52 protein-coding genes and 1 riboswitch (1 of these 53 running past the window's edge) are annotated in these 57,671 nt (G+C 36.0%); of the genes, 44 read left to right on the top strand and 8 right to left on the bottom strand.

Annotated features, from left to right (window positions below; all coding sequences use genetic code 11):
- The 5 genes from AC3WOM_RS08985 to AC3WOM_RS08965 form a co-directional block, all read left to right on the top strand.
- Positions 1 to 707: the 3' portion of a GNAT family N-acetyltransferase gene (locus AC3WOM_RS08985; protein WP_492446289.1), read on the top strand. Its footprint begins 40 nt before the window's first position; 707 of the gene's 747 nt are visible here — the last part of the coding sequence; its start codon lies beyond the left edge, outside the window; it ends in the stop codon at positions 705 to 707.
- Positions 695 to 1,699 (top strand): polysaccharide deacetylase family protein, encoded by a 1,005-nt coding sequence (locus AC3WOM_RS08980; protein ID WP_427545538.1) that lies wholly within the window; start codon positions 695 to 697, stop codon positions 1,697 to 1,699. Before AC3WOM_RS08985 ends, AC3WOM_RS08980 begins: the two co-directional genes overlap by 13 nt.
- A 172-nt stretch (positions 1,700 to 1,871) precedes the next feature.
- Complete coding sequence (gene hutI, locus AC3WOM_RS08975; RefSeq protein WP_492446286.1) at positions 1,872 to 3,143, top strand: imidazolonepropionase; 1,272 nt, start codon at positions 1,872 to 1,874, stop codon at positions 3,141 to 3,143.
- Between the two features lies 1 nt (position 3,144).
- Positions 3,145 to 4,134, top strand: coding sequence for an agmatinase family protein (locus AC3WOM_RS08970; protein ID WP_427547311.1), 990 nt, complete (start codon positions 3,145 to 3,147; stop codon positions 4,132 to 4,134).
- Positions 4,135 to 4,393: 259 nt separating this feature from the next.
- The gene (locus AC3WOM_RS08965) at positions 4,394 to 5,281 is read left to right on the top strand and encodes a 5'-3' exonuclease (RefSeq protein WP_427547322.1); all 888 of its coding nucleotides are present in this window, start codon (positions 4,394 to 4,396) and stop codon (positions 5,279 to 5,281) included.
- A gap of 91 nt (positions 5,282 to 5,372) precedes the next feature.
- Here the strand turns inward: AC3WOM_RS08965 and AC3WOM_RS08960 are convergent, their stop codons facing one another.
- The gene (locus AC3WOM_RS08960; protein WP_492446284.1) at positions 5,373 to 5,885 is read right to left on the bottom strand and encodes a C39 family peptidase; all 513 of its coding nucleotides are present in this window, start codon (positions 5,883 to 5,885) and stop codon (positions 5,373 to 5,375) included.
- A gap of 267 nt (positions 5,886 to 6,152) precedes the next feature.
- Positions 6,153 to 6,470, bottom strand: coding sequence for a thioredoxin family protein (locus tag AC3WOM_RS08955; RefSeq protein ID WP_427547306.1), 318 nt, complete (start codon positions 6,468 to 6,470; stop codon positions 6,153 to 6,155).
- Positions 6,471 to 6,858: 388 nt separating this feature from the next.
- Between AC3WOM_RS08955 and AC3WOM_RS08950 the strand changes: the two genes are divergently transcribed.
- The 19 genes from AC3WOM_RS08950 to AC3WOM_RS08860 all read left to right on the top strand — a co-directional run bounded on the left by AC3WOM_RS08950 (position 6,859) and on the right by AC3WOM_RS08860 (position 31,908).
- Positions 6,859 to 9,243: a 3-hydroxyacyl-CoA dehydrogenase/enoyl-CoA hydratase family protein gene (locus AC3WOM_RS08950; protein ID WP_492446283.1), complete on the top strand. Its 2,385-nt coding sequence runs from the start codon at positions 6,859 to 6,861 to the stop codon at positions 9,241 to 9,243.
- Between the two features lie 49 nt (positions 9,244 to 9,292).
- Positions 9,293 to 10,465: an acetyl-CoA C-acetyltransferase gene (locus tag AC3WOM_RS08945; protein ID WP_427547301.1), complete on the top strand. Its 1,173-nt coding sequence runs from the start codon at positions 9,293 to 9,295 to the stop codon at positions 10,463 to 10,465.
- Positions 10,466 to 10,592: 127 nt separating this feature from the next.
- Entirely contained in the window at positions 10,593 to 12,377 is a 1,785-nt protein-coding gene (locus AC3WOM_RS08940) for an acyl-CoA dehydrogenase FadE (RefSeq protein ID WP_427547299.1), read from the top strand.
- Between the two features lie 288 nt (positions 12,378 to 12,665).
- Positions 12,666 to 13,022: an arsenate reductase family protein gene (locus AC3WOM_RS08935; protein ID WP_492446281.1), complete on the top strand. Its 357-nt coding sequence runs from the start codon at positions 12,666 to 12,668 to the stop codon at positions 13,020 to 13,022.
- 81 nt (positions 13,023 to 13,103) lie between these two features.
- Positions 13,104 to 13,484, top strand: coding sequence for a glycine cleavage system protein GcvH (gene gcvH / locus AC3WOM_RS08930; protein WP_004228227.1), 381 nt, complete (start codon positions 13,104 to 13,106; stop codon positions 13,482 to 13,484).
- Between the two features lie 164 nt (positions 13,485 to 13,648).
- Positions 13,649 to 13,990, top strand: a complete 342-nt coding sequence (locus tag AC3WOM_RS08925) for a toprim domain-containing protein (RefSeq protein WP_427547293.1) — start codon at positions 13,649 to 13,651, stop codon at positions 13,988 to 13,990.
- 14 nt (positions 13,991 to 14,004) lie between these two features.
- Positions 14,005 to 14,316, top strand: a complete 312-nt coding sequence (locus AC3WOM_RS08920; protein WP_427547290.1) for a thioredoxin family protein — start codon at positions 14,005 to 14,007, stop codon at positions 14,314 to 14,316.
- Between the two features lie 56 nt (positions 14,317 to 14,372).
- Positions 14,373 to 14,476: riboswitch (SAM riboswitch) on the top strand.
- Positions 14,477 to 14,559: 83 nt separating this feature from the next.
- Entirely contained in the window at positions 14,560 to 15,588 is a 1,029-nt protein-coding gene (locus tag AC3WOM_RS08915; RefSeq protein WP_427547319.1) for a methionine ABC transporter ATP-binding protein, read from the top strand.
- On the top strand, positions 15,578 to 16,246 hold the full coding sequence (locus tag AC3WOM_RS08910) for a methionine ABC transporter permease (protein WP_427547288.1): 669 nt from the start codon (positions 15,578 to 15,580) through the stop codon (positions 16,244 to 16,246). The genes AC3WOM_RS08915 and AC3WOM_RS08910 overlap by 11 nt, the downstream gene beginning before the upstream one ends.
- A 62-nt stretch (positions 16,247 to 16,308) precedes the next feature.
- Positions 16,309 to 17,166, top strand: a complete 858-nt coding sequence (locus tag AC3WOM_RS08905) for a MetQ/NlpA family ABC transporter substrate-binding protein (protein WP_427547286.1) — start codon at positions 16,309 to 16,311, stop codon at positions 17,164 to 17,166.
- Between the two features lie 269 nt (positions 17,167 to 17,435).
- Positions 17,436 to 18,305 carry a response regulator gene (locus AC3WOM_RS08900; protein ID WP_492446278.1) on the top strand — a complete coding sequence of 290 codons (870 nt, stop codon included), beginning with the start codon at positions 17,436 to 17,438 and terminating at the stop codon, positions 18,303 to 18,305.
- A gap of 185 nt (positions 18,306 to 18,490) precedes the next feature.
- Positions 18,491 to 19,348: a HEAT repeat domain-containing protein gene (locus AC3WOM_RS08895; RefSeq protein WP_492446276.1), complete on the top strand. Its 858-nt coding sequence runs from the start codon at positions 18,491 to 18,493 to the stop codon at positions 19,346 to 19,348.
- Positions 19,345 to 20,766: a glycosyltransferase family 2 protein gene (locus AC3WOM_RS08890; RefSeq protein ID WP_492446274.1), complete on the top strand. Its 1,422-nt coding sequence runs from the start codon at positions 19,345 to 19,347 to the stop codon at positions 20,764 to 20,766. Before AC3WOM_RS08895 ends, AC3WOM_RS08890 begins: the two co-directional genes overlap by 4 nt.
- Positions 20,763 to 23,942 carry a hypothetical protein gene (locus AC3WOM_RS08885; RefSeq protein WP_492446272.1) on the top strand — a complete coding sequence of 1,060 codons (3,180 nt, stop codon included), beginning with the start codon at positions 20,763 to 20,765 and terminating at the stop codon, positions 23,940 to 23,942. The genes AC3WOM_RS08890 and AC3WOM_RS08885 overlap by 4 nt, the downstream gene beginning before the upstream one ends.
- 478 nt (positions 23,943 to 24,420) lie before the next feature.
- A complete protein-coding gene (locus tag AC3WOM_RS08880) occupies positions 24,421 to 25,746 on the top strand; it encodes a nucleotide sugar dehydrogenase (RefSeq protein WP_492446270.1) in 1,326 nt (441 codons plus the stop codon).
- A 16-nt stretch (positions 25,747 to 25,762) separates the two neighbouring features.
- Complete coding sequence (locus AC3WOM_RS08875; protein WP_427547266.1) at positions 25,763 to 27,193, top strand: polysaccharide deacetylase family protein; 1,431 nt, start codon at positions 25,763 to 25,765, stop codon at positions 27,191 to 27,193.
- A 5-nt stretch (positions 27,194 to 27,198) separates the two neighbouring features.
- On the top strand, positions 27,199 to 29,067 hold the full coding sequence (locus AC3WOM_RS08870) for a glycosyltransferase family 2 protein (RefSeq protein ID WP_492446268.1): 1,869 nt from the start codon (positions 27,199 to 27,201) through the stop codon (positions 29,065 to 29,067).
- Complete coding sequence (locus tag AC3WOM_RS08865) at positions 29,064 to 30,815, top strand: polysaccharide deacetylase family protein (protein ID WP_492446266.1); 1,752 nt, start codon at positions 29,064 to 29,066, stop codon at positions 30,813 to 30,815. The genes AC3WOM_RS08870 and AC3WOM_RS08865 overlap by 4 nt, the downstream gene beginning before the upstream one ends.
- Before the next feature lie 22 nt (positions 30,816 to 30,837).
- Positions 30,838 to 31,908, top strand: coding sequence for a glycosyl hydrolase family 18 protein (locus AC3WOM_RS08860; RefSeq protein ID WP_492446264.1), 1,071 nt, complete (start codon positions 30,838 to 30,840; stop codon positions 31,906 to 31,908).
- A gap of 26 nt (positions 31,909 to 31,934) precedes the next feature.
- On the opposite strand, the gene gltC is transcribed toward AC3WOM_RS08860, so the two are convergent.
- A complete protein-coding gene (gene gltC, locus AC3WOM_RS08855) occupies positions 31,935 to 32,837 on the bottom strand; it encodes a glutamate biosynthesis transcriptional regulator GltC (RefSeq protein ID WP_492446263.1) in 903 nt (300 codons plus the stop codon).
- A 208-nt stretch (positions 32,838 to 33,045) separates the two neighbouring features.
- Between gltC and AC3WOM_RS08850 the strand changes: the two genes are divergently transcribed.
- The 7 genes from AC3WOM_RS08850 to sufB all read left to right on the top strand — a co-directional run bounded on the left by AC3WOM_RS08850 (position 33,046) and on the right by sufB (position 42,437).
- Positions 33,046 to 35,991, top strand: coding sequence for a histidine kinase (locus tag AC3WOM_RS08850; protein WP_492446262.1), 2,946 nt, complete (start codon positions 33,046 to 33,048; stop codon positions 35,989 to 35,991).
- A complete protein-coding gene (locus tag AC3WOM_RS08845; protein ID WP_427547251.1) occupies positions 35,963 to 36,736 on the top strand; it encodes a response regulator in 774 nt (257 codons plus the stop codon). The genes AC3WOM_RS08850 and AC3WOM_RS08845 overlap by 29 nt, the downstream gene beginning before the upstream one ends.
- Before the next feature lie 449 nt (positions 36,737 to 37,185).
- Positions 37,186 to 37,971 carry a Fe-S cluster assembly ATPase SufC gene (sufC, locus tag AC3WOM_RS08840; RefSeq protein ID WP_492446315.1) on the top strand — a complete coding sequence of 262 codons (786 nt, stop codon included), beginning with the start codon at positions 37,186 to 37,188 and terminating at the stop codon, positions 37,969 to 37,971.
- 18 nt (positions 37,972 to 37,989) lie between these two features.
- Positions 37,990 to 39,297: a Fe-S cluster assembly protein SufD gene (gene sufD, locus AC3WOM_RS08835; protein ID WP_427547248.1), complete on the top strand. Its 1,308-nt coding sequence runs from the start codon at positions 37,990 to 37,992 to the stop codon at positions 39,295 to 39,297.
- A complete protein-coding gene (locus AC3WOM_RS08830) occupies positions 39,297 to 40,526 on the top strand; it encodes a cysteine desulfurase (protein WP_427547245.1) in 1,230 nt (409 codons plus the stop codon). The genes sufD and AC3WOM_RS08830 overlap by 1 nt, the downstream gene beginning before the upstream one ends.
- Positions 40,516 to 40,947, top strand: a complete 432-nt coding sequence (sufU, locus tag AC3WOM_RS08825; RefSeq protein ID WP_492446260.1) for a Fe-S cluster assembly sulfur transfer protein SufU — start codon at positions 40,516 to 40,518, stop codon at positions 40,945 to 40,947. Before AC3WOM_RS08830 ends, sufU begins: the two co-directional genes overlap by 11 nt.
- Positions 40,948 to 41,039: 92 nt before the next feature.
- Positions 41,040 to 42,437, top strand: a complete 1,398-nt coding sequence (sufB, locus tag AC3WOM_RS08820) for a Fe-S cluster assembly protein SufB (RefSeq protein WP_009371995.1) — start codon at positions 41,040 to 41,042, stop codon at positions 42,435 to 42,437.
- A 204-nt stretch (positions 42,438 to 42,641) separates the two neighbouring features.
- Here sufB and AC3WOM_RS08815 read toward each other — a convergent pair whose 3' ends face one another.
- Complete coding sequence (locus AC3WOM_RS08815; RefSeq protein WP_492446259.1) at positions 42,642 to 43,040, bottom strand: N-terminal phage integrase SAM-like domain-containing protein; 399 nt, start codon at positions 43,038 to 43,040, stop codon at positions 42,642 to 42,644.
- A gap of 276 nt (positions 43,041 to 43,316) precedes the next feature.
- Complete coding sequence (locus tag AC3WOM_RS08810) at positions 43,317 to 43,565, bottom strand: hypothetical protein (protein WP_492446258.1); 249 nt, start codon at positions 43,563 to 43,565, stop codon at positions 43,317 to 43,319.
- 191 nt (positions 43,566 to 43,756) lie between these two features.
- On the opposite strand from AC3WOM_RS08810, the gene AC3WOM_RS08805 reads away from it, so the two are divergent.
- Complete coding sequence (locus tag AC3WOM_RS08805; protein WP_492446256.1) at positions 43,757 to 44,269, top strand: hypothetical protein; 513 nt, start codon at positions 43,757 to 43,759, stop codon at positions 44,267 to 44,269.
- A gap of 300 nt (positions 44,270 to 44,569) precedes the next feature.
- Positions 44,570 to 44,836 (top strand): hypothetical protein, encoded by a 267-nt coding sequence (locus tag AC3WOM_RS08800; protein WP_427547239.1) that lies wholly within the window; start codon positions 44,570 to 44,572, stop codon positions 44,834 to 44,836.
- Between the two features lie 463 nt (positions 44,837 to 45,299).
- On the opposite strand, the gene AC3WOM_RS08795 is transcribed toward AC3WOM_RS08800, so the two are convergent.
- Both AC3WOM_RS08795 and AC3WOM_RS08790 read right to left on the bottom strand, forming a co-directional pair.
- Complete coding sequence (locus AC3WOM_RS08795) at positions 45,300 to 45,944, bottom strand: methyltransferase family protein (RefSeq protein ID WP_492446255.1); 645 nt, start codon at positions 45,942 to 45,944, stop codon at positions 45,300 to 45,302.
- A gap of 17 nt (positions 45,945 to 45,961) precedes the next feature.
- Entirely contained in the window at positions 45,962 to 46,765 is an 804-nt protein-coding gene (locus AC3WOM_RS08790) for a MerR family transcriptional regulator (protein ID WP_492446254.1), read from the bottom strand.
- 294 nt (positions 46,766 to 47,059) lie between these two features.
- Between AC3WOM_RS08790 and AC3WOM_RS08785 the strand changes: the two genes are divergently transcribed.
- Positions 47,060 to 47,584 (top strand): GNAT family N-acetyltransferase, encoded by a 525-nt coding sequence (locus AC3WOM_RS08785; protein ID WP_492446251.1) that lies wholly within the window; start codon positions 47,060 to 47,062, stop codon positions 47,582 to 47,584.
- 62 nt (positions 47,585 to 47,646) lie between these two features.
- On the opposite strand, the gene AC3WOM_RS08780 is transcribed toward AC3WOM_RS08785, so the two are convergent.
- Positions 47,647 to 48,099 (bottom strand): hypothetical protein, encoded by a 453-nt coding sequence (locus tag AC3WOM_RS08780; RefSeq protein WP_492446250.1) that lies wholly within the window; start codon positions 48,097 to 48,099, stop codon positions 47,647 to 47,649.
- Positions 48,100 to 48,708: 609 nt separating this feature from the next.
- Here AC3WOM_RS08780 and AC3WOM_RS08775 point away from each other — a divergent pair.
- The 10 genes from AC3WOM_RS08775 to AC3WOM_RS08730 all read left to right on the top strand — a co-directional run bounded on the left by AC3WOM_RS08775 (position 48,709) and on the right by AC3WOM_RS08730 (position 57,553).
- Positions 48,709 to 48,900, top strand: coding sequence for a hypothetical protein (locus AC3WOM_RS08775; RefSeq protein ID WP_492446249.1), 192 nt, complete (start codon positions 48,709 to 48,711; stop codon positions 48,898 to 48,900).
- A 464-nt stretch (positions 48,901 to 49,364) separates the two neighbouring features.
- The gene (locus AC3WOM_RS08770; RefSeq protein WP_054770577.1) at positions 49,365 to 49,565 is read left to right on the top strand and encodes a cold-shock protein; all 201 of its coding nucleotides are present in this window, start codon (positions 49,365 to 49,367) and stop codon (positions 49,563 to 49,565) included.
- 278 nt (positions 49,566 to 49,843) lie between these two features.
- Entirely contained in the window at positions 49,844 to 50,842 is a 999-nt protein-coding gene (locus AC3WOM_RS08765; protein WP_427544881.1) for an ABC transporter substrate-binding protein, read from the top strand.
- A 220-nt stretch (positions 50,843 to 51,062) separates the two neighbouring features.
- Positions 51,063 to 51,920, top strand: coding sequence for a DUF72 domain-containing protein (locus AC3WOM_RS08760; RefSeq protein WP_427544879.1), 858 nt, complete (start codon positions 51,063 to 51,065; stop codon positions 51,918 to 51,920).
- Complete coding sequence (locus tag AC3WOM_RS08755) at positions 51,920 to 52,741, top strand: sulfite exporter TauE/SafE family protein (protein WP_427544877.1); 822 nt, start codon at positions 51,920 to 51,922, stop codon at positions 52,739 to 52,741. The genes AC3WOM_RS08760 and AC3WOM_RS08755 overlap by 1 nt, the downstream gene beginning before the upstream one ends.
- Positions 52,742 to 52,790: 49 nt before the next feature.
- Positions 52,791 to 54,158, top strand: a complete 1,368-nt coding sequence (locus AC3WOM_RS08750; RefSeq protein ID WP_492446247.1) for a bifunctional metallophosphatase/5'-nucleotidase — start codon at positions 52,791 to 52,793, stop codon at positions 54,156 to 54,158.
- 36 nt (positions 54,159 to 54,194) lie between these two features.
- On the top strand, positions 54,195 to 55,304 hold the full coding sequence (locus AC3WOM_RS08745; RefSeq protein ID WP_427544873.1) for an HD-GYP domain-containing protein: 1,110 nt from the start codon (positions 54,195 to 54,197) through the stop codon (positions 55,302 to 55,304).
- A 23-nt stretch (positions 55,305 to 55,327) separates the two neighbouring features.
- Positions 55,328 to 56,137, top strand: a complete 810-nt coding sequence (gene yunB, locus AC3WOM_RS08740; RefSeq protein WP_427544871.1) for a sporulation protein YunB — start codon at positions 55,328 to 55,330, stop codon at positions 56,135 to 56,137.
- A gap of 105 nt (positions 56,138 to 56,242) precedes the next feature.
- Positions 56,243 to 57,166, top strand: coding sequence for a lipoyl synthase (gene lipA, locus AC3WOM_RS08735; RefSeq protein WP_492446244.1), 924 nt, complete (start codon positions 56,243 to 56,245; stop codon positions 57,164 to 57,166).
- 33 nt (positions 57,167 to 57,199) lie between these two features.
- Positions 57,200 to 57,553: a YutD family protein gene (locus AC3WOM_RS08730; protein ID WP_492446243.1), complete on the top strand. Its 354-nt coding sequence runs from the start codon at positions 57,200 to 57,202 to the stop codon at positions 57,551 to 57,553.
- Positions 57,554 to 57,671 lie beyond the last annotated feature (118 nt).

The raw sequence follows: 57,671 nt of genomic DNA, 5'->3' as shown, positions 1-57,671 counted from the left end.
CAATGCAGCATTTTTACTTTGTAGAAAAGCCAGCAAATGTTCGAAAATCAATGAAGGTAATTGGCTATACACATTCACTTGTTCCGAGCCGAAAGCTTGTTAAAAGTGAGACAGTTCATATTCATCTTACAGAAAGTGCATTGTCATTGTATCTTGCACTATCAGAAAGCAACCGAAAAATACTTCGTCGTGCTCAAAAAGAAGCCTATCAAGTTTTTATTTATAAGGAGCCATCTGAAGAAAATTTACGAGCCTTTCAGCAGTTTTATAATAATTTTGCTAAAAGAAAAAAACTTGAATCCATCAGTAAGTCTCAAATGGAAGCCATTCTGCTGTTAAATAGAAAGGGAGCTTTATGGTTGTCTGAAATTCGAAGCATTTGTGGACAAACTTTATGCTATAGACTTGATATTGTACATGCTAAAAAGGCAATGTCCTATTATGTTGCCACTTGTCATTCTCAAACGACGCCCGATCATTTAAAACGTCCTATCCGTTACGCCAATCGCTTCTTACTTTGGCACAATTTATTACATCTAAAGGAGCAAGGATTTGTTTTATATGATATGGGGAAGCTAACGGATGATCAAAATGTTCGAGAATTTAAGTTAAGCTTTGGTGGACAGGTAGTCAATGTTTATTCTGGTTATATTGCTCATTCCAAAATTAGTGCACTGTTATTGGGTGTGCAAAAATGGAGGAAGTAGCAATCGAACTTAATCATGGGGGTCTAGTAATATCATTGGATTTTGAGTTGAATTGGGGTGTCCATGATACATTTAGATATGGGCAATACAATAAAAACATTAATGGTGTACGTCAAGCATTACCTAAAATTTTAGCGTTATTTGAACAATACGGCATTCATGCGACTTGGGCTACGGTTGGACTGTTATTTGCAGAGTCAAAGGCGGAAATGGCTCATTATTTACGAGGAATCCCAGTGAAATATGACAATATGCGCTATGCAGCTCATATGCAGCTTGCCAAGGTTGGAGAAAATGAAGAACAAGATCTTTTACATTTTGGTAAATCCTTAATTGAGAGAATTAAATGTACCCCTCATCAGGAGATTGGAAGCCATACATTTTCTCATTTCTATTGTTTAGAAAAGGGTCAAACTGAAGCCGATTTTCGTTCCGATTTACATGCTACTGCAATGATTTGTGAGGAGTCTACTGGACCAATGAAGTCGATTGTCTTTCCACGTAATCAGGTGAATAAAGCCTATTTTGCAGCATGTCGAGAAGTGGGTTTGATATGCTATCGCGGAAATGAAAATCATACATTATATAGTTCTCAAAATGTTAGTCGATCAATAAGAATCAAAAAATGGATGGATAGTTATATGAATATAACAGGAAATCATTTGGTCACTTTAGAGGAAATGCAAAAGGATACATTGATTAATATTCACTCAAGTGCATTCTTAAGACCATATTGCAGCTCTTTACGTTTTTTAGAGGGCTTAAAAATGAAACGTATTAAAGAGGCAATGCATGAGGCTGCGACAACAAAGACATTTTATCACTTATGGTGGCACCCTCATAATTTTGGCAAGAAATTAGGCAAAAACTTAGCCATGCTTGAAGAGATTTTACAGTATTATCAAGAGCTATCTCAAAAATATAACTATAAAAGTTATGCCATGTACGAGGTGGCAGAGCTTTGTCATCATTTATCTAAACAGAAAAAATAGCAAACTAGAAAATGCTCTAGTTTGCGTTTTTTAATTTTAATGGAAGTTTCAGCTCACAAGAATGACAATTTTTAAAAAATAAAAGGGAAAATACAGAAGTATGCCGAAAATGTAATTACTTATGGTACTAAAAATATTGAAAAGCTCGAAGTATTAGTAGGGGGATAGTTGAATGACAGAAAGACAGCAAAGGCCGATTTGGATTCAAAATATTTCGCAATTAGTGACACTTGCTAGTGAAAAAAAAGGTCCACGTATACGTGAGGAGATGAAAGAGTTAGGGATTATTGAAGGTGGAAGTGTCTGGATTGAAGATGGCGTTATTCATGATGTAGGAACAACACGTGAATTGATTTTGAAGTATTTACCGCGAGCAGAGGAAGCGGACATTGTAGATGCTACAGGAAAAATCGTGACGCCTGGTTTGATTGATCCACATACGCATGTTGTTTTTGGTGGCAGTCGAGAGCATGAATTTGAAATGCGTTTAGAAGGTGCGAGTTATATGGATATTATGAATGCTGGCGGCGGAATACATGCGACAACTAGAAAAATACGTGCATTGTCCGAAGAGCATATTTTCAACCAAACTACGAGACGATTAGATTTATTTTTACAGCACGGTGTGACGACACTTGAAAGTAAAAGTGGCTATGGGCTTGATTTGGACAATGAGCTAAAGCAATTACGCGTGATGCGAAAATTGCATGAAAAGCATCCAATAGATATTGTGCCAACCTTTATGGGTGCTCATGCTGTGCCAGAGGAGTATCGGGATAATCCAGAGCAATATATCAAACTTGTCATCGAGGAAATGATTCCTGCAGTTGTTGAGGAAGGTTTAGCTAAATTTATTGATGTATTTTGTGAGGTCGATGTGTTTACCCCTGAGCAATCAGAGCGTATTTTATTAGCAGGTAAGAAGAAGGGGCTTATTCCAAAAATCCATGCTGATGAAATTGCTGAAAACCAGGGAGCATTTGTAGCGGCAAAGGTAGGAGCAATCTCAGCTGAGCATTTACTGAAAGTATCCGATGAGGGAATTCAAGAGCTTGCAAATTCAGGTGTTATAGCATGTTTATTACCAACAACAGCCTTGTATCTTGGCGAAAATCCAGCTCGTGCAAGAGATTTAATTGACGCAGGTGTGCCTGTAGCTATTTCTACGGATTGCAATCCTGGGTCTTCTCCAACGATTTCAATGCCGCTTGTGATGAATCTAGCATGTATTATGATGAAAATGACACCTGCAGAAAGCCTGTGTGCTGCGACATATAATGCTGCTTGTGCACTTCAAATTGAAGACCGTGCAGGTTCCATTGAAGTAGGGAAACAAGCAGATTTAGTACTATGGGATGTACATAATCACCAAAAGTTACATTATATTTTTGGTGTCAATCACGTAAAAAAAGTTTGGAAAAATGGTGTAAAGGTGGTCGGTTAATATGTTTATTCAATCAGATTGTCAATGGAAGCAGGAAAAGGGCTCAGCTATGCATCAATGGATTAAGCAAAAGGACAATCCGCATCCAAATGATGTAGATATTATCATATATGGAGCTTTATTATCGTATGCAAGTGAACCTTCAAAAAAGGCCCAATATCCAACGGCATTTCGAAGGGTATGGCCAAGCTTTCAATCCTATAATTTAGATGAGCAAGTCGATTTACGTTCGTTAGCAGTCGTAGATGTTGGTGATGTAGCCATTTATGCGACAGATAAGATGCTTTCTGAATCGGCTATCGAGGCAGCAGCAGAAAATTTAAGTACTGCTTATCCAAAAGGCTTTACCTGTCTTCTAGGTGGAGATCATACTATTACAGGTTGTTCAATCAAAGGAATTAAAAATGCATTCCCACAGGAACGAATTGGCATTATCCAAATTGATACACATTTGGATGCTCGTAATCAAGAGGAAATTGGTTTAGCGATGGATTCCCCAATTCAGAAGCTGATAGCTGAAGGCATTGTAGAGGGGAGACATATCTATAATGTCGGATTACATGGCTTTTTTAATTCGCCTGAAATGATTCACTATGCAAAAGAACAGGGAATTCATATGATTACGTTAAAGCAAATGCGACGTGATGGCATTCAGCTAACGATTCGTGAAATGCTTCGTCAGCTGATGTATCAGGTAGATCGCATTTATGTATCTGTAGATTTAGATGCGTTAGATATTACGTTCGCACCAGATGTCCCAGCAGCAACACCGGGGGGATTAACAGCCTATGAATTATTTGATATTTTAAAGCTCATTGGTGAAAATGAAGGCGTTCGCCATATTGACTTTGTTTACGCAGATCCAAAGGAAGGCGATCTGCGTCCAGAAACAGTAAAGATGGGTGTAACAGCATTTTTACAATGGCTAACGGGTATTAAATTGGATCACCGTAATCGTCTATCAACAAAAACGAAAGCCTTGATTAGATAGTGATGTAATGATTTGTTTGTTGGTAATATTTACACAATGAGGTCTTAACATCTCTATAGTAGATTTTTTGCTAACTAGCTGAGGTGCAAACGCCAGTATAAAGCTCCAAGAGGATGTCTCAGATTTAATTGAGCTTGAAAAATCCTGACACAATTACGCTAGGGCGTAACTGATAATAGTTTGCTATAATAGAACAATGTTAATAATTAAGTGATGGATAAATACAATCATTGTATTGTTATAGAGAGGACTATTTATGATGACAACGAAACCAAAATTACTGATTGTTGATGGCATGGCACTTTTATTCCGCTCATTCTTTGCCTCAGCTGCAATGGGGCATTATATTCGTCTTGCTGATGGTACGCCGACTAATGGTGCCCAAGGATTTGTGCGTCATGTATTAACAGCACAATCTATCATGAGACCGACCCATCTTGCTGTTTGTTGGGATATGGGTGCACATACATTTCGCAATGAATTATTTGATGGCTATAAGGCAAATCGACCTTCACCACCAGATGAAATGCTACCGCAATTCGATATGGCTAAAAATTTATCCCAACAAATCGGCTGGCAAAATTTCGGCGTTAAAGGGATGGAGGCTGACGACTTAATTGGCTCAATGATTACAAAGTGGCAGGATGAGGCTGATATTACCGTAATTAGTGGAGATAAGGATTTACTGCAGCTTTTAAGACCATCAACAGAAATTGCTTTTACGAAAAAAGGCTATACAGAGTATGACGTATATACAGATACGCGTTTTAAAGAGGAGTATGGTATTGAGCCAATTCAATTTGCACAGGTTAAGGCTTTTATGGGGGATACAAGTGATGGCTACCCAGGAGTTAAAGGTATTGGACCAAAGCAGGCGCTTACACTTATTCAAACATATGGGACGATTGAAAATGTACTGACTTCATTAGATGAATTAAAGCCGGGTCAACGTACAAAAATTCAAGAAAATGTAGACATGCTAAAGCTGTCACACGAGCTTGCAACTATTCAAACAAATATTCCAATTGATGCAGATTTCTCTCATCTCATGGTACCGAACTATGAGCCGCAATTGTTTAAAGAAATTGAGGAACGCGGTTTTACATTAATAGCCAAACAGGCACGATCATTGTATACACTAATTTAATAATGGTTATTAAGCGCAGAGTATAGAATTATGCTCTGCTTTTTTGATGATAATTTTTGCAACCTTTTAGTTGATATATTGAGTCGAGGAATTAAGAACAAAAATTAGGCGAGATTTTTATAAAGCTTAATACCTTCATATTATCTTTAAATGAGGCTGTTCGGATTTTACTTTCACGATTAGGACCACCATTATCGTGGAAAATTAACAATAGTTCATCATTTCGTATTTCATAGCCAATAAGAGGTACCCAGTGATAGGCAAAAGCGGATTTTTTATCTTGCCAATTTAGGCTGAAATAGCGGTCAAAGCGTATAGCGACTGGACGACCCGCATCGATTTCTAGTAGTGCCTCCTTTAATGAACAATTACGAATATCCCATGCTGGATAGAGGCGCCGAAGATTATGAATGAGGCGCCATTTGAATAATCCAATTTTCGTGCCGCCAAGGAGTTTATAAAGCTCATTTATTGAAGGAGCTGACCCATCTAAATAGTTTAAAATTACATGTACCGTTGTAGGTCCACAGGCTGAATTACGATAGTTTGGCGAAATGGATGCATCGTATTGTGATTTTCCATGTAATGATAATTGTTGGCGCATTATATTCTCCTTTGTAAAAGAGCCACATTTCAAAATGAAATGCAGCTCTTTGTTTGATATTTTTATGCGGATAAGTAATCTATAGCTTGCGTCTGACGTTCGCTTTCACTACAGACCAGTAGCTCTTTTTTGTCAATTATACAATTTTTTCAGCCCAGTTAATTATTGCTGTGCAGACAAGAAATCTGTTACTTGTGGCTGACGCTTCGCTTTCGCCACAGATCAGTAGCTCTTCTATGTCAATTATACAATTTTTTAGCCAGCTAATTATTGCTGTGCAGATAAGAAATCTGTTACTTGCTGAGGTGTTTTTGCATTAGCACTATGTAAGTGTGCTAATTTTTCACCGTTTTGGAAAATTAGTAGGCTTGGAATACCCATAACATCATATTTGTCTGCAATTTCTGGAAGCTCATCACGGTTCAGCTCGTACCAGTCATATTGGCTGTATTCTTCAATAATTGGATCGATGAACATATTCATACGTGTGCAATCGGGGCACCAGCCAGCGTAAAATTTCACTAGTACCTTTTGGTCACCTGAGATCAGTTCATTAAATTGTTCAGCAGTTGTAATTGTTTTCATTAGTATTTCACTCTCCTTGCTTTCCATTCTACACATTTTTTACGTATCCTGAAAGTTTTCTGTTTGGGATAATTGGTAGCTACTTATTGTCCTGTTTTTGCTCGTAAAAAACAAAAAAAGTTGTATATTGCAAAAATAAATGAAGAAAAAAGATTGCTAAATTAGACAAAATAATCTACACTAAAAACAGAAAAAGTAGTTTTATCTTCATTCGCTACCGATAATCGCTGAATGAAGATAGGTCTTGGTTGTATGTTACAGATGTTAGGCTGAATTAAGCTAGTCGTATGAAAAATCTGGACAAAAATACACAAAGGCAAACTTGATATTTTTTTGGCCAAAAAATGAATGGCTATTCATTCAATGGGAGAATAAGGGGGAAATGCTTGTGACTTACAATATTAAAAAAGCAGCTGTTCTAGGTTCAGGTGTTATGGGCTCTGGTATTGCTGCACATTTAGCAAACATCGGTATTCCAACACTATTATTAGACATTGCACCGAAGGAACTAACAGCAGAGGAAGAAACGAAGGGACTTTCTCTAGAGCATCCTGCTGTAAGAAATCGTATTGTGAATGGAGCCCTTCAAAAGTTAGTAAAGCAAAAGCCAGCACCACTTACTTCTAAGAAAAATTTATCACTACTAACGGTCGGCAACTTTGAGGATGATTTAGGGAAGTTAAAAGATGTAGATTGGATTATTGAAGTTGTCGTTGAAAATTTAGCGATTAAGCAAAGCCTATATGAAAAAATTGATGCTGTACGTACTTCAGGAACAATTGTTAGCTCAAACACTTCTGGTATCAGCATTAATGCAATGGCTGAAGGGCGCTCAGAGGATTTTCAAAAGCATTTCTTAGGCACTCACTTCTTCAATCCGCCACGCTATTTAAAATTACTTGAGGTCATTCCAGCCAATACCACAGCACCAGAGGTTGTAAGCTTTATGAAAACATTTGGCGAGGATGTACTTGGAAAAGGCGTGGTGCTTGCCAAGGATACACCAAACTTTATTGCCAACCGTATTGGTACATACGGTTTACTAATCACTTTACAAGAAATGGTGAAGGGGAAATATTCAGTCGGTGAGGTTGATTCTGTAACGGGTCCATTAATTGGGCGTCCCAAATCTGCAACCTTCCGTACTTTAGATGTTGTTGGTTTAGATACATTTATCCACGTAGCGAAAAATGTTTATGATCAAACTACTGGTGAAGAGCAGCAAGTATTTGCAGTACCAGAATTTTTACAAAAAATGGTGGAAAATGGCTGGCTGGGCGCAAAGTCTGGTCAAGGTTTCTTCTTAAAGCAAGGTAAAGAAATACTTGAAATTGACCCAGATACATTAGAGTATAGCCCAGTGAAAAAATTAAAAACACCTTCTATTGAAATGGCAAAACAAACTCGTGGTCTAGCTAATAAGGTAAAAGCTTTAACATATGCCAAGGATCGTACAGGAGAATTATTATGGGGTATCTTCGCTCCAACACTTATTTACTCTGCACAGCTATATGGCGAAATCGCTGATGATATCGTAGCAATTGATAATGCGATGAAATGGGGCTTCGGCTGGCAGCAAGGTCCGTTTGAAATATGGGATGCGCTTGGCGTAAAAGATTCCGTCACAAAAATGGAGGCAGAGGGACGTGAAGTACCTGCATTTGTAAAAGAAATGTTAGCAAATGGTATTGACACTTTCTATACAGAAATTGATGGTGACTTAGCATACTACAATGGTTCCGAGTATGTAAAAGTACCAGTAAATGAAAAGGAAATTAACTTAAAACGCTATAAGAAAAAGCATGGTGTTATTAAATCAAATACAGGTGCTAGCTTAATAGATTTAGGAGATGGTATTGCATTATTAGAATTCCATTCTCAGTCGAATGCTATTGGTTTAGATATTATCCAAATGATTAACTTTGCGGTGGATGAAGTAGAGACCAACTACAAGGGCTTAGTCATCGGCAATCAAGGGAAAAACTTCTGTGTTGGCGCAAATCTAGGCATGATTTTAGTAGAAGCACAGGATGATAATATTTTTGAGTTAGATTTTGTGATTAAAGCGTTCCAAGATGCGATGCAAAAAATTAAATATTCTCGTAAGCCTGTTGTCGCAGCACCGTTTGCCATGACTCTTGGTGGTGGAGCAGAGGTATGTTTACCAGCTGCACATATTCAGGCAACGATGGAAACCTATATGGGGTTAGTGGAAGTGGGCGTTGGCTTAATTCCAGGTGGAGGTGGTAATAAAGCACTCTATCAAAAATTCCTAAAAGGTTTACCGAATGGCGTCGAGATAGATTATCAACATATTGCTAATAAAGTATTTGAAAAGATTGCGATGGCAAAAGTTTCAACATCTGGTGAGGAAGCACGAGAAAACAACTTTTTAAACTTTGTAGATGGTATTTCTGTTAATTCGGACCATCAATTATATGACGCGAAGCAGGCAGCATTAGCGCTTTACGAATCAGGTTATCAACCACCTGTGCCAACAAAGGTGCCTGTGGTCGGTGCATCGGGCTACGGTACATTACTTATGGGAGCGCAAGGTATGTATGAGTCAGGCTTTATTAGTGAGCATGATTTAAAAATTGCTAAAAAGTTAGCTTATGTTCTTGCAGGCGGTAAGGTTCCATACGGCACATTAGTCGATGAGCAGTATCTATTAAATTTAGAGCGTGAGGCATTCCTTAGCCTTGTTGCTGATCCACTTTCACAGCAAAGAATGCAGCACATGCTGTTAAAAGGGAAACCACTTCGTAACTAATGAACGAAATAGACAAATCTTGCACATGAAACAAAGGGGGATTAATACGATGCGTGAAGCCGTTATTGTAGCAGGAGCACGAACTCCAATTGGAAAAGCAAAAAAGGGTTCTTTAGCAACAGTGAGACCAGATGATTTTGGTGCCGTAGTTGTCAAAGAAACATTAAAAAGAGCTGGCTATGAAGGGCCGATTGATGATTTGATTTTAGGCTGTGCTATGCCGGAAGCTGAGCAGGGGATGAATGTAGCGCGCAGTATTGGCGCACTAGCAGGATTACCAGATACAACACCAGCACTAACAATAAATAGATTCTGTTCATCAGGCTTACAAGCCATTGCTTATGCAGCAGAACGAATTATGCTGGGTCATTCGAAGGCGATACTTGCTGGTGGCGTCGAGTCAATGAGTATGGTGCCAATGGTGGGAAATACACCACGTTTGAATCCGACTTTAGCTGAAACTGCTCCTCGTTATTATATGGGAATGGGGCATACAGCAGAGGAAGTCGCACGTCAATACAATGTTAGTCGAGAAGATCAAGATGCCTTTGCTGTTCGTTCGCATGCGCTTGCTGAGAAGGCGATTAAAGAAGGTAAATTCAATGATGAGATTGTTCCTATAGAGGTGGAGCAGCATTTCGTGGATGCTAACAATAAACCACAAGTGAAGAAATTCACGTTTAGTATGGATGAAGGTGTACGTCCAGGTACATCTTCAGAAGGTTTAGCAAAACTACGTCCAGCTTTCCATGTAAAAGGTAGTGTGACTGCTGGTAATGCCTCTCAAACATCTGATGGAGCAGCAGCTGTACTAGTGATGGATCGTGAGGAGGCTGATAAGCAAGGACTGACGCCAATGGCAAAATTCCTAGGCTTTGCAGTTGGGGGCGTACCACCTGAAGTAATGGGTATTGGGCCGATTGTGGCAGTGCCAAAAGCGTTAGAAATTGCAGGATTATCAATAGATGATATTGATCTATGGGAAATCAACGAAGCTTTTGCGTCACAATCATTACAGGTTGTACGTCATTTAGGTATTGATCAAGATAAAGTAAATGTGAATGGCGGAGCAATCGCATTAGGTCATCCACTAGGCGCAACTGGAGCTATTTTAACATTAAAGCTTATTCATGAATTGAAGCGTCAAGGTAAGAAATATGGAGTTGTAACAATGTGTATTGGCGGCGGTATGGGTGCTGCAGGCGTATTTGAAATTCTGTAGTAATTGCTAGATAAGCTTGAGGTGTACTGTTTACGGTTGCCTCCGAACATGTATATTTCAAGCTTTTCTATATAGGAACATTAGGGGATTAAACAATCGAAAATGGATATATTGGGAGGAATTAATCATGACAGAAAAAACAACGGATTTCATTAAAGGCGGCGGATTTCTTGTTGAAGATGTGGAATTAGATCGTGTGTTTACACCTGAAGATTTCACAGATGAGCATAAAATGATTGCAAAAACGACAGAAGAATATGTAACAAATGAAGTACTACCAGTCGTTGAAAACTTAGAGCATCATGAATTCGAGCATTCAGTTCGTCTTCTGAAAAGTGCTGGGGAGCTAGGTTTACTAGGTGCAGATGTACCTGAAGAATATGAGGGCTTAGGATTAGACAAAGTATCTTCTGCCTTAATCGCAGAAAAAATGTCAGTTGCGGGTGGTTTCTCAATTACGCATGGTGCACATGTGGGTATTGGTTCATTACCAATTGTATTGTTTGGTAATGAAGAGCAAAAGCAAAAATACTTACCAAAGCTAGCTTCAGGTGAATTAATTGCTGCCTACGCATTAACAGAGCCAGGTTCTGGTTCTGATGCATTAGGGGCAAAAACGACTGCAAAACTAAATGATGCAGGCACTCATTATATTCTAAATGGTGAAAAGCAATGGATTACAAATGCAGGCTTTGCAGACGTATTTGTTGTGTACGCTAAAATCGATGGCGATAAATTCTCTGCATTTATCGTAGAACGTGCATTTAACGGTGTTTCAGTGGGGCCTGAAGAGAAGAAAATGGGGATTAAATCTTCATCCACTCGTACATTAGTGTTAGAAGATGCAGAAGTACCTGCAGAAAATCTATTAGGTGAAATCGGCCGAGGACACGTAATTGCCTTTAATATTTTAAATATTGGTCGTTATAAACTAGGTGTTGGTACAATTGGCGGATCTAAACGCGCATTAGAGCTGGCGATTCAATATACAAACCAACGTCAGCAATTTAAAACAAAGCTATCTGATTTCAATCTTACAAAAGAGAAATTATCAACAATGGCTTCTCAATTGTATGCTTCTGAATCATTAAATTATCGGACTGTTGGTCTATTTGAGGATCGTTTAAGTCAGTTAAGCCCTGAAGAGCAAAAGCAAGGAAAAGTAATTGCAGGTGCTATCGCTGAATATGCAATTGAATGCTCTATTGCGAAAGTATTTGGATCAGAAACATTAGACTATATTGCAGATGAAGCAGTACAACTTCATGGCGGTTATGGCTTTATGGCTGAATATGAGGTAGAGCGAATTTATCGCGATTCTCGTATTAATCGAATTTTTGAAGGAACAAATGAAATTAACCGTATGATTGTACCAGGTACATTTATGAAGAAGGCATTAAAGGGTGAGCTTCCATTATTACAAGTGGCTCAAAATTTACAGCAAGAGCTGCTTATGCTAATGCCTGAAGATATTGGTACAGAGCCATTAGCACAAGAAAAATATCTAGTGAAAAATGCAAAGAAAATCGCAGTATTAGCTGCAGGCTTAGCAGCACAACGCTTTGGTCCGAAGCTTGATCAAGAGCAAGAGGTATTGGTGAATATTGCGAATATCGCTAACCAATTATTTGCGATGGAGTCAGCTGTATTACGTACTGAGAAAGCAATTGCACGTGATGGTGCTGAAAAAGCACAGCAAAAATTACTGTATACGCAAATCTTCTGTCAGGAAGCATTTGCAGAAATTGAAAAAGAGGCAAAAGATACAATTCTTGCTTCAGCGGACGGAGATGCAGCGCGCATGACGCTATCTGCACTACGTAAGCTAACACGCAACAATCCTTACAACTTAATCGCGAAGAAACGTGAAGCATCTGTTAAGTTGATTGACGCAGAAAAATATGTAGTGTAATAAATAAAACAGCCTAGCTATCTTTAATTGGATAGCTGGGCTTTTTATGGTTGAGACGGATAGAATTCAGAGAGTAACGGATAGATTTACAAAAGTGACTGATAGAAACATCGAAGTGACGGATAGAATTAAGAAAGAGATGGATAGACTGTAGTGGAGTCTGGATTTTGGGGAGAGAACAGCTAAAACTGTTTCATTTTGGTTTGTAAGGTTATGATGGTATACTACAGAAAATGAGGAAGACACAGAAAATTCAGTGTCCTAAAAAGAAAGTAGAGGAGCCTTTCAATGACGATTCAATTTATCCAATATCCAAAATGTACAACTTGTAAGAAAGCGCAAAAATGGCTAAACGACAATGATATAGCGTATGAAGAGATACACATTGTAGAACAACCACCTACAAAGGACGAATTAACTAAGCTATGGCAAACAAGCGGAATACCACTGAAAAAGTTTTTTAATACGTCTGGCATGAAGTATAGAGAGCTTGGTTTGAAGGACAAACTTGCTGATATGACTGAGGAGGAGCAGCTCGAGCTACTTGCTTCTGATGGTATGTTAATCAAACGTCCAATCGTTACTGATGGTAAAAAAGTAACTTTAGGGTTTAAAGAATCTGATTTTGAGCAAGCTTGGAAATAGCCGTAATTATCCTTGTTTTTATAGTAGAAGTATGGCAAACTGAAAGTGAATATATTACATATTTATGGAGGGGTTTTTTGCATGAGCACACCTAAAGACTTACGATACTCTGAAGAACATGAATGGGTAAAAGTAGAAGATGGAAAAGTACGTATCGGTATTACTCACTTCGCACAATCTGAATTAGGAGATATCGTTTTCGTTGAGCTTCCACAAGTTGGCGATGAAATCAAAACAGACGATCCATTCGGTAGCGTAGAATCAGTGAAAACTGTTTCTGAATTATATGCACCAATCTCAGGTACAGTAGTTGAAGTAAATGCAGATTTAGAAGATAGCCCAGAATTCGTTAATGAATCACCATATGAAAAAGCTTGGATGATCGTTGTTGAGCCTGCTGATGCATCAGAAGTTGAAAAGCTTATGACAGCAGAGCAATACGAAGAAATGATCGCTGAATAAGACAAGCCCTAATAGAAAAACGTCGGCATTTACCGACGTTTTTTATTATCTTCATGGCTGGTAAGATAGTTTGCTTCTCAATGGGTGTCTAACATTACCATCGTTAGTACTTAATTGATATAATGATTATAAGGAAAAGGGATATGTCTAATGGGGGTGGCGTGATGTTCGAGGGAAAATGCTTAATTGTTGAAGGCCGTTCGGATAAGCTTCAAATTGAACCTATTTTAAGTGAAGATGTCACAATACTTTGTACGAATGGTACAATTGGTGTGCATCAATTAGAAGTGTTGCTTGATCCATATGAAGGCTGTGAGCTTTATACATTTTTTGATGCAGATCCATCAGGAGATAAGCTGCGGGCATTAATGGACAGACATTATCCAGAGGCAGAGCATTTACGTACAATGCCAACGTATAAAGAAGTCGAGACAACTCCAAGAAAGATATTAGCAATGATATTGCTACGAGCACATTTCTCAATCCATAATCAATTTATTTTGTAAGGTTGCGTGAAAAAATGGAAGAATGGTCAAAAGAGCAGTGGGTCGCGGCTATCCAGTCGGGGGAAAGAGCTGCCTTTTATTTATATACACCTTTGTGTGGTACATGTGCTGTAGCATCGAAAATGATGATGATTGTTGAGCAATTACTGCCTAAGCTTCAAATCGGCAAAGCAAACCTAAATTTTGTTGAGGAGATTGCTTTAGATCACGAAATCGAGAGTGTACCTTGTCTACTCGTCTGTGATGGCGGAAAAGTGACAGAAAAAATCTATGCTTTTCAATCCGTACCATTTTTATACGAATTGTTAAAAAAATCAATTGACTGAAGTTTGCTAGCATGGTAAAGTAACAAATAGATTACTAAAACATTAAATATATCGAACTCTTATGAAGAGTGGCGGAGGGAAGTGCCCTATGAAGCCCGGCAACCATCACAAAGTGAAAAGGTGCCAAATCACCCAAAGATTTATCTTTGAAAGATGAGAGAACGGTTGAGCGTATAAATACGTGACCCCTTCTACTTGTCTGTGAGTGAAGGGGTTTTCTATATGAGAAAAGGAGTATTCGCTATGATCCAGCTTCAAAATATTACGAAGAAATACAAAACCGCAAATGGCGAATTAACAGCAGTCAAAGACGTAAACCTTTCCATTAATAAAGGTGAAATATTTGGCATTATCGGCTATAGTGGCGCTGGTAAAAGTACGATGATTCGTTTATTGAACGGCTTAGAAAAGCCTACATCTGGTACGGTGAAGGTTAACAATCAAGAGTTTTCATCTATAAAGGGGCAAAAGCTCAGAGATGCTAGACAAAAGGTAAGTATGATTTTCCAGCATTTTAATCTACTATGGTCTAGAACCGTTGCTGAAAATATCGCTTTTCCACTAGAAATCGCAGGTGTTTCAAAGGCACAGCGTGATGCACGTGTGAAAGAATTGATTACCCTTGTTGGTTTAGATGGACGTGATCAGGCGTATCCATCACAGCTATCGGGTGGTCAAAAGCAACGTGTCGGTATTGCTAGAGCGCTAGCCAATAATCCAGAGGTTTTATTATGTGATGAGGCAACCTCAGCACTTGATCCAGAGACTACGGATGCAATCTTGGATTTACTTGTTGATATTAACGAGCGTTTAGGATTAACAATTGTGTTAATTACACATGAAATGCACGTTATTCGTAAAATCTGTCATCGTGTAGCAGTAATGGAGGCAGGAGAAATAGTAGAACGTGGTGAGGTTTTACAAGTATTTCAAGCACCACAAGCCACTATTACGAAAAAATTTGTGTCTCAAATTACAGATACAAAGGAAACGCAGGAGACGGTTGCACAAATAAAAGCAAATTATCCAACTGGACAACTTGTTAAGCTAATTTTTGTCGGCGAAAAAACAGAGCAACCTGTTATTTCACACCTCGTCAAGCACTTTGATGTAGAAGTCAGTATTGTGCATGGTAATATCTCTCAAACGAAAAACGGTGCTTACGGTACACTTATTGTGCAAATTGATGGTACAGAGGCAAATGTTGCTGATGCATTAGGTTACTTAAATACAGTCGAAGTACAAACGGAGGTGATTTCAAATGCTAACTAATCTCTTTCCGAATGTCGACTGGGAGCGAATGTGGACAGCTACCTATGAAACATTGTATATGACTGCTTTTTCAACCGTAGTAACATTCATCCTTGGATTAGTAATTGGAATCGTATTATTTTTAACAAGTCCACATCAACTTTGGGCTAATAAGATTGTTAATTTTTTAACAGGATCACTCGTAAATATTTTCCGTTCACTTCCATTTATCTTGTTAATTATTTTATTAATTCCATTTACGAAATTCTTGTTCGGCACAATCCGAGGTGCCAATGCTGCGTTGCCAGCACTAATTATTGGTGCTGCACCATTCTATGCACGTATGGTATTAATTGCATTACGTGAAATTGATAAAGGGGTAATCGAGGCAGCCCGTTCTATGGGTGCTAAAACTTCTACTATTATATGGAAGGTGTTAATTCCAGAATCATTACCAGCACTTATTTCAGGTATTACTGTAACAGCAGTCGCACTTGTTGGGTATACAGCTATGGCTGGAATTATTGGTGCAGGCGGGTTAGGAAACTTAGCTTTCTTGGACGGCTTCCAACGTAATCGCTCTGATGTGACATTAATGGCAACTATTCTAATCTTAGTAGTCGTATTTATTATTCAATGGATAGGCGATATGATTACTGCTAAAACAGATAAACGTTAAAGGTTATTTCGGTTTTCTACCGTTAACATATTTTTGAACAAAATAAAAGGGAGTGTAATAAAATGAAGAAGTTATTAGCGGGATTATTCTTATCAGTATTAGTACTAGCTTTAGCTGCTTGTGGTGCTGGTAAAAAAGATGATGCAAGCTCAGGTGCATCAACAGAAGATAAAACAGATAGTAAAGAAAATGTAACATTAACAGTAGGTGCTTCAAATACACCACACGCAGTTATCCTAGAAAAAGCAAAACCGATTTTAGCTGAACAGGGTATTGATCTTAAAATTGAAACGTATACAGATTATGTATTACCTAACCAAGATTTAGACTCTAAAACACTTGATGCTAACTATTTCCAACATATTCCTTATTTGGAGCTTCAAATTAAAGACAATGGCTATGATTTCGTAAATGCAGGTGGTGTTCATATTGAGCCAATCGGCATCTACTCTAAAAAATATAAAACACTTGATGAACTACCAGAGGGCGCAACAATTCTACTTTCTAGCTCAGTTGCAGACCACGGTCGTATGCTTTCATTATTGGAAGCTAAGGGCTTAATTAAACTAAAAGACGGCATTGACAAAACAGCAGCAGAGCTTAAAGATATCGCTGAAAATCCTAAAAACTTCAAATTCGATGCAAATACTGCTCCTGAAATGCTTGTACAAATGTACGAAAATAATGAAGGTGATGCGGTACTAATTAACTCTAACTTTGCAATCGATAATGGCTTAAATCCAGTTAATGATTCAATTGCTCTTGAAGATAAAGAGTCTCCGTATGTGAATATTATTGCTGTTCGTGCTGGAGATGAAACAAAGGAAGAAATTAAAAAATTATTAGAAGTTCTAACATCAAAAGAAATCCAAGACTTCATCCTTGAGGAATGGAAAGGTTCAGTTGTACCAGTTCAATAATTAATATTTTTATAAAAGGGTATGTGAGTGATAAAGCTTACATACCTTTTTTGTTGTTGGGATTTTAGTAGTATGAAAGTCAATTTTTTGTAAAGTAAATCAAAAAAATATTATATTTTGACAGAAGAAAAATGATATTTCCAATATTTTTGTATAGAAATTGAGTAGTATAATTTATTACTATAGTTCTGTTGTTTATATATGAAATAAGTGATAGAAAATAGTAAAGAGATTGAAATACCTCTTATATCAATATTGGAGTGAAACCAATGAGTAAAATAATGAGTACAGAAGATGTCATGCAGGAGCATGAAGTTAAACGATATTTTGAAATTTGGCGTGAAAGTGTTATACGATCACGACTTACGTTTACGGCAGTTTTTTTAAAATTAGCGCATCCCTTACAGCTGCCTACCACTCATAATAAAATGACTACCTTTTTACAATTAAAAATCCGCAAAACAGATTTACTTTTTCAATTAGCTGATGGAGAGCACTGGGGGATATTCTTTTTACAGAGTAGTGATGTAGAGGCAAAAGCCTTTCTGAATCGGATTTTTGCTATTTTAAAAGAAGAGAAGGCATTTAATCGTATAACATTAAAAGCATCTATAACGGAAATTAGAAATAATAGTGTAGACTTTGAAACGTTGATAGCTAAAAATAAGCAAAAATTAGCAGATAATGAACAATCAACATGGTCCATAGCACAAATCGAGGATTATCGTGAGCAACCAAATGAGCAGGTGAAGGTAAGTATCCTTGAACAAAACCCTATTTTTAGAAAAGTCCTTGAATCCACTCTCAACCAATTAGATATACCTTATTTTACATTAGCAGTAACTGCCTATGAAGATGGCTTTAGCTTTTTACAGTCCGATACCTATAAAACCGGACATATGCATTTAATTGTCATGAATGATATTTTACCTCGTAAAAATGGTTTAGAAATTCTTCACATTTTACGAAATATGCCTAATGAAAAAAAATTTATAATATATATGATGTCAGAGCGAAATTCCGAAATAGCCGCACTAAATGCTTATGAAGGCGGCGTTGATGAATATATTGTCAAACCATTTAATTTGCGTTTGCTAGAGGCAAAAATTAAACGAACTTTTGCGAGGTTTTGGCTATGATAGTGCTATCCATTTCTTTTCTTCTAACTATAATAGCCATATTATTAGTAGTACTTTTTTTCTTTATGATGTATTTAATTTTCCAGCGTCAACGAGAGAGTCTGTTTAAAAAAAGACGGGATAAGTATTTACAAAACTATTCACAGTTTTGGTATAACTATTTGTTTAATAATGAGCCTTTCTCAATGGTGCTGGTCCCTCGTGGAAAGGCACAGGTAGAAGCAATTGAGAAGATTTTTTCCTCGTATTTAAAAAATTTAATGAATGAAAACGTGGAGAAGATCATTAAAGATTTTTCTAATCTTTACTTAAAAAAGTTCTATGAGCAGGATTTGTCAAGTAAGCACTGGAGTATTAGAATGAATGCTTTATATCGAATTGCTGATTTACAGATCGATGAATTGCTAGATACATGTCAGCAATTTGAGAAATCAAAAATTTCAGAGGAGGAATATTTTCAGCTGTTAAAAATATATTCACTCTTTCAACCAGATTTGTTTATGGAAAAAATTAAAGGTCAAAATGCGATGTATTCTGAAAGTGAATATAGAAGATTGTTTGTATTGCTAGAGGATGATGTATTTATTCGTTTTTTTGATGAGTTTGATAACTGGCCTCTCAGTATTCGATTTGCAGTCATTGATACAGCAGCGGTAAAAAGAAACATGCAGTATATTGATAAACTCAAGCATTTATTAACCTCTGATATTGCTGAAATAAAAATACGTGCACTAAAAGGTCTATTTGAAATAGGGATAATTGATGAAATTGACTCCTATATCCCTTTTGTGACATCCGATATGTGGGAAGCTAGATTAATGGTTGCGAAAATTTTTAAACATGTGCCTCTAACTTATACTTATGCTTATTTAGAGCAGCTTCTTCAGGATGAAAATTGGTGGGTTCGCTCACAGGCAGCGAAGACAATTGCAGAGGATCGACAAGGAATCGAAAAATTACAAGAATTCATTGATTCCTCAAACGACCCATATGCAATTGAAAGAGCGCAAGAAATAGCTGCAAGAAAGCAGGGAGACAAATGAAGTTTTTAGATTTTTGTATGTGGTTCTTTGGCGGTGTTATTTTGTTTTACATGCTGTTTGTTATTACTTCTTACTGTACAATGTTCGTTATTGCAATGCTGGATTTACGGAAGCGCTATAGGTTAGATCCCTCTGAATATGATGATGCACATATTGATGCCTTTTATTCTAAACCGGTATCATTACTTGTCCCTGCTTATAATGAGGAGGTAGGGGTAGTAGATACTGTCTATTCATTGCTAAATTTACGATATCCGCAAACTGAAATTATTATTATCAACGATGGATCTACTGATACGACACTGCAAACCGTGATTGAGCATTTTCAGATGAAGCCTGTTAATAAAATTGTGCAAACCAATATTCCAACAAAGCAGGTTAGGCAAATTTATGAATCTCAAATATATAAGAATTGTATTTTAGTAGATAAGGAAAATGGAGGTAAGGCTGATGCATTAAATGTAGGTATTAATGTATCTCAATATCCATATTTTTGTTCCATTGATGGCGATTCCATTTTAGATGAAAAATCCCTGCTCCGTGTGATGAAGCCTATTATATTATCAGACGGTGAAGTGATTGCGGCAGGGGGGAATATTCGTATTGCCAATGGAGCAAAGATGCAGTTTGGTTCTATTTATGAAACACAATTACCAAATAATTACTTAGTCATTATGCAAGTAATCGAATATTTACGAGCATTTTTAATGGGACGCATCGCTTTAAGTAAATTTAATCTTGTGCTTATTATTTCAGGAGCCTTCAGTGTTTTTTCTAAAAAATGGGCTGTTGAAGCAGGAGGCTATTCAACGAATATTATTGGAGAAGACATGGAGCTGGTTGTAAACATCCATCGCCTGATTAAGGAGAAAAAAGAAAGTAAACGCATTGAATTTGTACCAGACCCGGTATGTTGGACAGAGGCACCACAAACATTAGCGGTGCTACGAAATCAGCGAAGACGCTGGCATCAAGGATTGTTTGAAAGTCTGTGGAAGCATAAGAAAATGACATTAAATCCTAGATATGGTCTGATAGGTTTTATTTCATTTCCGTATTTTTGGCTTATAGAATGTTTAGGGCCAATAGTGGAGTTAGGCGGATATATATATATTATTATCGCATTTTTCTTAGGGAAAATTTATTACGAGATGGCGGTAATGCTCTTATTACTTTTTGTTATATACGGTGTGATTTTTTCAGTAGCTTCCATCTTATTCGAGGCCTGGAGCATGAATACTTATCCGAAAAAAAGAGAGCTTTTACGCATGATACTTTTAGCGTTTACAGAAATTTTTTGGTATCGACCACTTACTCTTTTGTGGCGTTGTGAGGGGTTACTTCGATTTATTCGAGGAAAAAGTGATTGGGGTAATATGAAGCGTGTCGGCATTGCCGAGAAGGAGAAAAGTGTATGAAGCGAATTTATGTAGGGGTTATCATTCTTCTATTTCTTATTATTACACCTATAGTTTTGTGGTATTTGGATGATGATAAACCATTAAACGTCGCAATTTTAGATAAAACAGTTCCAAATGAAACCTATCGAGAACATTTAGGGGTGAATTGGTTTTTAAATCATTATAAATATACATATGATGGTCAACCATATGATGTAGAAAATGATTACTATGGTACAATTCCAGAGGAAAAAGCAAAACAGGTTACAGAAAAAAAGTTTCCAACTGACTATAGTAATTATGATGTTATTTATCTGGCTGATACGTATGGTGTTTATAAAGATGATTTATATGAAGAGAAGCGCCTTGGTCAACGTTCTGAAAAAATTGTTGGCGGATTAGAAATGGAAGAATGGCAATCCATTGTTGCTCGATTAGCAAATAAAAAGAAAAGTATGCTAATTGCAGAATATAATACATTTGCTTCACCAACATCGGAGGCTGTTCGAAAAGAGCTGCAGGATTATTTAGGTATCTCATGGTCTGGATGGATTGGACGTTATTTTGATGAACTAGATTATCATAAGAATTTAGAAATTCCACAATGGGTCATTGATGAGCATGGTGATAGTTGGCCCTATAAAGGTGGAGGCTTTTTACTATTTAATGAAAAAACAGAGAAGCTGCTTGTTTTAGAATTGGACAAACATGTAAAAACGGAAGGCATTCAAGTACAGTTTACCAAAAAGGGAGAAAAATTCTTTAATTCCTCAGCAAGTGCTGACTATGGCTATTGGTTTGATATTATTACCCCAAAATATAAAGAGGATGCACTGGCAAATTATGAATGGGACTTAACTCAAGAAGGAATTAAGCTCTTAACGGAAAACAATATTCCAGAGCAATTTGCAGCAATAGTATCTCAAAATAAGCAGTATACGACAAGTTATTATTTTGCAGGAGATTTTAATGATGTATCTCGTGCTCCAAGTCTTTATAAAATCAAAGGGCTTCCGACCATTTATAAATATGCAGAGAAGTTTGCAGATAGCTCCTTCTACTGGTCCATCTATATCCCAGTCATGCATAAAATATTTGATGAATTTGAACACAAAGTGATTCAAGAAACAGTTAATCAAGAAACGTTTAACTACAATGCTCGAGTCCAAGGACAATCCTTTGAAGTTTTAAAGGATGGAAAATGGGAGCCGATTGTCTTTAAGGGTGTGAATATTGGAATGGGGAAACCAGGAGCATTTCCTGGTGAAGCCGCTATTACTGAAGAAGAGTATTATCAATGGTTCCAGCAGATTGCTGAAATGAATGCAAATACTATTCGTGTCTATACATTACATCCACCAGGTTTTTATCGGGCACTTGCTAAATATAATGAGAAAAATCTAGATAAACCATTGTATATCCTGCATGGTGTGTGGATTAATGAGGAAGGCTTAGCAGAATCTCTGGATGCTTACAATGACGAGACGTTAAAGGATTTCCAATTGGAAATGAAGCGCATGGTAGATGTTATCCACGGTAATATGTATGTTGAACCGAAGGTGGGCCATGCCTCAGGATTATATGATGTAGATGTATCAAAATATGTTATTGGGTGGGTATTGGGAATTGAATGGTACCCTCAAATGGTTGTTGGTACAAATGAAAAGCATGCAACGATTGGCCAATACAATGGGACATATTTTGAAACGAAAAATGCAACACCATTTGAGCATTGGTTAGCGCAACAAATGGATTTAATTACTGTATATGAAAAGGACAAATACAATTGGTTACGCCCAATGAGCTTTACAAACTGGGTAACAACTGATTTACTCAAGCATCCATCTGAGCCATCTGAGGATGAAGATTTAGTAGGAGTTAATCCAAATGTTATTTATACAAAAGGCGAGATGCAGTCACCTGGACAATTTGCTTCATATCATGTTTATCCATATTATCCAGACTTCTTTAACTTCGATAAAGACTATTTAAATTATGTAGATTTTCGAGGAAATAAAAATAGTTATGCTGGATATTTAAAAGAGTTACATGAGGCTCATCGTATGCCAGTGCTAATTGCAGAATTTGGCATTCCTACCTCTCGCGGTAAGACACATGAAAATGTATATGGATGGAATCAGGGACATATGTCTGAGCAGGCACAGGGTGAAACGCTTCAACATTTATTTGAAGATATTATGCATGAGAAATTGCTAGGAGGGCTTGTCTTTACATGGCAAGACGAATGGTTTAAGCGAACATGGAATACGATGGATTATGATGACCCAAATCGCCGCCCATTTTGGTCTAATGCACAAACGAATGAACAGCAATTTGGTTTATTAAGCTTTGATAGATTAAAAGTAAAAGTAGATGGCGATACAGAGGAGTGGAGAGGTACACAATTATATGATACTTCACCATCTGATTCTACCGATTTTGCTGTTGATTATGATGAAAAATATTTGTATGTCAAAATTAAAAGTGATGCTTTACAAAAAACCTCGCCTCGTATTTTACTTGATGTAGTACCGGAGCAAGGAAATACATCGGCAACATCTATAAAAGATATGACATTTTCAAATGGTGTAGATTTTATAGTGGAATTAAATAAAGATGGAAATTCTCATGTGGTCATTGATGAATATTACGATTTTTATGATTATTTCTATGGATATCGCTTAAAAATGATTCCTCCTCGAATGGCAGCTGTCACAAAAAATAGTGGGAAATTTGCACCGATTCATTATGTTTTAAATAAACAGCTATATTTACCAGAGCAAAACATCACAACTGACTTTAGTGCTTATGAAACGGGAAAATTACTTCAGGGAAATGCCAACCCTGAAGCAAAAAATTATAATTCTTTGGTGGATTACACTTGGACAGAGAATAATGTGATTGAGCTACGTCTCCCTTGGCTACTCATTCAATCAAAAGATCCAAGTCAGCGTGAGTTTATGGGAGATTTATATAAAAATGGTGAAAAGGCTTCTGTGAAAGTTGACAATATTTTCATTGGTGCTTTATTTGTAGATAAAGAGGGTAAGGTTATTCAATCCTTACCACAGGCCAAAAACCATGTTTTACCCCCGCTTACAGCTTATTCGTGGGAAAAATGGGAAACTCCAAAATATGAAGAGCGGTTAAAGCAATCTTATTTCATATTGCAAAAGCTATTTAAAGAGTACTAAAGGACTTAGGGTAGGTAGTTTCTACCCTAAGTTTTTTCATTTTTCAAGAGATGTTACTCTTTTCAAATAGAAAAAGATTTCTTAGTCAATAATTTGGTAATATTCATATGTTTTATAGATGTGTTGAATTATTAATCGACAAAATAATTGCTAGAAATATTCATGGAAAATTAATGAAAATATAAATTTATGTAGTAAATTGTAGGAAAAAGATAGTTCTAAAGGATTGTGTTGTTGATTTTATTTTAAAAATATATTAGTGAGTAGTTATTTTTTCATTTCATAAGTGAAATGTTTAGAAATTGTTTAGTGATATTTAGTACTATGTGTATGTTGTAAAAGTAATTTTCGCATATATTGGGATCACAATCTAATTTTATTTAAATAATTATTTTAAAATACAAAACCATACAGGTAAATCGAAAAGAATTTGAAAATGTGAGTATCCAAACATTTCAAGATAAAGGAGTAATTTTTTATGGGGTTAAGGATTGATTCACCAATAGTAGCTTTAACAAAGAAAATTCATACAAAAGAGGCTGTAATTGGAGTAATCGGACTGGGCTATGTAGGGCTACCACTAGCGCTAGAAATCACTAATAAGGATTTTCAGGTAATTGGCTTTGATAAGGATAATGGGAAAATTGATAAATTGAAGGCTGGTCAAAGCTATATTGTGGATATGCCAAGTACAGTTATTCACAAGGCTGTTACTGAAGAGAAGTTTGAGCCTACAAATGATTTTTCTAAACTCGCATATGCCGATGTTATTATAATTTGTGTACCAACGCCAACAACAGCCGATGGAGCACCGAATATTTCATATATTGAAGAAGCCGCTATAGCCATTCAACAAAATATTTCTACCGATACACTGATTATTCTTGAAAGCACAACTTATCCTGGTACTACAGAACAAATTGTCCAACCAATTCTAGAAAAAAGCAATTTTGTCATTGGGCAGGATATATTTTTAGCTTATTCACCAGAACGAGTTGATCCTGGAAATGTAAATTTTTCAGTTTCAAATACACCGAAAGTAGTAGGCGGAATAACGGAAGCTTGCTTGGAGGTTTCAAAGCTCTTTTATGAAACTACGCTTAAGACAAATGTATTTGCTGTCACAAGTCCGAAGGTAGCAGAAATGGAAAAGTTATTGGAAAATACATTTCGTCAAATAAATATTGCACTTGTCAATGAATTAAGTCGTATTTGCCATAAGATGGACATAGATGTTTGGGAGGTTATTGAAGCAGCTTCGACAAAGCCCTATGGTTTTATGCCCTTTACGCCAGGTCCAGGTGTCGGTGGTCATTGTATACCTGTAGACCCAAAATATTTATCGTGGGCTAGCCAACAGCATGGTATTCCAGCAACTTTAATTGAAGCTGCTGATAAAATTAATGATTCAATGCCTAGTTTTGTAGTTGATAGATTGAGTAAATATTTAGTAGCTCAGAACAAAAAACTGAATGAAGCAGAGATTGTGGTAATTGGTGTCGCATATAAGCCAAATATTAACGATTTCCGTGAATCACCTGCATTACAAGTGATTGGTGAGTTAAAGAGAGCGCAGTGTGAGTTAAAGATTGTTGATCCGTTTATTGAGTCATTTACGATAAAAGAGGAAGTTTTTAGTACGGTGTTGTTAACAGAGACTCTAATTCAAAAAGCAGATGCAGTATTAATTTTAACAAATCATAAAAATATCGATTATGCCTTAATTGATCAACAGGCTGCTTTAATTTTTGACACAAGAAATACCCATTTTTTATTTAAAAACGAAAAATATTACAAACTATAAGGGGAATTTTGTAGACATGAGACAACTAAAAATATGTAGTCTACTGTTCATTTTATTGTTAGCCGGGTGTCAAACCTCAAATGAAGATCATCAGGTTAAACCTGTCGACTCGACGATTGAGATTAAAGAGCATGATGGGACTATGAGTGCTGTTTATAGTCATGCCAGCATACTTGACCAAAAGGTTGCAATTACCTTTAATGGGCTTGCAGATAATGACACTATGCAAAAGCTTTTAAAGGCATTAGATCAGTCCAATATGAAGGCAACTTTTTTTGTGGAAGGTATGCGAATAGCACAGGATCCTGATTTAGTAAAGGATATCTTAGCAAGAGGACATGAAGTAGAAAATGGAACATTAACGTTTCCCGATATGGCAGATTTAAGCTATGAGGAAACCTATAAGGAAATTTTCTTAGCAAATGAAGTATTTGAGGAACAATTAGGATATACGCCAAAATATGTTCGCAGCCGCTCTGGCGATTCGACGGATAATATGCGTTTAGCATCAAAAACATTAAACATGAAGGGTGTCGTTGAATCGTCTATTAATCCGAAAGACCGCGATATGCAAAGTGCAGAGGAGATAATGGATTATATTCATCGTTTTATTAATAGCGGCTCGATTATTCATTTAAATACGTACATTAATCCAGCAGTCATTGATGTGATTCCACTATTGTCCCAATATGGAAAGGATAAAGGATATGTCTTTACGACATTAACGGATGTGTTAGATGAACAATATATTGCCAAACCTTTGGAGGAAATTGATGGCTATGATGCTATTAAAATAAATCCAGATTATCAAAATGTTAAACCTAATATATTCTATCGCAAAAATACTACTAAAAAAGAAATTGCTTTATCCTTTGATGATTGGGCTAGTGAGGAAAGAATTAAAGAGATTTTAGATATTCTTGATAAATACAATGTAAAATCAACCTTCTTTTTAATTGGGAAGGGTGTGGAAAAGGATCCTCAATTAGCAAGATTAATTGTAAATAGAGGTCATGAGGTTGCGAGTCACTCCTATAACCATCTTGATGTTACGACCATGACCCCTGAAGAGCTACAGGAGGACGTGGTAATGGCGCACAAGGCATTAACATATGCCATACAGGAAAAACCTTTACTATATTTTAGACCAAATAAAGGTGTAATTAATGAAGAATCTGCAAAAATTATTGCTGCAACAGGTGTTACTTCGATTGCCATGTACGATATCGCATCCTTTGACTGGAATTTAGAGTTATCAGCTCAGGATATTTATAATCGTGTAATAAGCAGAGCTGCTCCAGGAAAGGTAATTGTTATGCATATTTTAGATGGGACGAAAACAGTGGAAGTATTACCATCAATAATTGAAAAGCTGCAAAAAGATGGATATAGCTTTTCAAAGATGTCTACTTGGATTGAAGAAGATTCGAATAAGAAAGTGAATTGATAATCATGAATAAGAAAAAAGAGGTCTTAACGATACCACGCTCTGATCGGCGAATACTATCAAATATTCCTGATCCGGAAAATATACGAAGCCTAGTTAATCGACGAGGTGCTTCCTATCAGACAGAGGAGATCGACCCTACAGATGTCAATGAAATATATCGTTTACAGCTTCTAAGTTTACGTTACGTAACCAATTTTGAAGTACAAATTAAAAGGGCAAGGAAAAAAATAAATAATGAAAAGCATTATGCAGAGGATATTTCTGTTACTGGTATTCTCATCTATTCAGCAAATCCGAACAACTTATTAATGGATGAGATTATTACAATGAATTTCACTATTCCTGGTGGAGCGATGCCAGAGGGCTATGAGTCTAAAGTAAATTTAAAGGCAAAAGTAGTTCGCTCTTTTACGAAAGAGGTAGATGGTGAAATAAGGTACTATTGTGCTTGTGAATTTTTGGAGCCGTTAAACGAATATATGACAAAAAAGCGCTGGGGACTATCAATTTTTGTAGCAAGTCTATTTCTATTGATTGTTTCAGTTATAGTCATGCTGATGCGGGCTGAAAGTGTTATCTACTTTAAATTTAATAAGTTTCTATATTTATATAGTATTATTGCAGCAACATTTCTTCTAAGCAGATATTTCTTCGGGGTTTTCTATAGAAATGTTCCGATAAATCCCAACTTTGAACCGGGTGTTTCGATTATAATTCCTGTTTTTAATGAAGAAGAATGGATTCATCGCACCATTTTAAGCTGCATAAATCAGTATTATCCTGTAGATAAATTGGAAGTTATTGTCGTGGACGATTACTCAACGGATAGAACTGAGGAAAAAGCTAAGGAAATGATTGAGATGATTCATGGTGAGGGTGGACGCTTTAAAACAGAGGATCGCTTAAGCTTCCATAAGCTACCCCAAAATGGTGGTAAACGGGAGGCATTAGTGGCAGGTGTACATCTTGCAAAGCATGATTTAGTCGTTTTTGTGGACTCAGATAGTTTTTTAGAACCTCATGCCATCAGAAATTTAGTGCAGCCCTTCCAGGATCCACAAATGGGTGGTGTAGCTGGACGAACAGAGGTTGAAAATAAATTCACCAATGCCTTAACGAAATTACAAACAGTTCGTTATTATATAGCCTTCCGTATAATGAAGGCCGCTGAATCTTGGTTTGACACAGTAACATGCTTATCTGGACCGTTAGCATGTTACCGAAAAGAGCTAATTTTGCAAAACGAGACAGCATGGCTAAATCAAAAATTTCTTGGGCAGCCTGCAACCTTTGGTGATGACCGAAGTATGACGAACTATATATTAAAAACACATCGCACGGGCTATCAGGATAATGCTGTATGCTCTACGATTGTTCCATCAGAGTCAAAAGTTTTTTTATCTCAGCAAATGAGATGGAAGCGGTCATGGCTGCGTGAATCACTGCGAGCATTTTTATTTATGTGGAAAAAGGAACCCTTTATGTTTCTGTTTTTCATTATCGGTTTAATTGTGCCGATAGCAGCTCCTATTGTTGTTGTTTACAATTTAATTTATGTGCCAATCATGCATGGTATTTTCCCAACTACGTTTTTAATGGGTCTGCTATTAATGGCTATGCTGATGAGTTTGGCCCATCTTTTCTTTAGAAGGAGTAAATTGTGGGCATTTGGCTTTATCTTTGTCCTTTTCTATGAATTTATTTTACTGTGGCAAATGCCAGTTGCATGGGTTACTTTTTGGAAATCTACGTGGGGCACAAGGGAAACACCTCAGGATGTCATAGCGAAGGAAAAGAAATTGGAGAAGCAAAAATTACGAAAATCCCGATTTTCGATTCTAAAAAATAGAAAAATGGGTGAGAAGGAATGAGTGAAAAAAATGTTGTATTAAATCCAGCTAAAAAAAATCGTAGGAAAATCATACGCTCCATAGCTCAATTAATTATTGTTATATTTTTAGCAGTTGTTTTAATACGTGTCGTATTTTTGACAGAAAAAAGGGTAGAGGAAAAGATTCCATTAGAAAATAAAGATGGATTCATCGCCTTATCGTATTTTGGTGTGAGCAGAGGCGACTCTCCTAAATATGTTTCAAAGAAGAATTTAAAAGAACAATTATCATTGCTTGAAAGACAGGGCTATAAAACAATTACACAGCAGGATATTTTAGATTTTTATGAAAAAAACAAGCCACTTCCGGAAAAATCCTTGTATTTATCATTTGAAGATGGTCGTACGGATTCAAGTATCTTTGCCCAAAATATTATGGAGAATCTAAATTATAAAGCGACAATGTTTACGTATGCGAATAAAATGGATACACGTGATAACAAATTTTTGAAGCCAAAAGACTTATTATTGATGGAAAAAAGCGGGTATTGGGAATTGGGATCTAATGGCTACCGGCTGACATATATTAATATTTATAACGATAAAGGACAGTCATTAGGAATAATTGATGAAAATGATGTACCGAATAAAACGACGATTGAATATTATAATCACTATTTAATGGATTTTATTCGTAATCAATACATGATTCCGAGTGAAACACGTAAGGAAATGGAAGCACGAATTAAAAAAGATTATAAATCGATGCATGATATTTATAAAGAGGAATTAGGAGAGATTCCCAGAGCTTATGCTATTATGCATGCTAATTCACTCTATAATAATATGGAACCGTTAGTGCAAAGTGTGAATGATAAGCAAATTAAGGATACGTTTAGTATGCATTTCAATCGCGAGCAGGGGGCCTATAATAAGGCTGATGCTGATCTCTACAATTTAAGCCGATTACAAGTATCTCCTTATTGGTCTACCAACCATGTGATGATGAAAATTCGTCAGGCAAGTAAGCAAAATGTAGAATTTGAAGAAGGCGATCATGAATTAGCTAAGAAATGGTCGATTGTGAATGGTGCTGTACAATATAAAAATAATGAGATTATAATCACATCACCCCCGTCTAGTGAAGGGCGAGTGCTATTAAAGAAAGCACTGCCAGAACAATATACGGTAAACCTTGCTTTTAAAGGAAACGTTGTTGGACAGCAATCTATCTATTTAAATTATGATGAAAAAAATAATAGTTATATTCGCGTAGCTCTCGTAGATAATGAAATTGTTATTTCTGAAAAATTACCAGGAGCTGGTGTTGTTGAGAAGGAACGTTTCGCATTAAACGAAATAAAGTGGAATGAAGAGGAGTATGCATTTAATAAAGCGACTGTCTACACCTATCAGGATACGCAAAAGGGCTCTAGAATAGATGAAGAAGAATATCCAAGAAATCTTACAAAAAAAAGAGTATTTAATATTACAGTAAATAAAGATAAAATAACAATAGATGTAGATAAGGTATTGTCCAAAACAATTGAAGTAAATCCAGCAATCCAAGGATCTCAGATTGGATTTGGTGCTTTGTTCAGCAAGAAGGATACCTCCCATGAACAATATGCGGACGATATTTATGATACATTAATCGAAGATATTTTAATTTCAGATAAGAATGATCAAATAATTTTTACTAACCAATATACGAATTTCGATAAAGTAAAGTATAAAACAGCGACAATATTCAATCATGTAGTTGACTTCTTTATTGAAACCTTCTAAAACGGGGGGAAATTAGATTCAAGTGAAAAACTTTTTGTTGTTTATCTGTATAATTTTATTAATTATCACGGCTTGTAATAATAGCAAAGAAGTACCTGCTGAGGCAAAAGAGGGGCTGAAGGATAAGAACAAGCTTCAATTATCCATTTGGCTGCCTGAATGGCAAAAAAAATCAGCTTTTGAAGATGTGAAAAATTCGCAGCAGGGCTTACAGGATATTCGCATTTTTGGTGCCTACTTTAATAGTAAAGATCAATTATTATTTACTGACAGCGCAATAGAAATGTTGAAACAAACACAGCAACAATTTAATGAAACACATCATGTGATGCTTACGTTAATTAATGATTATGTTACAGATAATGCCCCATCTGTTCAGAAGGATAGTACGTTATTACATCGCCTGCTACAAGATGCGTCAACTAGACAGAAACACATCGATAATATTATGCAAATTGTAGAGCAATACAATTTGAAGGGTATTGAAATTGATTATGAGAAGATTGCTAAAGAGGACCTTCCAAAGTATGTACTTTTCCTAGAGGAGCTTTATCAGCAGCTATTGAAAAAGGATGTTACTTTACATGTTGTTCTAGAGCCACGTTTCCCATTCGATATAAAGCTACCAGATGGACCGAAATATACTGTAATGGCTTATAATGTATATGGCTATCATAGTGGTCCAGGTGCGAAGGCAACCTTTTCATTTTTAGATGATCTAATGAAAAAGATTGAAAAATCCAATCAGGATCTAGCAATTGCCTTTGCTACTGGCGGCTTTAAATGGGTCAATCAAGGCAAGACGGTTGCGATAACAGAGATTGAGGCAGAGGAATTACTGACTAAAACGAAAGCTGTAAAGCAACGCGATAAAGCAAGTGATGCAGTCTATTTTAGTTATTTAGATGATCAAAATATTAAGCATGAAGTCTGGTATGCTGATCAGGAAACACTTGAAAAATGGATCTCCTATGTGCGTAAGAAAAACTACAATAATGTTGTTTTATGGCGTGCAGGAGGTTTAGGGTCAAAGACGATACAATGGATTGGTGAACAAACAGCAGAGGGACGCATAGCAAATACGAAGCAATAAAAAAATCGCCGGCAATGGCGATTTTTTTATTGGAATTGGGATAGGCGTGAAAAAAAGGTTGTGACGAAGTTTAAAAATATTTTTTCTGAAGGTGCTATTTCACGGTTTATAGGTGAAATAATGCCAACTGTTCTGGGAATCGTAGGTGATTGAATAGGCACCTTTACGGTGAAGCGAGCAGCTGAGTCGTATAGTGAGCTTTCGGGTAGCAGGCTAACTCCGATACCTGCAGCAACAAGCCCCTTTAGTGCATCTAAGTCCTCACCCTCCGAGATAACATTCGGCAGAAAACCAGCAGCACGACAGGCATCCATCGCCACCTTATGTAATATGTAGCCATCTGGAAACAGCACAAATAAGTCATTTCGCAATTCAGCCAATTGGATGCTTTCCTTCTTCGCTAAAGGATGGTTGGCCGGAAGTAATGCAGCGATATTCTCTGTAAATAAAATTGTAGATTGTATGGATTCATCCTTCGGGGGAAGAGGACCTAAAAAGGCTAGGTTTAACTCCCGATTTTTGACTGCATCAATTAAAAAACGGTAGGAGCCTTGACGAAGCTGAAATTGTAAATCAGGATATTCTCGTTTGAAGGCTGAAATAACCGTAGGCAGGACATAACTAGCCAAGCTTGTGGGAAAGCCGATTTTTATCGTACCTTTCGCAGGATCTAAATATTCTTCAACCTGTTTGGCTGCAAAATCAATAGCCTTTAAGGCAGTAATCGTATGCTCAAGAAATATCTTTCCAATTGGTGTTAATTTGACATTTCGCCCCACACGTTCAAATAGGGGTGTCCCTAATTCATCTTCTAAATTGGCAATTTGACGGCTAATTGCAGATTGAGCAACATGAAGATGCTCAGCTGCTTCTGAGATGTGCTCACGCTCAGCAACTTCAACAAAATAACGTAATTGACGTAACTCCAATAAATTTCACCTCTATTAATCGAAAAATAAGATTGATTATACTCCAATTATATAATATTTAAGATGAAAAAAGACTGTAAATCAACAGATGTTTAAAAAATATAATGATTGTATTAATGATTTCTTCTTTTATTAAGAATTTAACCAGCATCAAAATTTGTTAGTAATTTGAGAGTAGGTTCTTGTAAGATAAGAATGAGGTGGATTCATGATAAAGAAGGGCATAAGTTGGCTGTTAATTTTATTAGCAATCATTATTTTAGCTTTATTAATATTTAATGATCAGGATACAAGTAAAACAAATATACAAGCAACTGATGGGATTTTGAATATCTCAGGGATTACTACTCAAGAGAAAATGGTTGCTCTTTCTGGGGAGTGGAAATTTATAGGTAAGCAGTTTATGGAACCGAAAAATTTTCCAGACAATGCTGACACAGAAATAGTTCCTGGTCCTTGGCGTGAGAATGTGAAAGTTGGAACTTATCAGCTAACTGTGAATTTACCATCTCATTTTGAAAAAGTGGGCCTGCGTGTAAGAAATATTTGGTCTGCCCATCGGCTGTACATTAACGATAAAGAATATGCATCTTATGGAACACTTGGTCTAACAAAAAAAGATTCTAAGCCAAGTAATCCTGTATATGAAATTTATTTTACACCGATTTCCAAAACAATCACGATTACTTTGCAGGTAGCCGATTTTTATAATGCAAGGCATGGCATTATTTTCCCTATCGATATTGGTGACGCAGATACAATGGCTAATGATGTTATAAAAGATGTTTTTTTAGAAAAAACGACTATAATAGTGCTATTTATCTTCTCAATCTTTCATTTTAGTTTGTATTTATTAAGAACAAGAGATAAAGCATTTTTTTACAGTGCCATGTATTTTTTTACACTAGCCATTTTAGTATGTACTCGTGGCGAACGCACCTTATATAGAGAGTTTCCTCAGCTTACATTTGAATGGTATTTTCGCTTGCAAGATTTTACAACATATATAAATGCGGTCACGCTATTCTTTTTCTTTGTCTATATCATTGAAGGCATGATGAAGCGAAGAACGGCGATAGTATTAACATTGCCTCTAATTATTTACGGAATTGGAACATTCCTTCTTCCAGCGAGATCATTATCAAATCTACAATATGTGTTTTTTGGGTATATTAATATATTAGCGCTGCTGATTGTTGGGAGATCTATTTATTTATTTTTCATAAAAACTACTCGAATTCCCAAAAATGAATTAATAACTTTGAGTGCAACGATGTTAGCTCTTTTTATTTTTAGTTTAAGTGGCACTTTTGATCAGCTGTTTTTCTCAGGAAGAAATGTTTTTAATCGAGTGGGCTTACTATTTTTTGTGTTGGGAATGAATGTTTTTTTAGCAATGCGGCTTATTAATCGAACGACAGAAGCTGAAATTTATAGTGACCGTCTAGAGAAAGCGACGATTGGTAAGGATTCTTTTTTAGAGGTTACGACAAAGGAACTAGAGCAGCCTATTTATCATGCTCTGAATGTAACTAAAACATTATCAGCTCAACAAACATCTACAGTACATCGATTACTGGAACAACAGCTTGAACGATTGCTATACCTAGTAAATGATTTAAAAGATTTCACAAAAATTCGCTTTCAGGATTTTCACATTGATGTACATCCCATCAATATTCAAATGATTGTTCAGCATGTATTGACAATGCATGAACGAACTATGGAAAAGGCCAATATTCGTTTATATACGCATACAAATGCCAAATTACTAGTTCAAGCGGATGAGCAAAGAGTAGGTCAAATTTTTTACAGGATTATAGAAACCGCTATTGCTCATGCAGTTAATGGGGAAGTTGTCCTTACGATTTTACATTTAGATACAGATGTAAGAATTACAGTAGAGGGAATAGGTCCCGAAGTGATTCAACAAATCGCAGCAGATGAAACTGGTCAATCGATTGGTAAGGCCATTATAGAACAAATGGGTGGAAGCTACTCAGTAGATCTATTACATAATGGTATACGGTTTCTTTTAACGTTACCATTTGGTGGGTATGAACAAAAACAGGAAAATAAAAGGACAATGCCTGCTCCTATTGCCTTGACTGAGGTAAATGAATATCTGCCTAAATTGCTTATCGTTGAGGATGATGTTATTCATGCAGAGGTGTTACAAAGCCTTCTCCAAAGTCATTATTCTATTCACCTAGCTTATAGCGCTGAGGAGGCTCTTAGGGTCATCGAGCAACAAGCACCGGATTTTTTATTTATCGATGAGGTTATGCCTGGAATGAATGGCATTGCTCTTACAAAAAAAATCCGCAATCAGTTAAGCTTTATTGAGCTTCCAATAATTATGATGGTGACGAATGAATATCCTACGAATATTTCGCTTGTATTGGAATCTGGTGCAAATGATTATATTCATAAGCCTGCAACAAAAGAAACGCTGTTAGCTCGTTTATCGGCTATTGCGTTAACAAAAGAATCAATAGAAAAAGCGATAGAGCACGAAATGGCATTTCTCCAAGCACAAATAAAGCCTCATTTCTTATATAACGCGTTAAGTAGTATTATTTCTTTTTGTTATACAGATGGAGAGCGAGCGGGACATTTGTTAACAATGCTATCAACTTATTTGCGTTATATTTTTGATTCGGGTAAGGAAGGGCATAGTGCAACACTGGAGCGGGAGTTGGAAATAATTCGGGCTTATGTAGAGATTGAGCAAGCCCGCTTTGGTAGTAGATTGAGTGTTTTGTTTCATATCGATGAGACAATAGATACAACGAAAGTGGAGATTCCAAGTTTGCTTATTCAACCGCTTGTAGAAAATGCAATTCGCCATGGTATTTTTGAAAAAGAGGGTGATGGTACAGTCATCATCCAAGTTCAGAAAGAGGAGGCTGCTCTTCAAATTCAAGTGGTTGATGATGGGGTTGGTATGACTGAGGATCAAGTGACAGCCTTGAGTAAGGGTGAAAATTTATACTCGAGTGGCATTGGATTTACGAATGTATTACGTCGTATAAAGGAAATACCAAAAGCTACACTTACCATTACATCTTCTATAAACGTAGGCACAACAATGACATTAAGACAACCGTTAAAGGAGCATGAAAATGTGGAGAATTATTATGGTAGAGGATGAGCAGCCTATTTTAGAGTTGCATAAACGTTTACTAGAGAAAGATAGTTTATTTGAAGTCATTGCTTCCTTTACCTCTCCAATTGTAGCGGTAAAGGAAATTGCAGCAATTACCTGCGATGCAATTCTTTTAGACATTGAGATGCCTAAAATGAATGGTCTTGAACTTGCGTCTAATTTAGTAGCGGAGGGGATTGATGTTCCGATAATATTTTCGACTGCCTACACAAAGTATGCAGTAGATGCTTTTCGTGTTCAGGCGTTAGATTATATTTTAAAACCTATGACACCAAATACTGTACTTCGACTAGATGAGCGACTTGCCAAATATTATGGCAGGCATCAGCAACAAGTTCTGGCAAAGCTAGAAGTAAGATTAAGTGGAGATGTTGGAACACGCATGAACGGAAAGGCTATTAAATGGCGAACAAAGGTGACAGAAGAGCTCTTCTATTACATGTTAATAAATGAGGGCAAAGTGGTTTCTAAATACAGAATTTTAGATGATATTTGGCCAAATATTGATGAAAAAAAGGCATTAGCGAATCTTTATAATACAATCTATCGGCTTCGTCAGCTTTTTAATGAATTGAGTGTCTCGATTCAAATTGAGCGGGTAAATGATGGGTATGAGTTAAGAACAAATGAGGCAGTTGATATTCAGTATGAATCTGATCAAGATGCATTTTTACTAGAATCAAAGGGATATTTATGGGCTTATAACTATAATAATATCATAAAGGTATAGAACATATTGGATTTGAAGAGATATTCGACATTTATTTTGTTGAATATCTTTTTTTATAATTTGTAAAATTATTGATATTAGTTTCTATTAATTTGTTTCCTTAATTGATTCCATTCTAAAGAAAAAGGTTATAGTATAGATATTGTTGTTTATGCAAATTTGTCACAAAACCGCTACAATTAACGCTTTCTGCGAGGTTTTCACTATGTTGCTAGATGAAATTAATTCTCAATTAAGGTTATTTTATTGAAAATAAAAAAAGTCGATTCTCATTGTCAATAACGGTTGGCAATAATCTGAAAATGCTTACAAAATCCTTGTTATTAAGGATTTTAGCAGAGAAAAGTGAACGGAGTTGAAATGGTTTGCATAGAGAACGATTTTCAGTTAAGATTAGAATGATGATAATTAAGGAATGGTTCCCCATTCACTGAACACACTATGGAGGTATTTTCATGTCAACTTTAGTTATTAAAGATCTTCACGTTGAAATCGACGGGAAAGAGATTTTAAAAGGTGTAAACCTTACAATCAATACAAATGAAATTCACGCAATCATGGGACCTAACGGAACTGGTAAATCCACACTAGCTTCTGCAATCATGGGGCATCCTAAATATGAAGTAACTTCAGGTACTGTTGAGCTTGATGGAGAAGATGTGCTTGAAATGGAAGTAGATGAGCGTGCTCAAGCTGGTTTATTCCTAGCTATGCAATACCCATCTGAAATTGCAGGTGTAACAAATGCTGATTTCTTACGTTCAGCTATTAATGCACGTCGTGAAGAAGGCGATGAAATTTCATTAATGAAATTTATTCGTGAATTAGATAAAAACATGGAATTCCTTGAAATGAATGAAGATATGGCTCAACGTTATTTAAATGAAGGTTTCTCTGGCGGTGAGAAAAAACGTAATGAGATTCTTCAATTAATGATGATTAAACCAACAATTGCGATTTTAGACGAAATTGACTCTGGTCTTGATATCGATGCCCTTAAAGTAGTATCAAAAGGCATCAATGCAATGCGCGGAGAAGGCTTTGGCTGCTTAATGATTACACACTACCAACGTCTACTTAACTACATTACACCAGACCATGTACACGTAATGATGCAAGGACGTGTTGTAAAATCAGGTGGTGCTGAGCTTGCACAACGCTTAGAGGCAGAAGGCTATGACTGGATTAAAAAAGAATTAGGTATCGAAGAAGAAACAGAAGAACAAGAAGCATAAGAGGGAGGACGAACTAGCATGACAGTGGAACTTAACTTGCCTGTAACAGTACAGGACGTGCGCTCGTTCTCGGAAGCAAATGGTGAGCCAACTTGGTTTACAGAGCTTCGTACGGCAGCACTAGACAAAGTAACTGGTTTAGATTTGCCAAAACCAGATAGAACGAATATTACAAAATGGGATTTTGTGAATTTCCCGGCTCACTCAGTTGTCAGTGAAGAATTTACTTCACTTGATGCACTACCAGAAGAAGCAAGAGGTTTAATTGATCTCGAAGCTCAAGAAAATCTTTATATTCAACGTAATAACACGCCAGCATATATTAAAACTTCACAAGAATTAGCTGATAAAGGTGTTATTTTTACAGATATTTTAACAGCTGTTCGTGAACATGGAGAACTTGTTCAAAAATATTTCATGACAGAAGCAGTAAAAGTAGATGAGCATAAATTAACAGCGCTTCATGCGGCACTTGTAAATGGTGGTGTGTTTGTCTATGTACCGAAAAATGTAATAATCGAACAACCACTTCAAGTTGTATTTTTAAATGATAATGCAGAAGCATCACTTTACAACCACGTTTTAGTAGTAGCGGAAGCGAATGCTGCTGTAACTTATGTTGAAACTTATATTTCGACTGTTGAAGAAGCAAAAGGTCAAGCGAATATTATTGCAGAGGTAGTAGTCCAAGATAATGCACAGGTTACATATGGTGCAGTAGATGTACTTGCAAAAGGCTATACTACGTATGTAAATCGCCGTGCGCGTTTAGCACGCGATGCAAAAGTGGATTGGGCTCTAGGCTTGATGAATGACTCAGATACAATCTCTGAAAACATTACTCATTTAATTGGTGACGGTTCTCATGCTGATACAAAAACAGTAGTTGTAGGTCGTGGAGAACAAAAACTTAACTTCACTACTGAGGTTCGTCACTGGGGTAAAAACTCTAACGGGCATATTTTAAAGCATGGTGTTATGAAAGATGCAGCTCAATCAATCTTTAATGGTATTGGTTATATCGAGCATGGTGCAACAAAAGCAGATGCACAGCAAGAGTCACGTGTATTAATGCTGTCAGAAAAGGCTCGTGGGGATGCAAACCCTATTTTATTAATTGATGAAGATGATGTAACAGCAGGACACGCAGCCTCTGTTGGTCGAGTAGATCCATTACAACTTTATTATTTAATGAGTCGTGGTATCTCGAAAGCAGAAGCAGAGCGCCTTGTTATCCATGGATTCCTTGCGCCAGTTGTTACGCAATTACCAATCGAGGGCGTTCAAAAGCAACTGACGGAGGTTATTGAAAGGAAAGTTCGCTAATGATGAAAAAAGACATTAAAAGCTATTTCCCAATTTTAGATCAGGAAGTAAATGGTCATAAACTCGTTTATCTTGATAGTGCAGCAACTTCTCAAAAACCTGTTCAAGTGATTGAAGCGATGAAGCATTATTATGAGTTCGATAATTCCAATGTTCACCGTGGTGTCCATACATTAGGAAATCGTGCTACTGATAAATATGAGGGCGCACGTGAAAAGGTTCGTAAATTTATCAATGCTCAATCCACACAAGAAATTATTTTCATGCGTGGAACAACAACGGCATTAAATACAGTAGCAGCAAGCTATGGTCGTGCCAATGTTGCTGAGGGTGATGAAATTGTTATTACTCATATGGAACATCACTCAAATATTATTCCTTGGCAGCAACTAGCTAAAGAGAAAAAAGCGATTTTAAAATACATTGAACTTGAAGCGGATGGCACACTTAGCTTAGACAAAGTACGTGCAACGATTACACCTAAGACAAAAATCGTTTCAGTTTCAATGGCATCAAATGTACTTGGTACGATTAATCCAATCAAAGAAATTGCTCAAATTGCACATGCTAACGGTGCTGTTATGGTAGCCGATGGTGCACAAGCTGCTCCACATATGAAGCTTGATGTGCAAAATTTGGATGTAGATTTCTTAGGTTTCTCTGGGCATAAAATGTGCGGACCAACTGGAATAGGTGTACTATATGGTAAAAAGGAACACCTTGAAAAGATGGAGCCAATTGAATTTGGTGGCGAAATGATTGACTTTGTTGGACTTTATGATTCAACGTGGAAGGAATTACCGTGGAAATTTGAAGGTGGAACGCCTATTATTGCAGGAGCAATAGGGTTAGGTGCCGCTATTGATTTCTTAACTGAAATAGGGCTTGATACAATTGCAGAGCATGAGCATAAGCTTGTAGGCTACGCAATGGATCAGCTTGAAACAATTGACGGACTTAAAATTTTCGGTCCACGTGATCCAATGAAGCGATGTGGACTTGTGACATTTAATTTAGACGATGTACATCCACATGATGTGGCAACGGTGCTTGATATGAATGGTATTGCTGTTCGTGCAGGACACCATTGTGCACAGCCACTAATGAAATGTCTTCAGCAAGTAGCGACAGCGCGAGCAAGCTTCTATCTGTACAATACAGAGGAGGATATTGACCGCTTAGTTGCAGGGTTACGTTCTGCGAAGGAGTATTTTGGCGATGTCTTTTAATAATTTAGATCAATTATATCGTTCAGTCATAATGGATCATTATAAAAATCCTCGTAACAAAGGATCGATAGAAAATGATGCTGTAACAATTGATATGAACAATCCGACTTGTGGTGACCGTATTCACTTAACATTGAAGGTGACTGATGGTATTGTAGAGGATGCGAAATTTGATGGTGAGGGCTGTTCCATTTCGATGTCTTCTGCGTCTATGATGACACAGCTCGTTAAAGGGAAAAAGGTAGAGGAAGCATTAGAGCTTGCTGAAATTTTCTCGAAGATGATGATGGGTGAAGAATATAGTGACAAATATGACCTTGAGGATGTTGAGGCACTACAAGGTGTAGCACAATTCCCAGCACGTATTAAATGTGCGACATTGGCTTGGAAAGCAATGGAAAAAGGTGTAAGCAATAAATGATTTCTTTAGTTGGGCGAAGGCAACTATGTGTGTCTTCACCCAACTCGAAGGATTTAACGACTAGATATAATATCATGAACGGAGGAGAAACGATGGCTAAAAAAATGCCTGATATCGGCGATTACAAATACGGTTTCCATGACAAGGACGTATCAATTTTCCGTTCAAAACGTGGTTTAACTGAAGAAATCGTCCGTGAAATTTCAAATATGAAACAAGAGCCAGAGTGGATGCTTGAATACCGCTTAAAAGCACTTGAAACTTTCTATACAAAACCGATGCCGCAATGGGGTGGTGACCTAGGAGACTTAGATTTTGATGAAATTACGTATTATGTAAAACCATCAGAAGCTACACAAAAATCATGGGATGAAGTACCTGATGAAATCAAAGCTACTTTTGATAAATTAGGGATTCCAGAGGCAGAACAAAAATATCTTGCAGGTGTATCTGCACAGTATGAGTCTGAGGTTGTTTACCACAACATGAAAAAAGACCTTGAAGATCTTGGTATTGTGTTTAAAGATACAGACTCTGCTTTACGTGAAAACGAAGATATTTTCAAACAATACTGGGGTAAAGTAATTCCTTACACTGACAACAAATTCGCTGCACTAAACTCAGCTGTTTGGTCAGGTGGATCATTTATCTATGTACCGCCAGGTGTGAAAGTGGAAACGCCGTTACAAGCCTATTTCCGTATTAACTCTGAAAATATGGGTCAATTCGAACGTACATTAATTATTGTGGACGAAGGTGCACATGTACACTACGTAGAAGGCTGTACAGCTCCTGTTTACACAACAAACTCTCTACACTCAGCAGTTGTAGAAATTATTGTACGTAAAGATGCTTATTGCCGTTATACTACAATTCAAAACTGGGCGAACAACGTATACAATCTTGTAACGAAACGTACAGTTGTTGAAGAAAACGGTACAATGGAATGGATTGACGGTAACATTGGTTCAAAATTAACGATGAAATACCCAGCATGTATCCTAAAAGGTGAAGGTGCTCGTGGTATGACATTATCCATCGCATTAGCAGGTAAAGGACAACACCAACATGCAGGTGCGAAAATGATTCATATGGCACCAAACACATCTTCAACTATCGTTTCTAAATCGATTGCTAAACAAGGTGGGAAAGTAACGTATATGGGACAAGTTCGTTTCGGCCCTAAAGCAAGCGGTGCGCGTGCGAACATCGAATGCGATACGTTAATTATGGATAACCAATCGACTTCTGATACAATTCCATACAACGAAATCTTAAATGATAATGTTTCATTAGAGCATGAAGCGAAAGTTTCAAAAGTGTCTGAGGAACAACTATTCTATTTAATGTCTCGCGGAATCTCTGAAGAAGAAGCAACAGAAATGATTGTAATGGGCTTCATCGAGCCATTCACAAAAGAACTTCCAATGGAATACGCAGTAGAAATGAACCGTCTTATCAAATTTGAGATGGAAGGGTCTATCGGGTAATACTCCGAAAACGTGATGATAACAGGTTTTTTTGCATATATTATCGGTGCTGAAAAGCCTGTTTGACCACATTTTGACCACGAAATTTATTTTTCTTTGTTTTTTATATGCTTTTTGTAGAGATCGAGCGCATTTTGCTCGGTCTTTTTTGTGATGTGTAAATAATAATCTGTAGTGGTTTTTGTAGTCTCATGCCCCAACCGATCATTTTAGTAGGGCTCCAAACGAATATGCACTTTTGCCTTTTTTATTTTTTAATTCAGCATAATGGTCAAGCCAATCTTTTATATCACTTCTTCTTATTTTCATAACACGTTTGTTTCCGAAAAAAGGTTTAATATGTAAACGTGTTATTACTTCTACTTGTTCGAAAGTTGATTCCTTTACATTTTTCCTTTTATATTTAAGCCATTCTTCAATGACCTCATGAAATATCATGTTACGATCATTAAGAGTTTGTCCATAATAAATACGTTCCTCAACTTTTGATGCTTCTATCTCTGCCTCTTTTTTTGTTCGAAATGTGCCTTTACTTCGTTCTACATCATCGTTGGATACTCTAGCCTGCCATTTACCACTAGGTAACTTTCTAAAAGTAGCCATAATCATTACTCCTTTCATGTGTATAAGAAAAGAGCTAGCCTTACCTTTGGGTAGGTGTTTTTGTGTGGAATCCAGATTCTCCAGCTATGAAGATTTATTGCACAGGCGGTTAAAGACGGCATTATTCAAGAATCACACTTAAAGGATTTGCAAAATGGTGCAATGACAACTGATCGTTTAATTGGATTATATATAACAATTCAGCAAAGACGAAGTAAGTGAATAAACTAATGACCAAGATAGCTTAATTGCTGTCTTGGTCATATAACAATCTTTTTATATTTTAAATACAAATTCTACAATAAGAGTAAGTATCATAAGTCCTATCCCAATTGCAAAAGCCTTACCTGAAGACTTTTCTTTTTGCTCATCATTTTGGACTTCGTTTTCCTCTCTCACTGTTGGCTCTCTCTCTGTCGTCTCTTCTACAATAGTATTACAATACTCACATATCTTAAATACTGAACCATCTCTATATACTTTCTTAATCGAATTATTGGCTAAACAATTAGGACAACTACTCAATTACATTCTCCTCCGTCTATTCATATCTACTATTTACCATTTTAAGAAATTTAATTATGTATGTACATAACAAAAATGCCCAGATACGACGATACCAGTTACTTTGTATCCATATTCTCCTGCGATACCTTTTGTGCCACTAACTTCTAAAATCTTAGGATCATCTGTAGTTTTATCGAAGCTAAAATTATATGATGTTTCAGCATATGCAGGGACAAGGTGCAAGCATTTATATTATTTTGCCTTACAATGTCTCAGCGTCAATGTCCGACCGTCAAAATGATGGAAAGCCTTGCGAGAGTGAGGTTTGCCATCCACAATCTCAAAACCAACCATCTAGTTCTTTTAATCTTTTAACAAGCTCTTTACAGCAAGTATATAATAATGCTCACGCTGAAAAAGAAGCTCGTAAGGAATACATGAACGAGTACCAAGTGATGCTAGTTGATTTTATGTACTCGTTACCTGTACGTGATGATTTAAAGGACCAGCTGCATAAGTGCATACTGGCTACAAAAATGAACGATATAAGCGATTTTGTGAACGCTAAAGACGTTTTGGTTAACATCATTCGTGATATTACAAACGGCACATTAACAATTACTAGTACATTAAGAGTCGTATTTGTAGGAGCATGTAGTAAGGCTGTGGAGCGTTTGAGTAGGAAGATGAATAAATCTATCTTATATAGAAGAAACTCCTAATAAAGAGCGTCCAGTGCCTTTCTACAATTGGTTGAATGAACGTGATGGTCTTCCACAATCAATAGTTCATGGTGAACCATCGTTAGATAATTGGCTGGAATGAAAAAAATTTATCCAAATGGATTCCTAATAAGGAGTGTAGTTCGAAGTGTAAAAGGAAACCCATTACTTTACATTTCGTTACACATTAGAGGGGTGTAAAATTCTGATAAAAAAACTTTTCCAATTATTTGTATGTCCCGTGTAACAAAGGGATATATAGTTAATTAGCGAGTGGTATATGGATTGGGGGAAATAAAAATGAGAAAACATTTAGGACTGGTATCTATTATTATTTTTATAGTGACTATTCTTATTATGAAATTTTTTATGGAAGAAAAAGTTTCTGGTATGGTAGGAACAAACTTTTTAATAGCTGGTGTAGGTGTGTCCGTTTTATTAGCAATATTTAGTGAAAAAGGAAGAGTGAAAACAATCGTGTTAAGCTTATATAGTCTACTAATTGTTGGTTTTATAATAATGGTTATACTTTATAGAGTCGCACATATGCAATCAAGTGGACTTTAGTTAAATAATCCATAAAAAGACCACCCATAATTGAGTGGTCTCATGATACTGTTTTTCATGCCGATTTCATGCTGACAACGTTTGAAAAAACATGATATAAATTAAAAGTTAAATGCCAAATAGATTGATTTTATTGAGTATCTTCTATTATATAATGCACTTTAAAACCATCCGTTTATCAAATTTGAGATGGAAGGCAGTATTGGATAATACTTCTGTCATACTTGATATATAAGGGTTTTGAAAAAATGTTTCATGTCCCAACCGTTTAGAAACGCATCTAATCAAAATAAGGAATTTATGTCTTGAATATCTAAAGATTATATGTCAAATCCTTGCTTTCAATTTACAGCCATTACTGTCCAGTGCCTTCGATTGAAATGGTTGTGGTTATTTTTAGGTTGTTGAGTAAAAAAGATCACCCAATAATCGGTGATCTTGATGACCTTGAATTTGTTGCTATTTACCAAATGAAAGGAAAAAGTTTTTTAGTTTTCTGTTTATATATTGTAAATTGTTCTCCGTACTTGTTTTGTAAGTAATCATCTGATTTTGGGATATAGCCAAAAACAAATACGAAGAATAAACCAAGAGGGATAAGCAAACTATAAATATTGTTAGAGATTAGCGCTAAGCCTAGCACCCAAAGGCAATCTCCGAGATAATTAATATGAATCGCATATTTAAATAAACCGCCTGTATAGAGCTTACCTTTGTTTACAGGATTATCTTTATAAGGTTTTCTAAGTAATTCTGAAACAGTGTTTAACATACTGCCTCCTAAAAATAATATCCAGCCTACAATTAGTATTGTTAAGTTTAGATCCTGCTTACTAGTGATCATTAAAATGGGGAAGCCCAAATAATAAATTCCAAAGGCCATACTGTTCATGAGAGCTTCCTGCATTGCTATACCTCTAGGTAACCATATAAACATCATAGCTGTTAATCGCAAAGCTGTAATAATTAAAGCGATAAAAAGTCCTAGAGAAATGGCGGATTTTTCATATGTAATGAAAAGTAAATAATATGCAATGATTAAATAGATAATTTCAGCAACTAAAATTAAGATTTTTTCTTTTATCGTAGAATTGTTTATACCATACATAGTAAGGCACCCCTTCTTTATTTGTATTTAATTGGAAAAAATACTTCTATGATATTATTATCCTCTTGTGTGCTATAGGGGTCCGTTTGATAAACTTCAAATGGTGCTCCATTCAATTTATAGTTATTTTCATCTATCCAAACATGTAATTTAGTATGAATGGAAGGTAGTTTATCGTAAGAGCCAATAAGCGTAGCCATTGCACAAAGACCAGGATTAAACACTTTTGTTTCATTCGTGGCAGTTGTAAGTGGAATCGCAATTTCTACATCATAATTATCAGGTTCATATTCGGCACTATGGAAAATAGCAAGTGGTTTTGCGCTAGGTGATAAATTTCCGAACAAAAGTTTACTAAACAACTCACTAAAGTGTATTAAAAAATCAGCGGTATTCATTCTTTTTCGTTGAGATAAAATATCATAGGTTAAGTGATCTACAAGTTTAATTTCAATCTGATCTAAATAGGCCATGATATTTCCCTTTTTATCTAACGTTTGAATATCAAGTTTTAGTTCTTTTAACATAGAAGAATAAAATGTAAGTTGTTGTGTTAGATTTTCTTGTTTGGTTTTCATTTTATTACTAAGGAGTTCGGTATCATCCCTATTAGTTAAAATAATTTTGATGTCTTCTAACGAAAATAAATAGTTTTTTAATCGTGCTATTAATAAAGCTGATTCTAATTGGGAAATATTATAATAGCGATAGTTATTATTAGCATCAATGAAATCAGGCTTTAAGAGTCCAATTTCATCATAATAGCGAAGCGTTTTCAGTGTGAGATGGGATATTTTCGAAAACTCACCAATTGTAAGCATAACAATCACCTCCTTATCAAATTACTTTAAATATAAAGTATCCTGTAAGAGGAAGGTCAATCAATGTAACTAAGTTTTCTTAAAGTATTTATGCCGTTAGAGATTGGCCGGATGACGACAGCATCAGAAAAAATAGGGTTGGATGATTTTTTCTGTTTATATAAAAATCTAAGGGTCACCGTATAGTGGTTGCAACATAGCCAATTTAGCGCAGTCATAATAAATAAGTGATGCAATCTTCACTCTTTTTATATAAAATGTGTAAGATAAAACCTATTTAGAAGGAGTGGCGAAATGTTTCCTATTTTACATACTGATCGATTAGTGTTACGAGAGCTTACAGTTAATGATGCTCAGGCTATTTTAAATTGTTTTTCTAATTCTGATGTACTACGTCATTACGGACAGAATCCATTAACGAATTTAGATCAAGTTAGGCAAATAATTAATAATTTTTCAAAGAACTATGATGAAAAACGCGGAATTAAATGGGGAATAGAATTAAAAGGGCAAGAAGGCATAATTGGTACCATTGGTTTTCAAGAGTGGTCGATTGAACATAAAAGGGCTGAAATAAGTTATGCACTTTTCCCAGAGAGTTGGGGAAAAGGCTATGCACTGGAGGCCGTTAATAAAGTAATTTCATTTGGCTTCCAAGAGATGGAGTTAGTGCGTATAGGAGCAATAGTTTTCACTGAAAATGATGCTTCAAACAAGCTATTAATAAAAGCTGGCTTTGAAAAAGAAGGGTTGTTAAAAAAATATATGTATCAAAATAATGTTCCATATGACACTTATATTTATTCCTTGATAAAATAGAATCATCCTAAGACCGAGATAAGCTTAATTGCCGTCTTGGTCTTTTGGTGATATATAAGGATTTATTTAATAATCATCTGTAAAGTGTCTAATCCTTCCTTCAAATAAACATAAGTTTTAATTGTCTCGATATTCGTATCTGCTTTTTTCGCTGTAGCTAAATATCGATGTAATTCTTTTATATAAGCAGCTAAAAACTCGGTGAAATTGAATGTATGCAGCCACTGACTATTTTTTTCGATTTTTTTAGAATGTGAAACTATGAATTTAGACCTATTTTTTTCTAAAGTAAGAATATCTGCATTGCCAAATGGGTCTAACTTTTGACTTTTTCCTGTTTGATAAAGTGTTATCAATTTGCTAGTAAATTCACCTAAAATAGTACTGTGTCCAGTAATGGTAAAGAAAAGTAGCTCGTCCTCATTGTTATCCTTTGCAAACACTTTTAAATAGCCATCAAAATAAAGATTATTCAAAATAGAAGTACCTTCCTCTAATTCAAATCTTATTTGCATTTAATTTCCCTCCAAATATCAATTCGATTATTTCATTTTTCTTTTCGATTTCAAACTCTCTCTTTGTTCCGATAGTAGTCATTTGGATAAATGGTACTTATTTGGATTATTCTTTCTAAATTATATATTATATTTAAAAAGCCTTCATTTATTAAAATTTATTTTTTTGCGAAGTCTTGGGTTATTAAGAATCCAGTCATTTTGCTTTGCCTAGAATTTCTTTAGTTCACGTATAACTTCTTCATCATTGCTTATTTTTCCGTTCAATTAAATAAACATTTTATATTATAAATATACAAACGGAATTTAGGGGGAATTGGAATATGCTAAAGGATGATGTAACAGAATGGATGAATGATGATGGATTTACAATCAGCATCAATAAGAGTTTTTTGGATACGGAAAAAAACATATCTTCCTTAGTAACGATTCTTATTGGGTAAAGGGTATTGCAAAAGAATCAGTAGAAGCATCCATTGAAATTTCTATACTTTGTTATGGAGTTTACGAAGGTAATCCAACTGAGGGCAATGCTAAGCAAATTGGCTGTGCAAGGGTTGTGCCTGATCTTGTTAGACTTTCATACTTTCTGACTATAGAGGACTTGGATTGAGCAAATGGTTAGTGAGTATTATAACAGCGCATACTAAATTAAAAGGCACAAGTTTTCAACTAGCTACAAATGATGGTCATTCTCTTTATGCACAATATGGATTTAAGCCATTAGGACAAATAGAAAACAGAATGAATAGACCACTTGATTGGCAAGCTGTATATGAGGGGTATAAATTACATAAATAACAATCCAAATTTTCTTCAACTATCAGGGGCAAGAGTTGAAAAAGTATCGCAAGCACGTATTAAACAGAGGGAATCTTTTATATACCTTCTACAAGATGCAATCAGTTCAAGTTTTGATTATTTCTAACCTATTCAAAAACCTTATTAAAGCTTAGAAGTATAATATAAATTTGATGAAAATAATTACGAAATAATTTATAAACCTTGGCTGACAGTGATTTTTTTTGTATATTATTCGAAGTTTGTTGCTTTTCTAAATCTTTTTTTTGGCAATAGTGACATTATACTGGACAAATACGATATTTTATCATAAAGTTAAAGTAATAAAATCAATTGCGGTAGAACAATGAATTCACAAATTACAAAGAGTAATCGTGTTTTGTTAGTTACTTTTTGTAATTTGTGAATTTTTTTCTTTTGAAGCAATATGATTTTATTTAATACAATTAGTGGAGGTCATATAAATGACACAAGGTACAGTAAAATGGTTTAACGCAGAAAAAGGTTTTGGCTTCATCGAAGTAGAAGGCGGAAATGATGTATTCGCTCACTTCTCAGCTATTCAAGGTGACGGTTTCAAAACATTAGAAGAAGGTCAAAAAGTTGAATTCTCAGTAGAAGAAGGTCAACGTGGACCACAAGCTACAAATATCGTAAAACTTTAATTTTAATGATATACCCATAAAAAGGCATCCTTTAATTAGGATGCCTTTTTTGTATAGCTACTTAGGGAGATTTTTGACCTAATTAATAATTAATTTCACTAATTATAGAAATAACACTGGATTTTATAATAATTTAATACTAAAATGATAATGATTATCAATATCATTTAAAAACAGGAGCTGATAATACATTTTCAAATTAACTACATAAGAAGGGGAGGTTACTAGAACAGATAGATTGGTATTCATACATAGTTGATAAAGGAGTGTTCGACAGAATGACAAAGAAATTTATACTTGTTAGCTTTATTGCATTATTGATGCTCGTTTTAGCGGCCTGTGGAGGAGAAAAGGAAAGTGAGCAAGATCCATCCTCTGATAAAAATGAAAGCGGAGAAACAGCTCAAACAAAAGAAGAGAGTACAGAAGAAAATGGTACAAGAACTATAGAGTATCTTGGTGAAAGCTATACAGTTCCACAAAAAGTAGAAAGAATCGTTGTAACAGGCGCAATGGAGGCAATGGAGGATATGGTTGTGCTTGATGTGCATCCAGTAGGGGCAATTGCTATTGGTGGAAAATTCCCTGAACTCTATGCTTCTGTGACAGACAAAGCTGAATCCATTGGTGAGAAAATAAAACCGAACTTTGAAAAAATAGTAGAACTAGCTCCGGATGTTATTTTAGGCTCCACAAAGTTTCCAGAGGAGGTACAAGGAAAGTTGGAGAAAATAGCTCCTACAATTTTAGTATCGCATATCTCAACAAACTGGGAAGATAATTTAAATTTATTAGCTAACTTAACTGGTAAACAAGCAGACGCAGAAAAAATCCTATCTACATATAGGGCTGATATCGAAGCTGCTAAAGCAACTCTAATTGAGAAATTAAAAGGTCAAAAAGTGGCAGCTATTCGTATTCGTGGTGGACAAGCATATGTGTATCCGAAAGAAGTTTTCTTCAATCCTGTATTATATGGAGAGCTTGGTTTAGAAGTACCTGATGAAGTAAGCAAGGCTAAGTCACAGGAAGCTATTTCTGTGGAGCAATTGGCTGATATGAACCCAGACTATGTGTTTATTCAATTCTCTGCTGATGAAAATGCTGATGCACCAAATGCATTAGAAGATTTTAAAAAGAATCCAATTGTTCAAAATATTAATGCCTTTAAAAATGATCAAGTATTTGTCAATGTTGTAGATCCACTAATGGAAGGCGGTCCAGCATATAGCCGAATTAAATTCTTAGAAAGCGTTCAACAATATCTTATAAAATAAGCATCAGGTTTTAAGTAAATAAGAAGAAAAATTATAGCTTTACTTTATCAGTATGCTGTATCCCAATTGTTGTATACATCAAACAATTGGGGTGCAGTTTTTTTATTCGTTATTTAATCCCCCTATTAAAATAGATTTTGTGAATACGATTTTTTTACTATGTGTTCATATGGAAGTAGAAACTGTATGCTATGATAATGTACATAGAGGAGGGAGTCACATGATACGGGTTGGATTAACTGGTTGGGGAGATCATCCTTCACTTTATAGTGGAGTGACTGCCTCAAAAGATAAATTATTCGATTATACGGGTCATTTTTTAACGGTTGAAGTAGATACTTCTTTTTATGCTATCCCATCTAATGAGAATGTACGAAAATGGTGTCAGGATACGCCAGATGATTTCCGTTTTGTTGTCAAAGCCTATCAAGGCATGACAGGGCATTTACGGGGAGAAATTCCTTTTGAATCAAAAAATGATATGTTTAATGCCTTTATAGAATGTGCCAATGAATTTAAAAACCATGGTAAGCTAGGAATGATTCTTGCTCAGTTTCCGCCATGGTTTGATTGTCAGGCAAAAAATGTTCAATATTTGTTGTATATACGACAGCAGCTTAAGGATTTTGAGGTGGCTATAGAGTTTCGAAATCAAACATGGTATGCAGAGTCTGTCGTGCAGCAAACTATGGATTTCTTACAGGAGCATCAATTTGTTCATACAATTTGTGATGAACCACAAGCAGGTGTCGGCTCTGTTCCATTTTATCCTGCTGTCACTACCAAGAAGGCACTTATTCGAATTCATGGTCGCAATATTCATGGCTGGCGTAACACCGGAAATGCTGAAAATTGGCGAAAAGTTCGGTTTTTATACGATTATAATAAAGAAGAATTGCTGCAGCTTGGGCATCATATCACAGAGCTTGAGACTAGGGTGGAGGAGCTTTTCGTATTATTTAATAATAATTCAGGGCTGCATGCCGCTAAAAATGCGAAGGAACTGCAAGGTATTTTAGACATTAAAGATGTCGGGCTAGCGCCTAAACAATTAAATATGTTTGAAGGGGAACTATAATGGAATTTTTTCTTTTAGTCATTATTGCACTATTTTCTGGTTTAGTAGGTGCACTAGTTGGACTTGGTGGGGGCATAATATTAGTGCCAGCAACATTATTCGTAGGATTGAATCTAGGAATGATTCCAGATATAACACCTCAAAAGGTGGTTGGATTGTCGGTTGTGATGATGATTTTTACTGGACTTGCCTCAACCTTAAGCTTTATGAAATCCAAAACTGTTGATTATAAAAGCGGGTTGATATTTTTTATAGGTAGTGTTCCAGGGACAATGCTAGGTGCATGGGTAAATAAGGGATTAGATTTACCTTCATTTAATTTATATTTTGGTATTTTACTTATTATTTTAGCGACGATATTACTTGTACGTGATAAATTGAAACCTGTAAAATGGTTTGTAAAAAATGGGACTCAGCGCGAATTTACGGATACTGAAGGTAATACCTTTGTTTATGGGTACCCCATCTGGTTTGCCATTATTATAACATTTGGTATAGGCTTTGCCTCTGGATTATTTGGTATCGGCGGCGGCTCAATGATTGTACCTGCAATGATTATTTTATTTTTATTCCCGCCACATGTTGCTGTGGCAACATCAATGTTCCTAGTGTTTCTTTCATCGCTTGTTGGTTCAGCTAGTCACATATATTTAGGGCATGTGCCTTGGCTCTATACAATTCCTGTTATTCCTGGTGCCTATATCGGTGCAAAGCTTGGAGCAGCGTTAAATAAAAGAATAAAATCAGAGACACTTGTAGTAGCATTGCGCATTATATTATTATTAATGGGAATTAGATCCATAATTGAAGGTTTATTGTAAGTTGTTTTTGTTGAGATATTAATGTGAATGAAAAGAAGAGGTGGCTAAAATGCTGGAAAAAATTCATATTTTTCACACGAATGATTTGCACAGTCATTTTAAGTATTGGCCACGAATGCAAAATTATGTGAAAGAGCAGCGTATGGAACTCGCAACAATAGGCGAATCAAGTTTTCTTTTTGATGTTGGTGATCATTTAGATCGTTCCAATATTTATACAGAGGCTACAATCGGTAAGGGTAATGTGAAATTGCTAAATGAAGCGGGTTACGATGTCGTGACCATTGGCAATAATGAAGGCATAACATTATCACACGAAGAGCTATATCATTTGTATGATGAGGCAGCGTTTGAGGTTGTTGTAGCCAATGTCTATGCCTCTCAAGGAAGTAATCCTTTTTGGATGAAGCCCTATATTGTATTAACTACTGCACAGGGTACTAAGCTAGCGGTAATTGCAGCGACAGCTATGTTTGAAATTTATTATAAAGAATTAAAGTGGGAAATGGACGAGGCTCGAGGGACATTAATTCGGCTAGCACTTCAGCTTCGTAAGGAAGTAGATATAGTTGTATGTTTGTCACATTTAGGTATTACAGAGGATGAGCTCTTAGCGGATGAATGCCCTGAAATAGATATAATCTGTGGCTCACATACCCATCATATTCTGCCTAATGGCAAGCTTGTCAATGGCGTATTATTGACAGGTGGAGGAAAATTCGGACAATATACTGGGCATCTTGTGGTAGAATATGATAAAAAACTGAGGAAAATTGTTGAAAAAAAGGATAGTTTAATTCATAATAAGGATTTGCCAAAGGTTAAAAATGAAATAGACATTGTACAGTCATATGAAGAAGAAGGCAAGCAATTGCTAGATATTCCAATATTTATAACAAAAAAATCGTACAATAAGGAATGGTTCCATTATTCGCAATTATCCGATTTGTTTGCACAGGCCATCTTAGATAAAAGCGGTGCTGACTGTGCATTATTTAATGCGGGAATATTTTTAGATGGTCTACCGAAGGGAACTGTTACTGCCTTGGACTTGCATAGGATTTTCCCACATCCAATTAATTTATGTACGATTGAATTAACAGTTGCAGAAATGAAAGAAATATTCCAGCAATCAAAAAATGAAGAGTGGCCCTATATTGAGTTGAAGGGACTAGGATTTAGAGGCGTAATCTTTGGAAAGATGCTGACTTATGGCTTTTCAATGAATGAGGATCGTCAGTTGCTTATCAATGGAAAGCTTGCAGATAACGATCGAATTTATAAATTAGTAACGCTTGATTTATTTACATTTGGTTATTTTTATCCAAGTTTTAAATATGCGAAGAAAAAATATATTCTACCAGAATTTTTACGAAACATTATGATAGATTATGGGCAAAGAATTTTTAAGCCGTAGAAATCGATGCTTTAAGAATGGATTGGGGAAGAGGTCATGCGATTAATTTCAATCGATGTATTAAAAGAAGGAATGGTATTAGGAAGAACTATTTGGAATGAGGCTGGACATCCTTTATTAAAGAAGGATGTTGTGATAAACGACCGCATTATTCAAAGACTTCAGGAATTAAATATGCATTATTTATATATAGATGATGAAATTTCTGAGGGGATTGAAGTAAAGGAAACTGTTCCACCTGCAATGCGAAATAAGGCAGTTTCAACCATCAAGAGTTCCTTTCAATCAATGGATGGATTAAATCCAGTAAATGCCTCTTATATACTTGACCAGCAGTCAAAAGCTATTGTCTCAATTGTAGATGAGTTACTGTCAGCAGTTACTGGAAATGATGAAATTTTAACAATACTAACAGATGCATATTTATTTGATGAGTATTTATATCAACATTCCTTTCAGGTTACGCTTTATTCGATAGCCATTGCGAAAGAGCTTGGATACTCAGCGGAGGATTTACGTTTAATTGGCATTGGTGCTTTATTACATGATGTAGGCAAGCTGATGGTGCCAAAGGAAATCCTCACTAAGCCTGGACGCTTATCCAATGAGGAATTTGATACGATGAAGAAGCATACACGTTTTGGCTTTGATTTGTTACGGAATTTACATTCTATATCATTGCTAGTAGCTCATTGTGCGTTTCAGCATCATGAACGTATTGATGGCAGCGGTTATCCTCGAGGCTTAGTTGATTTCGAAATTCATCCGTTTGCTAAAATAATTGGTGTAGCTGATGTCTTTGATGCTGTGACAACAAATCGCGTTTACCGTGAGAAAATGCTGCCTTCACAGGGCTTAGCAATTGTAGAAGCGGGTTCAGGCACTATTTACGATGCACGTATCGTGAGAGCTCTGAAAAAGGCGGTTGTCCATTATCCTAATGGGGTTATTTTAAAATTATCGGATAATCGTAGAGGCATCGTATCAAGACAAAATACTTTGAATTCTGCATACCCATTTATTCGTATTTTTGAGGAGCAAAATCAGTTATTATCGGCTACATATGAAATAAATTTAGTGGATTACCCAGGTTTAACAATTGAATGTATAGAAACAGACTATGTTGTACCGTCCAAGGTCGAATAAAAATCTTCTCCTGTTCATATTTTATGGAACAGGAGGAGATTTTTTTGTTTTTCCCTCGAAAAAGGATGAAACTAAGATCTTATAGCAATTATAGTCATTATGGTAGTTATAGAAAAAAAGGGAAACGGTTGAATCGTTTAACCTTATTAATTGTAAGCATAATTATAGGTGTTTCATTATTCATTTATTTTTTGAACGAACGACTTATGCCCACCTACTTACAATATGCTGAAGTACAAACCAATAAAATTGCATCCTATGTTGTGAGTAAAGCATCTTTAAATGTCTTAGATATTAATGACGTTCTAGTTGAAGTATCCCCTAACAGTAGCTCTGATTTGAAAATTAATACAGAAATTATCAATCGAGTTCGTGCAGAAACAGTAAAGCAAGTAAAAATGTATTTAGAGCAAGCAGAACAAGGTGATTTATCGAATTTGCCAGATCTTGAAAATGTTGAATATGATTTTAATAAGATTAAAGAGGGGAATGGGATTGTCTTTTATATACCAATAAGCCAAGCAGCCAATATTCCATTACTGGGGAATCTAGGCCCTAAAATTCCAGTACGCTTTCATGTACTTGGGAATGTGCATAGTGATGTTACTTCTTCTATAACGGAATATGGAATTAATAGTGCATTTGTGGAAGTAGGGATTCATTTAGAGGTAAATGTACAAATCATTGTGCCATTCGCTAGTAAATCCTCAACTATTACGCAGGATATTCCGGTTGCAATGGGATTGACAAGAGGGCCTGTACCTAATGTTTATACAAATGGTACTGAGGGCACTCAGCCATCACTTGAAATACCTATTCCATTTGATAAATAGAAAAGTTGCTGTGATAGTTGTTGCCGTTCCTTTAATATGTTACATTGACAACAGTGAAGATAGTTAATATAAAAAAAGCACATTTTTGATAGGGGCGATATTCGTATGACATCTTGTAAACCTACAAGCACAGGTAAGGAAGAACATCTAAGAAAACCGGACTGGCTAAAAATAAAACTAAACACTAATGATGAATATAAAGGGCTAAAAAAACTGATGCGTGAAAAAAATCTGCATACAGTATGTGAGGAAGCGCGCTGTCCTAATATTCATGAGTGCTGGGGCGAACGCCGTACAGCAACAATGATGATTTTAGGTTCTGTTTGTACGCGTGCTTGTCGTTTTTGTGCCGTTAAAACGGGCTTACCAAATGAGCTAGATTTGGCTGAACCAGAGCGTGTAGCAGATTCTGTAGCTATTATGAACTTGAAGCACGTTGTTATTACAATGGTTGCACGTGATGACTTAAAGGATGGCGGCGCTCAGGTATTAGCTGAAACGGTGCGTGCAATTCGACGTAAGAGTCCGTTTACATCTGTAGAAGTTCTACCATCAGACCTAGGCGGCTTGCAAGAAAATCTACAAATTTTAATGGATGCAAAGCCTGATATTTTAAACCATAATATTGAAACGGTGCGCCGCTTAACGCCTAGAGTTCGTGCACGTGCAAAATATGAGCGTTCTTTAGAATTTCTTCGTTTGGCAAAAGAAATGCAGCCAGATATCCCTACAAAGTCATCTTTAATGATTGGTTTAGGTGAAACACATGAAGAAATTTTAGAAGTAATGGATGATCTAAGAGCTAATAACGTAGATATTATGACAATCGGTCAATACTTACAGCCGACGAAAAAGCATTTACCTGTTAAAAAGTACTATTCTCCAATAGAGTTTGGGAAGCTGCGTAAAATTGCGATGGAAAAAGGCTTTAAGCATTGTGAAGCTGGTCCGCTTGTGCGTAGTAGCTATCACGCCGATGAGCAGGTGAATGCAGCAACAAAGGAACGACAATTACAAGCAGAAATATAAGGCAAAAGCTGTCGTAGAATAGGTGGTGTCACTTTGATTATTATTGATGGATATGAATATGAGATTATTGAAGATTACCGAGATGCTTTTCAAGAAGAAGTATTGATGGAGCGATACTCAGATATTTTAGCCAGATACGATTATATTGTGGGCGATTGGGGCTATAATCAATTACGCTTAAAAGGCTTTTTTGATGATAGAAATCAAAAATCCACTTTCGATACGAAAATTAGTACGCTTCAAGATTATTTATATGAGTTTTGTAATTTTGGCTGTGCCTATTTCGTATTACGTAAATCTGGTAAAGCTATTTACCAACTAGAAGATGTAGTAAGTGAAGATAACGAAGTGACAAAACCTATTGAAAATGAACCAATAGCGGAATAAACAACAACAGAAACCTGATGTAAATAGCATCAGGTTTCATTGTGTTGAAAAACTAAATGGTCAAGGGACTCTTTGTGAACACTACTAAGTCAAATGAAGGTGATTTCCGTTCCAGGCT

Source organism: Lysinibacillus sp. FW301-JW8 (genome assembly GCF_058788755.1).
The sequence above is the reverse complement of the archived record's forward strand: the minus strand, read 5'-3'. Positions and strand labels throughout refer to the sequence as shown.

Coding starts and splice junctions, on each gene's coding strand:
- AC3WOM_RS08980 (WP_427545538.1), top strand. CDS start 695: ATGGAGGAAGTAGCAATCGAACTTAATCATGGGGGTCTAGTAATATCA.
- hutI (WP_492446286.1), top strand. CDS start 1,872: ATGACAGAAAGACAGCAAAGGCCGATTTGGATTCAAAATATTTCGCAA.
- AC3WOM_RS08970 (WP_427547311.1), top strand. CDS start 3,145: ATGTTTATTCAATCAGATTGTCAATGGAAGCAGGAAAAGGGCTCAGCT.
- AC3WOM_RS08965 (WP_427547322.1), top strand. CDS start 4,394: ATGACAACGAAACCAAAATTACTGATTGTTGATGGCATGGCACTTTTA.
- AC3WOM_RS08960 (WP_492446284.1), bottom strand. CDS start 5,885: ATGCGCCAACAATTATCATTACATGGAAAATCACAATACGATGCATCC.
- AC3WOM_RS08955 (WP_427547306.1), bottom strand. CDS start 6,470: ATGAAAACAATTACAACTGCTGAACAATTTAATGAACTGATCTCAGGT.
- AC3WOM_RS08945 (WP_427547301.1), top strand. CDS start 9,293: ATGCGTGAAGCCGTTATTGTAGCAGGAGCACGAACTCCAATTGGAAAA.
- AC3WOM_RS08940 (WP_427547299.1), top strand. CDS start 10,593: ATGACAGAAAAAACAACGGATTTCATTAAAGGCGGCGGATTTCTTGTT.
- AC3WOM_RS08935 (WP_492446281.1), top strand. CDS start 12,666: ATGACGATTCAATTTATCCAATATCCAAAATGTACAACTTGTAAGAAA.
- gcvH (WP_004228227.1), top strand. CDS start 13,104: ATGAGCACACCTAAAGACTTACGATACTCTGAAGAACATGAATGGGTA.
- AC3WOM_RS08925 (WP_427547293.1), top strand. CDS start 13,649: ATGTTCGAGGGAAAATGCTTAATTGTTGAAGGCCGTTCGGATAAGCTT.
- AC3WOM_RS08920 (WP_427547290.1), top strand. CDS start 14,005: ATGGAAGAATGGTCAAAAGAGCAGTGGGTCGCGGCTATCCAGTCGGGG.
- AC3WOM_RS08915 (WP_427547319.1), top strand. CDS start 14,560: ATGATCCAGCTTCAAAATATTACGAAGAAATACAAAACCGCAAATGGC.
- AC3WOM_RS08910 (WP_427547288.1), top strand. CDS start 15,578: ATGCTAACTAATCTCTTTCCGAATGTCGACTGGGAGCGAATGTGGACA.
- AC3WOM_RS08905 (WP_427547286.1), top strand. CDS start 16,309: ATGAAGAAGTTATTAGCGGGATTATTCTTATCAGTATTAGTACTAGCT.
- AC3WOM_RS08900 (WP_492446278.1), top strand. CDS start 17,436: ATGAGTAAAATAATGAGTACAGAAGATGTCATGCAGGAGCATGAAGTT.
- AC3WOM_RS08895 (WP_492446276.1), top strand. CDS start 18,491: ATGGTGCTGGTCCCTCGTGGAAAGGCACAGGTAGAAGCAATTGAGAAG.
- AC3WOM_RS08890 (WP_492446274.1), top strand. CDS start 19,345: ATGAAGTTTTTAGATTTTTGTATGTGGTTCTTTGGCGGTGTTATTTTG.
- AC3WOM_RS08885 (WP_492446272.1), top strand. CDS start 20,763: ATGAAGCGAATTTATGTAGGGGTTATCATTCTTCTATTTCTTATTATT.
- AC3WOM_RS08880 (WP_492446270.1), top strand. CDS start 24,421: ATGGGGTTAAGGATTGATTCACCAATAGTAGCTTTAACAAAGAAAATT.
- AC3WOM_RS08875 (WP_427547266.1), top strand. CDS start 25,763: ATGAGACAACTAAAAATATGTAGTCTACTGTTCATTTTATTGTTAGCC.
- AC3WOM_RS08870 (WP_492446268.1), top strand. CDS start 27,199: ATGAATAAGAAAAAAGAGGTCTTAACGATACCACGCTCTGATCGGCGA.
- AC3WOM_RS08865 (WP_492446266.1), top strand. CDS start 29,064: ATGAGTGAAAAAAATGTTGTATTAAATCCAGCTAAAAAAAATCGTAGG.
- AC3WOM_RS08850 (WP_492446262.1), top strand. CDS start 33,046: ATGATAAAGAAGGGCATAAGTTGGCTGTTAATTTTATTAGCAATCATT.
- AC3WOM_RS08845 (WP_427547251.1), top strand. CDS start 35,963: ATGTGGAGAATTATTATGGTAGAGGATGAGCAGCCTATTTTAGAGTTG.
- sufD (WP_427547248.1), top strand. CDS start 37,990: ATGACAGTGGAACTTAACTTGCCTGTAACAGTACAGGACGTGCGCTCG.
- AC3WOM_RS08830 (WP_427547245.1), top strand. CDS start 39,297: ATGATGAAAAAAGACATTAAAAGCTATTTCCCAATTTTAGATCAGGAA.
- sufU (WP_492446260.1), top strand. CDS start 40,516: ATGTCTTTTAATAATTTAGATCAATTATATCGTTCAGTCATAATGGAT.
- sufB (WP_009371995.1), top strand. CDS start 41,040: ATGGCTAAAAAAATGCCTGATATCGGCGATTACAAATACGGTTTCCAT.
- AC3WOM_RS08815 (WP_492446259.1), bottom strand. CDS start 43,040: ATGGCTACTTTTAGAAAGTTACCTAGTGGTAAATGGCAGGCTAGAGTA.
- AC3WOM_RS08805 (WP_492446256.1), top strand. CDS start 43,757: ATGATGTTTCAGCATATGCAGGGACAAGGTGCAAGCATTTATATTATT.
- AC3WOM_RS08800 (WP_427547239.1), top strand. CDS start 44,570: ATGAGAAAACATTTAGGACTGGTATCTATTATTATTTTTATAGTGACT.
- AC3WOM_RS08795 (WP_492446255.1), bottom strand. CDS start 45,944: ATGTATGGTATAAACAATTCTACGATAAAAGAAAAAATCTTAATTTTA.
- AC3WOM_RS08790 (WP_492446254.1), bottom strand. CDS start 46,765: ATGCTTACAATTGGTGAGTTTTCGAAAATATCCCATCTCACACTGAAA.
- AC3WOM_RS08785 (WP_492446251.1), top strand. CDS start 47,060: ATGTTTCCTATTTTACATACTGATCGATTAGTGTTACGAGAGCTTACA.
- AC3WOM_RS08780 (WP_492446250.1), bottom strand. CDS start 48,099: ATGCAAATAAGATTTGAATTAGAGGAAGGTACTTCTATTTTGAATAAT.
- AC3WOM_RS08770 (WP_054770577.1), top strand. CDS start 49,365: ATGACACAAGGTACAGTAAAATGGTTTAACGCAGAAAAAGGTTTTGGC.
- AC3WOM_RS08765 (WP_427544881.1), top strand. CDS start 49,844: ATGACAAAGAAATTTATACTTGTTAGCTTTATTGCATTATTGATGCTC.
- AC3WOM_RS08760 (WP_427544879.1), top strand. CDS start 51,063: ATGATACGGGTTGGATTAACTGGTTGGGGAGATCATCCTTCACTTTAT.
- AC3WOM_RS08755 (WP_427544877.1), top strand. CDS start 51,920: ATGGAATTTTTTCTTTTAGTCATTATTGCACTATTTTCTGGTTTAGTA.
- AC3WOM_RS08750 (WP_492446247.1), top strand. CDS start 52,791: ATGCTGGAAAAAATTCATATTTTTCACACGAATGATTTGCACAGTCAT.
- AC3WOM_RS08745 (WP_427544873.1), top strand. CDS start 54,195: ATGCGATTAATTTCAATCGATGTATTAAAAGAAGGAATGGTATTAGGA.
- yunB (WP_427544871.1), top strand. CDS start 55,328: ATGGAACAGGAGGAGATTTTTTTGTTTTTCCCTCGAAAAAGGATGAAA.
- lipA (WP_492446244.1), top strand. CDS start 56,243: ATGACATCTTGTAAACCTACAAGCACAGGTAAGGAAGAACATCTAAGA.